General features: G+C 65.5%; 41 protein-coding genes, 2 pseudogenes and 1 CRISPR repeat array. Of the genes and pseudogenes, 10 read left to right on the plus strand and 33 right to left on the minus strand.

All coding sequences use genetic code 11. The features are described from left to right. The 7 genes and pseudogenes from ACTNAU_RS11550 to ACTNAU_RS11580 form a co-directional block, all read right to left on the minus strand. Window positions 1-110 (minus strand): annotated as a pseudogene (locus tag ACTNAU_RS11550) (acetyl-CoA carboxylase biotin carboxyl carrier protein subunit); the annotation flags it as partial. A 23-nt stretch (window positions 111-133) separates the two neighbouring features. Further along, a complete protein-coding gene (locus tag ACTNAU_RS11555; RefSeq protein WP_441098505.1) occupies window positions 134-1,525 on the minus strand; it encodes an acyl-CoA carboxylase subunit beta in 1,392 nt (463 codons plus the stop codon). 144 nt (window positions 1,526-1,669) lie between these two features. Next, entirely contained in the window at window positions 1,670-1,981 is a 312-nt protein-coding gene (locus ACTNAU_RS11560; RefSeq protein ID WP_185915033.1) for a hypothetical protein, read from the minus strand. Then, entirely contained in the window at window positions 1,978-2,730 is a 753-nt protein-coding gene (locus ACTNAU_RS11565; RefSeq protein ID WP_441098506.1) for a pseudouridine synthase, read from the minus strand. The genes ACTNAU_RS11560 and ACTNAU_RS11565 overlap by 4 nt, the downstream gene beginning before the upstream one ends. A 178-nt stretch (window positions 2,731-2,908) precedes the next feature. Then, a complete protein-coding gene (locus ACTNAU_RS11570) occupies window positions 2,909-3,142 on the minus strand; it encodes a TM2 domain-containing protein (protein ID WP_441098507.1) in 234 nt (77 codons plus the stop codon). A 752-nt stretch (window positions 3,143-3,894) separates the two neighbouring features. Then, entirely contained in the window at window positions 3,895-4,293 is a 399-nt protein-coding gene (locus ACTNAU_RS11575; protein ID WP_441098508.1) for a TM2 domain-containing protein, read from the minus strand. Window positions 4,294-4,399: 106 nt separating this feature from the next. Beyond that, entirely contained in the window at window positions 4,400-5,626 is a 1,227-nt protein-coding gene (locus ACTNAU_RS11580; protein ID WP_441098509.1) for a D-alanyl-D-alanine carboxypeptidase family protein, read from the minus strand. Window positions 5,627-5,796: 170 nt separating this feature from the next. On the opposite strand from ACTNAU_RS11580, the gene ACTNAU_RS11585 reads away from it, so the two are divergent. After that, entirely contained in the window at window positions 5,797-6,045 is a 249-nt protein-coding gene (locus tag ACTNAU_RS11585) for a hypothetical protein (RefSeq protein WP_021660942.1), read from the plus strand. A 75-nt stretch (window positions 6,046-6,120) separates the two neighbouring features. Here the strand turns inward: ACTNAU_RS11585 and ytfJ are convergent, their stop codons facing one another. The 5 genes from ytfJ to ACTNAU_RS11610 all read right to left on the minus strand — a co-directional run bounded on the left by ytfJ (window position 6,121) and on the right by ACTNAU_RS11610 (window position 9,343). Beyond that, window positions 6,121-6,585 (minus strand): GerW family sporulation protein, encoded by a 465-nt coding sequence (gene ytfJ / locus ACTNAU_RS11590; protein ID WP_185915028.1) that lies wholly within the window; start codon window positions 6,583-6,585, stop codon window positions 6,121-6,123. Further along, window positions 6,582-7,238, minus strand: coding sequence for a DUF2953 domain-containing protein (locus tag ACTNAU_RS11595; protein ID WP_441098510.1), 657 nt, complete (start codon window positions 7,236-7,238; stop codon window positions 6,582-6,584). Before ACTNAU_RS11595 ends, ytfJ begins: the two co-directional genes overlap by 4 nt. A 101-nt stretch (window positions 7,239-7,339) precedes the next feature. Beyond that, complete coding sequence (gene scpB / locus ACTNAU_RS11600) at window positions 7,340-7,915, minus strand: SMC-Scp complex subunit ScpB (RefSeq protein WP_441098511.1); 576 nt, start codon at window positions 7,913-7,915, stop codon at window positions 7,340-7,342. Window positions 7,916-7,930: 15 nt separating this feature from the next. Further along, window positions 7,931-8,638: a segregation and condensation protein A gene (locus ACTNAU_RS11605; RefSeq protein ID WP_441098512.1), complete on the minus strand. Its 708-nt coding sequence runs from the start codon at window positions 8,636-8,638 to the stop codon at window positions 7,931-7,933. 39 nt (window positions 8,639-8,677) lie between these two features. Next, complete coding sequence (locus tag ACTNAU_RS11610) at window positions 8,678-9,343, minus strand: site-2 protease family protein (RefSeq protein ID WP_441098513.1); 666 nt, start codon at window positions 9,341-9,343, stop codon at window positions 8,678-8,680. 223 nt (window positions 9,344-9,566) lie between these two features. On the opposite strand from ACTNAU_RS11610, the gene rpmB reads away from it, so the two are divergent. After that, window positions 9,567-9,755 (plus strand): 50S ribosomal protein L28, encoded by a 189-nt coding sequence (gene rpmB, locus ACTNAU_RS11615; protein ID WP_021660935.1) that lies wholly within the window; start codon window positions 9,567-9,569, stop codon window positions 9,753-9,755. A 198-nt stretch (window positions 9,756-9,953) separates the two neighbouring features. Here rpmB and ACTNAU_RS11620 read toward each other — a convergent pair whose 3' ends face one another. The 10 genes and pseudogenes from ACTNAU_RS11620 to rihB form a co-directional block, all read right to left on the minus strand. Beyond that, window positions 9,954-10,964 carry an NAD(P)H-dependent glycerol-3-phosphate dehydrogenase gene (locus ACTNAU_RS11620; RefSeq protein ID WP_441098514.1) on the minus strand — a complete coding sequence of 337 codons (1,011 nt, stop codon included), beginning with the start codon at window positions 10,962-10,964 and terminating at the stop codon, window positions 9,954-9,956. 58 nt (window positions 10,965-11,022) lie between these two features. Next, window positions 11,023-11,679 (minus strand): glycerol-3-phosphate 1-O-acyltransferase PlsY, encoded by a 657-nt coding sequence (gene plsY / locus ACTNAU_RS11625; protein ID WP_021660933.1) that lies wholly within the window; start codon window positions 11,677-11,679, stop codon window positions 11,023-11,025. Between the two features lie 176 nt (window positions 11,680-11,855). Continuing rightward, window positions 11,856-13,175, minus strand: coding sequence for a ribosome biogenesis GTPase Der (gene der, locus ACTNAU_RS11630; RefSeq protein ID WP_256135800.1), 1,320 nt, complete (start codon window positions 13,173-13,175; stop codon window positions 11,856-11,858). Next, a complete protein-coding gene (locus ACTNAU_RS11635; protein WP_368044597.1) occupies window positions 13,172-14,341 on the minus strand; it encodes a DUF512 domain-containing protein in 1,170 nt (389 codons plus the stop codon). Before ACTNAU_RS11635 ends, der begins: the two co-directional genes overlap by 4 nt. Beyond that, window positions 14,339-14,494 (minus strand): annotated as a pseudogene (locus ACTNAU_RS11640) (PDZ domain-containing protein); the annotation flags it as partial. The pseudogene ACTNAU_RS11640 and the gene ACTNAU_RS11635, both read right to left, overlap by 3 nt. 120 nt (window positions 14,495-14,614) lie before the next feature. Then, window positions 14,615-14,797, minus strand: a complete 183-nt coding sequence (gene rpmF, locus ACTNAU_RS11645) for a 50S ribosomal protein L32 (RefSeq protein WP_021660930.1) — start codon at window positions 14,795-14,797, stop codon at window positions 14,615-14,617. A 39-nt stretch (window positions 14,798-14,836) separates the two neighbouring features. Then, window positions 14,837-15,328 (minus strand): YceD family protein, encoded by a 492-nt coding sequence (locus ACTNAU_RS11650; protein WP_185915020.1) that lies wholly within the window; start codon window positions 15,326-15,328, stop codon window positions 14,837-14,839. Between the two features lie 118 nt (window positions 15,329-15,446). Beyond that, the gene (locus tag ACTNAU_RS11655; protein WP_279287167.1) at window positions 15,447-16,346 is read right to left on the minus strand and encodes a diaminopimelate dehydrogenase; all 900 of its coding nucleotides are present in this window, start codon (window positions 16,344-16,346) and stop codon (window positions 15,447-15,449) included. Window positions 16,347-16,484: 138 nt separating this feature from the next. Further along, window positions 16,485-17,906 carry an MATE family efflux transporter gene (locus tag ACTNAU_RS11660; RefSeq protein WP_441098515.1) on the minus strand — a complete coding sequence of 474 codons (1,422 nt, stop codon included), beginning with the start codon at window positions 17,904-17,906 and terminating at the stop codon, window positions 16,485-16,487. 91 nt (window positions 17,907-17,997) lie between these two features. After that, a complete protein-coding gene (gene rihB / locus ACTNAU_RS11665) occupies window positions 17,998-18,930 on the minus strand; it encodes a ribosylpyrimidine nucleosidase (RefSeq protein WP_441098516.1) in 933 nt (310 codons plus the stop codon). Window positions 18,931-19,053: 123 nt separating this feature from the next. Between rihB and yeiL the strand changes: the two genes are divergently transcribed. Next, complete coding sequence (gene yeiL / locus ACTNAU_RS11670; protein WP_441098517.1) at window positions 19,054-19,737, plus strand: transcriptional regulator YeiL; 684 nt, start codon at window positions 19,054-19,056, stop codon at window positions 19,735-19,737. A 182-nt stretch (window positions 19,738-19,919) separates the two neighbouring features. Here the strand turns inward: yeiL and ACTNAU_RS11675 are convergent, their stop codons facing one another. The 4 genes from ACTNAU_RS11675 to ACTNAU_RS11690 form a co-directional block, all read right to left on the minus strand. Then, window positions 19,920-20,333 (minus strand): hypothetical protein, encoded by a 414-nt coding sequence (locus tag ACTNAU_RS11675; protein ID WP_185915015.1) that lies wholly within the window; start codon window positions 20,331-20,333, stop codon window positions 19,920-19,922. A gap of 48 nt (window positions 20,334-20,381) precedes the next feature. Then, window positions 20,382-21,722 (minus strand): glucose-6-phosphate isomerase, encoded by a 1,341-nt coding sequence (locus ACTNAU_RS11680; RefSeq protein ID WP_185915014.1) that lies wholly within the window; start codon window positions 21,720-21,722, stop codon window positions 20,382-20,384. Between the two features lie 100 nt (window positions 21,723-21,822). Beyond that, window positions 21,823-23,040 (minus strand): D-alanyl-D-alanine carboxypeptidase family protein, encoded by a 1,218-nt coding sequence (locus ACTNAU_RS11685; protein WP_256135806.1) that lies wholly within the window; start codon window positions 23,038-23,040, stop codon window positions 21,823-21,825. A gap of 83 nt (window positions 23,041-23,123) precedes the next feature. Further along, a complete protein-coding gene (locus ACTNAU_RS11690; RefSeq protein WP_021660920.1) occupies window positions 23,124-23,354 on the minus strand; it encodes an HPr family phosphocarrier protein in 231 nt (76 codons plus the stop codon). Between the two features lie 261 nt (window positions 23,355-23,615). Here ACTNAU_RS11690 and mtaB point away from each other — a divergent pair, with 261 nt between their 5' ends. Beyond that, window positions 23,616-24,905 (plus strand): tRNA (N(6)-L-threonylcarbamoyladenosine(37)-C(2))-methylthiotransferase MtaB, encoded by a 1,290-nt coding sequence (gene mtaB / locus ACTNAU_RS11695; RefSeq protein ID WP_441098518.1) that lies wholly within the window; start codon window positions 23,616-23,618, stop codon window positions 24,903-24,905. A gap of 41 nt (window positions 24,906-24,946) precedes the next feature. Here the strand turns inward: mtaB and ACTNAU_RS11700 are convergent, their stop codons facing one another. Beyond that, window positions 24,947-25,600 carry a hypothetical protein gene (locus ACTNAU_RS11700; RefSeq protein ID WP_441098519.1) on the minus strand — a complete coding sequence of 218 codons (654 nt, stop codon included), beginning with the start codon at window positions 25,598-25,600 and terminating at the stop codon, window positions 24,947-24,949. A gap of 131 nt (window positions 25,601-25,731) precedes the next feature. Between ACTNAU_RS11700 and ACTNAU_RS11705 the strand changes: the two genes are divergently transcribed. Further along, window positions 25,732-26,448 (plus strand): TVP38/TMEM64 family protein, encoded by a 717-nt coding sequence (locus tag ACTNAU_RS11705; RefSeq protein ID WP_185915010.1) that lies wholly within the window; start codon window positions 25,732-25,734, stop codon window positions 26,446-26,448. Between the two features lie 495 nt (window positions 26,449-26,943). On the opposite strand, the gene ACTNAU_RS11710 is transcribed toward ACTNAU_RS11705, so the two are convergent. Further along, window positions 26,944-27,699, minus strand: coding sequence for an SDR family NAD(P)-dependent oxidoreductase (locus ACTNAU_RS11710; RefSeq protein ID WP_441098520.1), 756 nt, complete (start codon window positions 27,697-27,699; stop codon window positions 26,944-26,946). A gap of 1 nt (window position 27,700) precedes the next feature. Further along, window positions 27,701-28,306, minus strand: coding sequence for a TetR/AcrR family transcriptional regulator (locus ACTNAU_RS11715; RefSeq protein ID WP_185915008.1), 606 nt, complete (start codon window positions 28,304-28,306; stop codon window positions 27,701-27,703). A gap of 1,652 nt (window positions 28,307-29,958) precedes the next feature. On the opposite strand from ACTNAU_RS11715, the gene proC reads away from it, so the two are divergent. After that, complete coding sequence (gene proC / locus ACTNAU_RS11720; protein WP_441098521.1) at window positions 29,959-30,771, plus strand: pyrroline-5-carboxylate reductase; 813 nt, start codon at window positions 29,959-29,961, stop codon at window positions 30,769-30,771. A 628-nt stretch (window positions 30,772-31,399) separates the two neighbouring features. Next, a CRISPR array of direct repeats spans window positions 31,400-31,707; the repeat unit is 34 nt; unit sequence GTCTCCCCCTCACGCAGGGGGAGTGGATTGAAAT. Window positions 31,708-32,078: 371 nt separating this feature from the next. On the opposite strand, the gene ACTNAU_RS11725 is transcribed toward proC, so the two are convergent. The 3 genes from ACTNAU_RS11725 to ACTNAU_RS11735 form a co-directional block, all read right to left on the minus strand. After that, window positions 32,079-32,756: a peptidoglycan-binding domain-containing protein gene (locus ACTNAU_RS11725; protein ID WP_185915006.1), complete on the minus strand. Its 678-nt coding sequence runs from the start codon at window positions 32,754-32,756 to the stop codon at window positions 32,079-32,081. A gap of 144 nt (window positions 32,757-32,900) precedes the next feature. Continuing rightward, window positions 32,901-35,333: an ATP-binding cassette domain-containing protein gene (locus tag ACTNAU_RS11730; RefSeq protein ID WP_441098522.1), complete on the minus strand. Its 2,433-nt coding sequence runs from the start codon at window positions 35,331-35,333 to the stop codon at window positions 32,901-32,903. Then, complete coding sequence (locus ACTNAU_RS11735) at window positions 35,330-35,827, minus strand: GNAT family N-acetyltransferase (RefSeq protein ID WP_441098523.1); 498 nt, start codon at window positions 35,825-35,827, stop codon at window positions 35,330-35,332. Before ACTNAU_RS11735 ends, ACTNAU_RS11730 begins: the two co-directional genes overlap by 4 nt. A 172-nt stretch (window positions 35,828-35,999) precedes the next feature. Between ACTNAU_RS11735 and ACTNAU_RS11740 the strand changes: the two genes are divergently transcribed. The 4 genes from ACTNAU_RS11740 (at window position 36,000) to ACTNAU_RS11755 (ending at window position 39,773) form a co-directional block, all read left to right on the plus strand. Then, window positions 36,000-37,190 carry a CynX/NimT family MFS transporter gene (locus tag ACTNAU_RS11740; protein ID WP_441098524.1) on the plus strand — a complete coding sequence of 397 codons (1,191 nt, stop codon included), beginning with the start codon at window positions 36,000-36,002 and terminating at the stop codon, window positions 37,188-37,190. 349 nt (window positions 37,191-37,539) lie between these two features. Further along, entirely contained in the window at window positions 37,540-37,731 is a 192-nt protein-coding gene (locus ACTNAU_RS11745) for a hypothetical protein (protein ID WP_441098525.1), read from the plus strand. Window positions 37,732-38,289: 558 nt separating this feature from the next. Beyond that, the gene (locus tag ACTNAU_RS11750; protein ID WP_441098526.1) at window positions 38,290-38,598 is read left to right on the plus strand and encodes a PadR family transcriptional regulator; all 309 of its coding nucleotides are present in this window, start codon (window positions 38,290-38,292) and stop codon (window positions 38,596-38,598) included. Further along, the gene (locus ACTNAU_RS11755) at window positions 38,595-39,773 is read left to right on the plus strand and encodes a DUF2812 domain-containing protein (RefSeq protein WP_441098527.1); all 1,179 of its coding nucleotides are present in this window, start codon (window positions 38,595-38,597) and stop codon (window positions 39,771-39,773) included. The genes ACTNAU_RS11750 and ACTNAU_RS11755 overlap by 4 nt, the downstream gene beginning before the upstream one ends. A 1,672-nt stretch (window positions 39,774-41,445) precedes the next feature. On the opposite strand, the gene ACTNAU_RS11760 is transcribed toward ACTNAU_RS11755, so the two are convergent. After that, the gene (locus ACTNAU_RS11760) at window positions 41,446-46,536 is read right to left on the minus strand and encodes an EAL domain-containing protein (protein WP_441098528.1); all 5,091 of its coding nucleotides are present in this window, start codon (window positions 46,534-46,536) and stop codon (window positions 41,446-41,448) included. Window positions 46,537-47,279: the final 743 nt, after the last annotated feature.

The following is a 47,279-nucleotide window of genomic DNA, read 5'->3' on the forward strand; positions in this document are numbered from 1 at the left end:
GCGGGGGCCGGAGCGGGAGCGGGGGCAGCCACGGGGGCGGCGCCGGCGGCCAGCTCTTCCACAGCCACGTCGTAAGCGGTGCCGTTGACAGTTATGTTAAATCTTTTCATGGTGATACTCCTCCTCTATGTTGTTACAGCGGCATGTTGCCATGTTTTTTGGGCAGTTTGGCGACCCGCTTGCCCGCCAGCATCTCGGCGGCGCGGATCAGGGTGGCGCGGGTCTCGGCCGGGTCGATCACGCAGTCCACGTGGCCCTTTGCCGCCGCCTCAAAGGCGGAGGCGGTGGTGTCGATGTAGGCCTGCACTCTGGCGGCCCGCTCGACCACCGGGTCGGCGGCTGCCTTGATCTCCTCGCCGTAGAGGATGTTCACCGCGGCCTCGGGGGCCAGGGTGGAGAGGACGGCGGAGGGCCAGGCGACGGTCAGGTCGGCGGAGGCGTTTTTGCCGGCCAGGGCCACATAGGCGGCGCCGTAGGCCTCGCCGGTGATGACGGCGATCTTCGGGCAGGTGGCCTCGGCGTAGACGTGGGCCAGGCGGGCCGCGTCGCGGATGCCGCCGGCCAGCTCGTCGGAGGAGCTCTCTTTAAAGCCCTTGCAGTTGAGCAGGGTGATGACCGGGATGGCGAAGCTGTCGCAGATGGAGACAAAGCGGGCGATGCGGGCGCTGGCGCCCTTGCACAGCCGCTGGTCGCCGCCCACGGTGGCCACTACGCCCACGGCCTGTCCGGCCAGGGTGGCCAGGGCGGTCACGGCGTTGGGGGCGTTCTCCAAGAAGGTGACGTTCCCCTCGTCAAAGATGCTCTCGATGACCTCTTTGGCGTCGTAGGAGGACAGGTCCTCGCAGGCGGCCCGCAGCTTCTCGGCGGCAGCGGGCTCGTCGTACTCGCAGTAGGGGGCCTCGGAAAGGTTGTTGAGGGGCAGCATGGAGACGATCTTCTTGGCCTCCTCGACGGCGGCCATGTCGTCCTCGGCCACCAGCTGCACCACCCCGCTGCGCACGGCGGCCTCGGCCTTGCCGGCGCCCTCGACCTTGTCGCCGGCAGCGCTGGAGACAAAGGGAGCAGTCAGGAAAAACTCGGCGTCTTTGGCCATGATGACCAAGTCGGCGTTGGCGGCCATCAGGGCAGAGGTGCCGGCGCAGACCCCGGCGATGACCGCGATCTGGGGGACCACGCCCGAGAGGGCGGCTGAGCGCTGCAGCATCTCCCCGTAGGCGGCGAGCACCTCGCTGTTCTCGGCGATGCAGGCGCCCTTAGAGTCGTAAATGCCCACCACGGGCACCCCCACCTTGGCGGCCATCTCGTACACCTTGGCGATTTTGGCGCCGGTGGCGGCCGAGACGGCGCCGCCCGCGACCGAGCTGTCCTGCGAGAAGGCGAAGACCGAGCCGCCGTTTACCATGCCGTACCCGGTGACCACGCCCGCGCTCTCACAGCCCGCCTTGGCAAAGGCGTCCAGCTCGACAAAGCTGCCCTCGTCAAAGAGCCGGTCCAGCCGCGCATAGGCCACCGACTCTCTGTCCAATTTGCCGCTTTGCTCTGAGAGAATTTCCAGTCTGCTTTTTGGACTCATCGTTGTTCCTCCATTTCTTTTTATGTCAAGTAGCAGTGAATAGCAAAATCAAATACAGTATACAGCATTGCCGAAAAAATAACAAGGTGCCGCCCGTCAGTTTTTACAGTTTTTGCAGGTCTCGAAGAAGGCGGCGATGCCCCCGGTCTCCCCCACTTGGCAGACGGTGTAGCCCAGGGCGGCAAAGGCGGCGGCGGCCGCCTCGTCGGCGGGGCCGTAGTCCAGGTAGCCCCGGCGCTCGAAGTAGTCCAGGCAGGCGCGAAAGACCCCGTCGACCACCGGCAGCTCGGCATAGGCGGGGGCCCCCAGCAAGACGGTGTTCCCCCGCAGGGAAAAATCGCAGGAGGCGAGCGTCCGCCCCCCTTCGGCGGCGGCAAAGCGCTCCCCCGCCCGCTGGATGCGGATCACTTTTTCTCCCCCGGGCCGCTCAGGCCGGCCGCCCCACGCAGGGCCGCCACCTCCTGTTTGGTGAGGGGGCGGTAGGTGCCGGGCTTGAGCATCCCCAGCTTGAGGGGGCCGAAGGCGGTGCGCTTGAGGCGGGCGACCTCCAGCCCCACCTCCTCGCACATCTTGCGGATCTGGCGGTTGCGCCCCTCGCGGATGACGAACTCCAGCACACAGCGGCCGGGCTGCTTGTCCAGCACCCGGATGGTGGCGGGGGCGGTCTTGCGCCCGTCGATGTAGATGCCGTCGCTCATGGCGACGATCTGCTCGTCGGACGCGTCGGGGCGGACGGTGACCCGGTAGGTCTTGGAGACCTTTTTGCTGGGGTGCATCATCAGGTTGGCGAAGGCGCCGTCGCTGGTGAAGAGCAGCAGCCCCTCGGAGTTTTTGTCCAGCCGGCCGATGGGGTAGACCCGCTCCCCCACCCCGGCCATCAAATCGGCCACACAGCGGCGGCCCTGCTCGTCCTGCAGGGTGGTGACATAGCCCCGGGGCTTGTGCAGCATCAGGTACTGGTACTCGGCTTTGGGGGCGCCGTTCACCCGCTCCCCGTCCAGGGTGACCAGGTCTTTGCGGGGGTCGATCTTGTCCCCCAGGCGGGCGGGGTGGCCGTTGACCTTCACCCGGCCGCGCTGAATGTACTCCTCGGCCTTGCGCCGGGAGCAGACGCCCCACTGGGACATGGCTTTTTGCAGTCGTGTATCTCTAGGCATAATATCCTCCTTTGGCCATACATCTGTATTTTACCATGTTTTTGGCCGCAGCACCACGCCATTTTGTAAAATGTCTGCGCCCAAATCCGCCCTTTGCCGCCGGCTCCCCCCTTCCCGGGGCAAAAAAGAGCGGGCGCCGGGGACTTGGCGTCCCGCGCGCCCGCTCCCCTTTGGCCCCCTACACCCGGATGGGAAGGCCGTACCGGTCCCGAAAGCTGCCGGCGAAAAGGCTGACCCCGTCGATGACCCAGCCGATGCCGCACAGGCCGAAGGTGAACAGGTAGAGGAGCCCCATCCCCACCTTGCCGGCGTAAAATTGGTGCGCCCCCAGGTAGCCCAGCAGCAGCCAGAGAAGGATGGCCACCCACCTGCTCTTGGGGCTTGCCGCCTGCACCGGCTGCTGCACCGGCACGCGGGGCTGCGGGATCGAAAACGCCGGCCTGGGCGGAGGCGCCCCCCAGCCAGGCGCCACCGGCGGGGGCGCGGCCGGCCCCTGCGGAGGCAGCACCGTGCCGCAAAATTTGCAGACCCCGTCCAGTCCGATCTCCGCGCCGCAGTTGTCACACTTCACGCACATCTCCCCCTCTGTACTTTTTCATGGTCTATGATAGCACAAAACACCCGTTTTTGCACCCCCGCGGGCCCATCTCACCCGCAGCCAAAACCGCCGGCAAAACAGGTGGGCGGCATCGGCCCCAAAAGGGCATCGCACCGGCGCGCGGCCCAGGGGATGGTTGCACTGGGCGCGCGGCCCAGGGGACGGTTGCGCCGGGCGCACGGCCCATGGGATGATTGCGCCGGGCGCGCGGCCCGGGGGATGGTTGCGCCGGGCGCGCGGCCCAAGGGGTGGTTGCGCCGGGCGCGCGACCACCGGCAAACTGGCAATCGAGAATGCCGGTCCGCGCCGCCTCTATTCAGAGATCGTCTTTTTCTTTGCGCATTCCTCTCCATTCAGGAGGCCTTCCGCCAGCGCCGTTTGCCCCCGGTAGCGGCAGGGGGGGCGGCCGCCCAAACAACAGAGGGGGGAGGGCGAAAAACGCCCTCCCCCCTTTTTTGACAGAGAAATGCCGACAGCCGCCGGCAAACGCCCCTTTGGATGCTCCCCCAGTCGCCGCCTAGGAGAGGGGGACCCTCTCCCCGCAGGGACGTCCCCCTGCCGCCCCCTCAATTTTTGATGGGATAGCCGTGTTGATCTTTAAAGGTGCCGGCGAAAAGGCTGATGCCGTCCACCAACCAGCCGATGCTGAAAAGCCCGGCGGTGAAGAAGTAGATCAGCCCCATCTTCATCTTGCCGGCGTAGAACTGGTGCCCCCCAAAGAGACCAAAAATCAGCCAGATGACGATGGCCACCACCTTGCTTTTGTCGCTCACCTGCTGCGCCACCGGCTGACAGACCGGCTGCACCACTGGAGCGACCACTGGCGGGACCACTTCCGCCCCCGGCGCCGTCCCGTAGTAGTTGATGGTCACGTTCTGCACCGTTTCCTTCTGCGGCGCGGTATGGCCGCAGAACTTGCAGGCGGTGGCCTCGCCCATCTCTGCGCCGCAATTCTCGCACTTCATCTTCCGTCTCCCCCTCAAAGCTGTTCTTTTTCGACATACTTTAGCACAAAACAGCCCCGCATATCTTATGCTGACAGCATATTTTCAAGCGGAAAACGGGGAACTCTCACCGGTCCTTTTTCTGAAAGAGGCCCAGCAGCCACTGCCAAAAGCCCTTTTTGGGGGTCTCCTTGGCCGCCACCCCCTGGGAGGCGACGATCTCCACCCGCAGGGCCTCCCCCTCCCCCGCGGTGTAGAGGATCTCCCCCACCACCTGGCCCTCCGCCACCGGGGCGTAGAGGAAGGGGGGCAGGTTGACCGTCTTTTTCAGGGCGCTGCCGTCTTTCAGGAGGAGCTCTTCCAGGTCGCTCTCCACCCGCACCGGCACCGTCTCCGCCGTCCCCCCGACCACGTCCAGGGTGGCCACGTAGGTGGGGTCGGTGGGCTGCCGGTCGCCGGTGCCGAAGCCGTAGTCCATCAAGTCCTTGTGCACCCGCCAGTCGTCGTAGCAGTGCAGGGTGACGCAGATGAGGGTCGCCCCGTCCCGGGTGGCGGCTGAGACCAGGCAGCGGCCGGCCTTTTTGGTGAAGCCGGTCTTCATCCCCACCGCCCCCTCCATCTCCCGCAGGAGGCGGTTGGAGTTGCGCAGGTGCCAGCGGGTGCCGCTGACGGCGATGGCCGCCTCCGAGCTCCCGCAGATGGCGGCGAAGTCGGGGTTTTGCAGGGCCGCCCGCGCCAGGATGGCCATGTCGTAGGCGCTGGAGTAGTGCGCGTCGTCCGGCAGTCCCGAGGGGTTTGCAAAGTGGGTGTCCGCCATCCCCAACTGGGCGGCCTTCTCGTTCATCCGCTCCACAAACTGGTCCCCCGCCACCACCGAGGCCACGCAGGCCGCCGCGTCGTTGCCCGATTTGAGGAGCATCCCGGTCATCAGGTCCCGCAGGGTCAACTGATCCCCCGCCTTGAGGCCCAGCATGCTCCCCTCGGTGTTCACGTCCTCGGCCGAGACGGTGTAGAGCTGGTCCAGCGGCCCGCTCTCGGCCGCCAGCAGCCCGGTCATGATTTTGGTGGTGCTGGCCATGGGCAGCTGGGCGTGGATGTCCTTGCCCGCAAACACCTCGCCGGTGTCGGCGCTCATGAGGATGTAGGCGTCGGCCTCCACCTTGGGGAGGACCGGGTCCCCCGCTTCCTGTTTCCCTTCGGCCCCCCTCGCCTCCCCCCCAAAGGAGAAGAGGAGGAGCCCCGCCAGCAGCAGGGCCACCCCCCGGCGGGCGGCCTGGCGGTCCCAGGCCCGCTCCCAGCTCGCCCCCCTCCGGGGCCGTCTGTCCGGTTTTGCCGCTGTCTCTCTTCTCTTCAAAAAAACCACCTGCCCATTCAAAAAATCCTATGCGGAGGGCCGCTCCGCCATGACAGCCCGGCCGCCATTTCAAATTTTTGCCGCCGGGCGCAACTCGGGGCCGGTTTGCGGGAAGACTATCTCTGCACCCACGATCCGCTTTTAACTTTTGAAAGAGGGAGGAATCAACCGTGAACGATCCGCGCCAAAACCAGTGGCCGGTCGACCCGGAAGACGACGAGGCGCTCTACTTCGACATGCTGGGGGTGGCCTCCAGCACCGAGACCACCGGGCTGACCCCCACGCCCCCCATCACCGGGGCCGCGGTCCAGTCTTACAGCGAGCTCTCCGACGTCCCCCTGGCCAAAGACCGGATGCCCGAGCTGGAGGGGGAGGAAAAGTGTCCCCGCGACCCCCTCAACGGCGAGGGAGACCGCTAGCTCCAGCCAGGCGACAAAAAAGGGACAGGCCCAATGGCCTGTCCCTTTTTGCTCTGTTCGTGGGTGCGCCGCCGCTCAAAACTCGGGGAAGCGCAGCTCCCCCTCCATAGGGGCGGGGTCGGGGGCGCCCTTTTCCGGCTGCGGCCCGCCCTTGGCGCCCTCTTTCTTGGCGGCGGCCTTGGAGACGATGCCCGAGACCCGGTCCACCACGCCGGGGACCATGTTCACCAGCCGGTCGGCGGTGGTGTCCGACTTCTTGGTGAACTCCAGCAGCCGCACGTCGTCGCCGTTGACCACCAAAAAGCCCACCGGGGAGACCGAGAGGCCCGCCCCGCTGGCCCCGCCGAAGACCTGTTTGGGGGTCTTGGTGGGAAAGTCGCTCCCCCCCGAGGCAAAGCCGAGGGAGACCTTGGAGACCGGGATGATGACCCCGCCCTTCCCCACCGGGATGGGCTCGCCGATGATGGTGTTGCCGTCGATCATCTCTTTGATCTTGTTCATCGCCGTATCAATGAGGCCTTGAATGGGATGTTCGCTCATTTGTGTGCACCGCCTTTATCTTCCTTTGCGCCCGGCTTGTCCGGGGCCTTGACACTTCTATTTTGGAGCAATTTGACGGCGACTATTCCCGCCGTTATCAATAGTATAATCGGTAGCGCCACGATTTGGAAGGACAAATCCAAAAAAAATTCCGGCTCGGAGAAGTTGGGCTCCACCTGCACCCGGTCAAACCGGCAGTCAAAGGTGTTGGCCACCAGCCCCAGGCCGGCGTGGACGATCCCCCCCACCTGGCCGTAGAGAACGGCCGTCTCGTGGGGCTCGTCGTCCCCCACCCGCAGCCGCAGATCAAAGCGGCGCAGGTGGATGTGCCGGGTCAAAAACCGCAGCCCCGAAAGGGTGGAGCGGAGGATGTCCATCACCAGCCCCAGCTGTTGGGAGAGGGGGGTCTTCTTCCCGCCCTGCCCCTTCTTCTTGCCCTTTCCCTTCGCGGCCCGCACCTCATCCGCCTCCGCCTGTTCGGCCTCCTCGGCACCCTTGAAGGGGTAGACGGGGAAGCGCAAAAAGAGGTAGCGGAGGGTGGCCCGCTGCTCCTCCAGGCCGATCTCGACCTGGATCTTTAAGGGGATGAGCAGCAAAACCGCCAACAGCAGGAGAAGGCCCAGGAGGATCCGCCCGATCCACACCCACACCATGGCACGTTCCCTCCTCTCCCCTTTTCCGCGGGCGGCGGCCGCAGCAGCCGGTCACCGCCCTCCGCCCGGGTGATGTTTGTCCCCCTTGCGGGGATCGCGCGTCAGCTCTCGGCCAGCTTCTCCGTTTCCTCCGCCCCTTCCGCCGACTCCTCGGCGGCCAGTTCGGCAAACCGCTCCACCTGGGGCAGGTCCTCCAGGGAGCGCAGGCCGAAACAGCGCAGAAAGTTGTCGGTGGTCTTGTAGGCCATGGGCCGGCCGGGCAGGTCCAGCCGCCCCTGTTCGGCCACCAGCCCCTTCTCCACCAGGTTGACCACGGTGGAGGAGCTGTCGATCCCCCGCACCTGTTCAATGAAGGAGCGGGTCACCGGCTGGTTGTAGGCGATGATGGCCAGCACCTCGAAGGCCGCCTGGGAGAGGGGGGTGTTGCGCTTGACGTCCAGGGCGCGCTTGACCTCCTCGGAATAGGCCTTCTTGGTGGCCAGCTGGTAGCCCTCCCCCAGTTGGAGGAGAGCCAGCCCGCTGCCGGGCCGCTCGCAGTCGTCCTGTATGAGTTTGCACACGTTTTTGACGGTGGAAACCTCGATCTCCAAAATTTCGGAGAGCTTTTTGGGGCTGAGGGGCTCGGCGTAGGCGAACAAGACCGCCTCCACCGCCCCCTTGGCGTGGTTGATGTCCATTGGGGTCTCCCCTCCCTATCTCTTCTTTCCCCTCAGGGTGATGGCGCCGCTCTCGTCGTCCAGGGCGATGCGGCCGCCCTTGATGAGTTCCAGCACCGCCAAAAAGGTGGCCACGTTCTCGGTCTTTTCGTACTGGCGGCCAAAGAGGGTCTGCAGCCGCAGCCCCGCCGACTTGGTCAGCCGCCGCAGCACAAAGACGATGCGGGAGGAGACCGAGACCACCCGCCTGGCCACGATCCCCGAAAAGCTGGACTTGGGGGGCGCCTGTTTGCGCAGGATCTTCCCCCGCAGGGCCGCCAGGGCCGCCAGCAGCTCTTCGGGCTGGTGGCGGCGGGTGTAGAGCAGGTCTTTGGGGGCGGGCAGCTGGTTGCGCACAAAGTGGGCCAGGGGGTCGTACTGCCCCCGCAGCTCCCCGGCGATCTGCCGGCAGATCTGGTACTCGATGAGCTGGCCCTGCAGCTCGGCCTTGAGCTGCTCCCGCTCCTCCTCGTGGCGGGGGAGGAGGAGGACCGTCTTCATGTAGACCAGGCGGGAGGCCATCTCCAAAAAGTCGCCGGTAAGCTCCATGTCCAGCTGCTCGGCCCGCTCCATATAGGCGGTGTACTGGTTGACCAGCTCGGCGATGTTGATGTCGTAGAGATTCAACTTGTGTTTGGAAATCAGGTGGAGGAGCAGCTCCAGCGGCCCCTCGAATTGCGGCAGGGTAAAGTTGACTTCGGCCACCTGCTGTCCCCCTCCTCTCTCAAGTGGTAATTGGTCGCGTCAGACGATGGCCCGGGCGATCAGGTCGATAAAGCCGGTGAGGAAGCCCAGCCCCTTGTAGATGAAGCTGGTGAGGAACTGGATGGGCCAGTCCAAAAAGCCCAGCAGCAACAGCATCAGCACCGCCAGGGAGATGTAGGTCTGGTACTCCTGCAGCTTGTAGGTGACGTGGGCGGGCACGAAAAAGGCCAGGATGCGAAACCCGTCAAAGGGGGGCACCGGCAGCAGGTTGATGACGGCGATGGAGATGTTGATCTGGGCGATGAGCACCAGCATCTGGATGAGGAAGAGGTAGAAGGCCGAGCCCAGCAGGGCGGGCACCAGCAGGGCGACAAGGCTCATCACCTTCACCAGGGCGATGAGCACCAGGGCCAGCAGGACGTTGGCCATCGGCCCCGCCAGGGCGGTGAGGGCCAGCCCCTTTTTCTGGTTGCGGTAGAAGTAGGGGTTGATGGGGGTCTTGCCCCAGCCGATGCCGGTGAGCAGCATGCAGAGGCTGCCCAGGGGATCCAGGTGGGCGATGGGGTTGAGGGTGAGGCGGCCCTGGTTCTTGGCCGTGGGGTCCCCCAGCTTATAGGAGACCAGGGCATGGCCGAACTCGTGCACCGGGATGACGGTGAAGAGGGCGATGACCCGGACGATGACCGTCACAAGAAGTTGTTGCATGAGGAGGGTGTTCCCCTTTCCGATCTTTCAAATTGCCGGGCGCGCAGCCCCGTCCCGCGGGGGCGCGCCCGGCCCGATGCTGTCTATTATATCGGTTTGCCGCCAAAAAAACAATAGCGGCCCCCGGCGTTTTTTGAAATTGGGGCTTGCTTTTGGATGCAGATTCTGTTAAAATACATTCGTTGACTTCTAGAATGTTCTTATTGTAGGGAGGTGCAGATAGATGGCAAAATGCGATATCTGTGGCAAAGGCGTGACCTTCGGCATCAAGGTCTCTCACTCGCACCGGCGTTCCAACAAAGCTTGGAAACCCAATGTCAAACGCGTGAAGGCGGTTGTCAACGGCACTCCTTGTCGCGTAAACGCCTGCACCCGTTGCTTGCGTTCCGGCAAAGTGACCCGCGCAATCTAACCTGGGCAGACGGCAAAGGCCAGACCGATTTCGGTTTGGCCTTTTTTGTCGTTCCGATCTCCCCTGCCGCCGCCCCCGCTTCCCCTTTTGCGGCTGTGGGAGGCAAAGGCAAGGGAAAAGGGGAAGATGAAAGAAAAAAAGAGGGCCGCTGCCGGCGTGTTTGCCGGCGGCGGCCCTCCCCTTTTTTGCGGGTATCCCCTACTCCCCGAACCAGACCTGCTCGCTCTCGTGCTTGCGGGGCCGGCTCATGAGGTTTTTGATCCCCTGGCGGCAGTCGAGGCCGTTATAGAGCACCTGGAACATCTGCTCGACGATCGGCATCTCCACCCCGGCCTGCAAGCTCAGCTCCCGGGCCACCAGGGTGGCGGTGTAGCCCTCGACGGTCATCCCGATCTGCTTGATGGCGTCGGTGGCCGCCATCCCCTGGCCGATGAGGAGGCCACAGCGGCGGTTGCGCGAGTGCATGCTGGTGCAGGTGACGATCAGGTCCCCCACCCCGGTGAGGCCGGCGAAGGTCTCGCTGCGCCCGCCCATGGCCACCCCCAGCCGGGCGATCTCGGACAGGCCGCGGGTCATGAGGGCCGCCTTGGCGTTGTCCCCCAGCTTGAGGCCGTCGCTGATGCCGGCGGCCAGGGCGATGACGTTTTTCAGCGCCCCGCCCAGCTCGACCCCCACCACGTCGTCGTTGAGGTAGATGCGCAGGTTGGGGTTCATCAGCACCGTCTGCACGTACTCGGCGTTGGCCCTGACCTTGCAGGCGGCGACGATGGTGGTGGGCACCCCGCGGGCCACCTCCTCGGCGTGGGAGGGGCCCGAGAGGGCCACCACCTGGTGGCCGCCGATCTCGGACTCGATGACCTGGGTCAGACGCAGCTGGGTGCCGTTTTCCAGCCCCTTGGCCACGTTGGCCAGCACCGCCCCCTCCGGCACGTGGGGGGCGACCTTTTGGGCGGTGGAGCGCACCGCCTGGCTGGGCACGGCGAAGAGGAGCAGCTGCGCCCCCTCGGCCACGGCGAGGTCGGTGCTCACCCCCACGTCGGGGTCCAGCACCACCCCGGGCAGCAGCTTTTTGTTCTCCCGCTCGTAGGTGAGCAGGTCCACCTCCTCCTGGAAGGGGGACCAGAGGGTCACCTCGTTGCCGTAGGAGCGGGCCATCACCGCCAGGGAGATACCGAACCCGCCGGCGCCCAAAATCACGATCTTTGCCATCTGTACAACCGCCTTTCCCCGGGGCGAACGCGCCCCGCTGTATTGCAGGGGGCCTCCCCTATTTCTGCACCTTCTCTTTTTTCTTGCCGAAGCGGTTCTCCTCGCCCCGCAGCAGCCGCCCGATGTTGGAGCGGTGCATGAAGACGATGATGGCCGCAAAGATCACCGCGCAGATGGTGACGGTGACCGGGTCGCGCCCCAGGGCGCGGGAGACGAAGTAGGTGATGACCGGGTAGCACAGGGCCATGACGATGGAGCCCAGGGAGACGATCTTGCTGGTAAAGGTCACCGCCGCAAAGACCACCGCCGTCAGGGCCACCGAGATGGGGTCGATGAGGACCGCCGCCCCCGCCGAGGTGAGCACCCCCTTGCCCCCCTTGAAGTGGAAGTAGAGGGGGAAGATGTGCCCCAGCACCGCAAAGTAGCCCCCCAGATAGGCCCCGTAGATGGGGTCGAGCCCCAGGGCGTACTGAAAGACCAGCCGCCCGAGGAGCACCGAGATCGCCCCCTTGGAAAAGTCCCCCACCGCCACCAGGGCGGCCGCGCCCTTGCCGGCGGTGCGCAGCACGTTGGTCATCCCCGCGTTGCCGCTGCCGTACTTGCGCACGTCGTCCTTCAAAAAGACCTTGCCCACGATGACCGCCCAGGAGACGCTGCCCAGCAGGTAGGAAACCAGCGCCACCCCGGCCATCCAGAGAATCTGTGTCGCCGTCATCTCAAAACCCCTCTCAACTGTGTTTTTACAGCCCAAAAGAGCCCCGCCTTCCCCGCCGGGGCTCCCTCTTCTTTTTTTCCATTGTACCACAGAGACGGAAAAAATGCGGCCCTTTTTAGGGGGAAGGCCCATTCTTTTTTCCTTGCCTCTGCCCCGGAGTTCCCTCTCTCCCGGGGCTACTCCCCCCGCTGGCGCACCGACAGGCGGATGGGAGTGCCCTCCAGGTCGTACTGCTCGCGGATCTGGTTTTCCAGATAGCGCTGGTAGGAGAAGTGAAAGAGCTCCTTGTTGTTGACAAAGCAGACGAAGTGGGGCGGGTTGGTGGAGGCCTGGGTCATGTAGTAGATCTTCAGCCGCTTGCCCTTGTCGGTGGGGGGCTGCACCCGGGCGGTGGCGGCGGCGAGGATGTCGTTGAGCACCCCGGTGGTGATGCGCAGGGAGTTGTTCTGGTGGGCCTTGACCACCTTTTCAAAGAGCTGGCCCAGCCGCTGCCCGGTGAGGGCGGAGATAAAGACCATGGGGGCGTAGGGCATGAAGGAGAAATCCTCCTGCAGCTGTTTGCGAAAGGCCTGCATGGTGTGGGTGTCCTTCTCCACCGCGTCCCACTTGTTGACGGCGATGACGCAGGCCTTGCCCTGCTCGTGGGCGTAGCCGGCCACCTTGGAGTCCTGCTCGGTAAAGCCCACGGTGGCGTCGATGACCATCACCGCCACGTCGGCCCGGTCCACCGCCATGAAGGCCCGCAGCACCGAGTAGCGCTCCACCGAGTCGTCCACCTTGTTCTTGCGGCGGATGCCCGCCGTGTCGATGAAGACGAACTTGCCGTAGCGGTTTTCCACCCGGGAGTCCACCGCGTCCCGGGTGGTGCCGGCGATGTCGGAGACGATCATCCGGTCCTCCCCCAGGACCTTGTTGATGAGGGAGGACTTGCCCGCGTTGGGCTTGCCGATGACCGCCACCTTGATGGCGTCCTCGTCCTCGTCCTCCTCCGCCTGGCCGGGCAGCTCGTCCACCACCGCGTCCAGCAGGTCGCCGGTGCCGTGGCCGTGGACCGAGGAGACGGGCAGCGGCTCGCCGATGCCCAGGTTGTAAAACTCGTAGAACTCGGCCGGGAGGCCGCCCACGCTGTCGCACTTGTTGACGCAGAGGACCACCGGCCGCCGGGATTTGTGGAGCATGGCCGCCACCTCCATGTCGGTGGCGGTGACCCCGTCGGGCAGGGAGACCACGAAGATGATCACGTCGGCGCTGTCGATGGCCAGTTGGGCCTGCCGGCGGATGTGCGAGAGGATGACGTCGTCGGAGTGGGGCTCGATGCCGCCGGTGTCCACCAGCAGGAAGGTGCGCCCGCCCCAGTTGCAGTCGTAAAAGATGCGGTCCCGGGTCACGCCGGGGGTGTCCTCCACAATGGCCAGACGCTGGCCGATCAATTTGTTAAACAGGGTGGATTTGCCCACATTGGGCCGCCCCACCACCGCCACTACCGGTTTGCTCATTGCGCATTCCCTCCCAACACGGCCTGTATGAAGCCGTATCCGTCGTTTTCCACCAGGGTCAATTTGGCGCCCAGGCGCGCTTCCAGCGCCTCTCTGGGCACGTCGTCCAAGAATTTGTCCTGCTCGTGGCGGAGCATGCAGGTGGGCACCAGCACCCGGTCGGAGAGGAGCTTGCCCCCCGCCTGCCGCTCGATGTCGGTGGCGGTGACCAGCCCGGCCACCGTCACGTTGCCGCCGAAATACTCGTTTTCGATCACGTGCACCCGCGCCTGCAGCCCGGGCACCCGCCGGGCCAGCGCATCCACCATCCCGCGGATGTAGTCGGCCGCGCAGACCCCGGTGACCAGGTCGCAGGGGGATGTCTGCACCGGGTCTTCCAGCCGGGCCAGCTCGCTCTCAAACTCCTCCAGCAGCAGGGCGGTCATCCCCACCCCGTTTTGCAGCTGCTCGAAATCGCCGTAGTAGCCGCTGTCGGGGAGCGGCCGCCCGGCGAGGATGAAGAGCTCGTCCCCCGGGTAGATGAGCCGAGTGCCGTGCTCCTTCAAAAAGGCGTCGGTGAAGCGGTGGATCTGGTCCAACACCGCCCCCGCCCCCGCCGGGGTGAAGGGGGTGAGCTGGCAGAGGCCTTGGCGGTATTTGGTCAGCCCCACCGGCACCACCGACACGCTGGACACGCTGGGCCAGAGGGCCCCCAGGTCGGCCATGGTCCGCTCCAGCTCCGCCCCGTCGTTGTAGCCGGGGCAGAGGACGATCTGGCAGTTGAGGCGGATGCCCGCCTGCGCCAACTGGCGCAGGTAGTCGAGCTTCTCCCCCGCAAAGCGGTTGCCCATCATCTCCCGGCGCAGGTCGGGGTTGGTGGTGTGCACCGAGACGTTCACCGGGCTGATGTGCATCCGCTTGATGCGGTCGATCTCCCGCTGGTGGAGGTTGGTCAGGGTGACGTAGTTGCCGAAGAGGAAGGAGAGCCGCTCGTCGTCGTCCTTGAAATAGAGGGTCTCCCGCATCCCCGGGGGCATCTGGTCCACAAAGCAGAAGATGCAGTTGTTGGTGCAGGAGTGCTGCTTGTCCATCAAGTAGGTCTCGAATTCCAGGCCCAGGTCTTCGTACTCGTCCTTCTCGACGATGACGCCCTGCAGCTCTCCCCCGCTCTCAAACTCCAGCTCCACCTCGGTCTCGCTGGAGTAGAACTGGTAGTCCAGCACGTCCCCGATCTCGTTGCCGTTCACCTTCAGCAGGCGGTCGCCCGCCTGAAACCCCGCCTCCTCGGCCGGGGAGCCGGGGATGACCCGGGTCACAGTCACTGCCATCTCTGCCTCTTCACGCCCTTCCCTAACCGGGCCGCCAACGCGCGCGGCCCCTCTCTATCAGAATGCCCCGCCGGACGGGGCCAATCCACGAAAAAAAGAGAGGGACCACCCTCTCTTTATCTCTGAGGAAGCTTACGCTTCCTTTTTGATGATCTCTTTGCCTTTGTAGAAGCCGCAGTTGCCGCACACTCTGTGAGGGGCTTTCAGCTCGCCGCATTGCGGGCATTTGGAAAACGCGGGCATCTCCAATTTCCACACGTTGGAGCGGCGTTTGTCCCTTCTGGCTTTGGACAACTTTCTCTTTGGTACTGCCAAGTTCAGCACCTCCTTAACATTGGTCTTTCTGGAAAAAAACTATTGCAATAGCTCTTTTAAAGCTTCCAGGCGGGGGTCGATCTGCCTTTTGTCGCAGCCGCAATCACCCTGGTTCAGGTTCGCCCCGCAGAGGGGGCAGAGGCCTTTGCAGTCCTCCCGGCACAGAAATTTGAGTGGGAAATCCAGCCGGAGGTCGGTGATGGCGACCTGGTCCAGATGGACGGCATCACCGTCGACAATGATGTCTTCATCGGAACCATTGGGCGACTCCTTGACGAGGGTGTGGGTGTACCGGTACTCGAACGCCCGGGAAATGGGGTCGAGACAGCGGTCGCACACCGTCTCCACCCGGCCGCTCACCGCAAAGTGGAGTTCGGCGATCTGGGCGCGGTTGACCGCTTCTCCCACAATGTGGAGGGAGGCCGGCCGGTCGTCGTCGCCGTAGAACTCGCTCTGGGGAACTTGCAGGGTGTAGTCGAAGGGGAGGCGAAGCCCCTCCTCCGCAAGCAGGCGCTTTACGTTTAAAAGCATAGTGACTCCTTAGTCCGCCACAGACTTATTATATAGACTCCCCCTGGGGTTGTCAACGAAAATCCGCGGCTTTTTTCCTTGTTTTCTCAAATTTTTGCGGGTTTTTGGCGCCAAGGGCCTAGACCAGGGCGCGGATCAGGCTGCCCCTGTCCCCCGGCAGCAGGTCGATGACCGGCAGGTCGATCATGGTGTAGGCCCCCGGCGCGCGCTTGCAGGCGGCCCGGGCCGCGCAGACGAGCACCTGGGCGGTGAGGGCGGGGTTGTTGATCGACATATTGAACTCGAAGTTCTGGTTGTGGGTGGTGCCGCTGACCCCTTTGCGCACCAGGTTGACCCCGTGGCCGGTGTCGATGAGGGCCTTCACGTCCTCCACCTGGGCGACGTGGGTCTCGTCGTGGACAAAGTAGGGGTCTGCCAGGACGGCGGCCTTCACAGCCGCAAAGTCGGCCCCCTCTTTGAGCTGGACATAGACCATCCGCCGGTGGACGCCGGTGCCGGTGGGGATGGTCATGGACAGGGCGTTCTCCACCCCGGGGATGGCCTTGACCGCCACCGTGTGCCCCATGCTCATGCCGGGGCCGAAGTTGGTGTAGGTGATCCCCTTGGGGGCCAGCCCCTGCAGCAGGGCCCGCACCACCGAGTCGCTGCCCGGGTCCCACCCGGCCGAGACCACCGCGGCCGCCCCGCCGGCCTGGGCCACCGGGGTCAGCTCCTCCACCAGGTCCCAGATGCCGGTGTGGATGTCGTAGCTGTCCACGGTGTTGATCCCCTGGGCCAGGTACTCCTTGGCGTACTGGGGCACCGACCGGGTGGGGGTGCAGAGGATGGCCACCTGGGGCTTTTCGGGCAGCTCCTTCACGTCGGAAACCACCGGCACCCCGGCCAGATCGGCGGAGAGTCCCTGGCGGCTGGCCCCTCTGCGCACCAACCCCACCAGCTGAAAGTCCTCGGCGGCCTGCACCGCCTCGACGGCGGCCCGGCCGATGTTGCCGTAGCCGACAATTGTCGCTTTGATCATCTTCATCGCACTCCCTTTTCCCATATTTGCCCGGCGGCCCCGGAGATGGACCGGCTGGCCGCCGCTGATCGCGCAAAGACAGTGTACCCCATTTTTGCCCCCCTCGTCAATACGAAAGAAGGGGGATGGGGGCGCCGCCTATTCCCCCGCCCGCCCGGCGGGGACCGCCTCTGCCTCCTCGGCCTTTCGCAGCGGCTTCCAGACGGTGGCCAGCATGGTCAAATAGCAGGCCGACCCGCCCACGAAGTTGGAGACCGGCTCGGCCAGAAAGACCCCGATGACCCCCAGGCCGCCGATGCGGGGCAGGAGGATGGTCAGTGGCACCACGATGATGGCCTTGCGCAGCAGGGAGAAAAAGACCGCCTGTTTGGAGCGGCCCAGGGCCACAAAGGTGGACTGCCCCGCCATCTGAAAGGCCATCATGAAGTAGCCGAAGAAGTAGACCCCCAGGGCCTGGGCCCCCTTGCCCACCAGGTCGGGGTCGCTGCTGAAGAGGTGGATGAACGGCTGGGGGAAGAGCATCAGCACCAGCCAGGCCGCCAGGGTGTAGACCACGCAGACCACCGACATGAAGCGGATGCCGCTGCGCACCCGGCGGTACTCCCTGGCGCCGTAGTTGAAGCCGATGACCGGCTGGGCGCCGTTGGTCAGCCCGTTTATCGGCATGCTCACCACCTCGCGCACCGAGTTGGCCACCGTCATGATCCCCACGTAGAGGTCGCCCCCGAACTGCTGCAGGTTGATGTTGCAGACGATCTGCACCAGGCTGTTGGTGATGGCAAAGCAAAAGGAGCTCATCCCCAGGGAGACGATCTCCCCCACCAGCTTCCAGTTGGGCTTCATGGTCTTTTTTTGCAGCCGGTAGATGGCCTTTTTGCCGGTGAGGAAGCGAAACACCCAGGCGGCCGAGAGGAATTGGGAGATCACCGTGGCCAGGGCCGCCCCCTGCACCCCCATGTGGAGGACAAAGATGAACAGCGGGTCCAGGAGGATGTTGGTCACCGCCCCCAGGAGGACGGTCATCATCCCCATCTTGCCAAAGCCCTGGGAGTTGATGAAGCTGTTCATCCCCAGCCCCACCATCACAAAGACGCTGCCGCAGAGGTAGACGGTGAGGTAGCCGTCGGCGTAGGGGAAGGTCTGCCCGCTGGCCCCGAAGAGCCGCAGCAGCGGCCCCTTGAAGGCCAGAAAGAGGGCGGTGAGGACCAGCCCGGTGGCCACCATCATAAAAAAGGAGTTGCCCATGATGGTCTCGGCCCGCTCGTCGTCCCCCTTCCCCCGGGCGATGGAGCAGAGGGGGGCGCCCCCCATCCCGAAGAGGTTGGCAAAGGCGGTGATGATGGAAATGATGGGGAAGGTCAGCCCCAGGCCGGTGAGGGCCAGGGTCGCCGCCTCGGGGATGTGGCCGATGTACATCCGGTCCACCACGCTGTAGAGGACGTTGATGAGCTGGGCCAGGGTCATGGGCAGGGCCAGGTTGAGGATGTTGCGGGACACCTTGCCCTTTGAAAAGTCGTTTTGTCTCTCCGTCGGGATCGCCTCCATTCGCACGCTGTTCATTATACACCGATTCGGGGGCGGGGGCAACGGGGCGCGAAAAGCCGGGGGGGGGCGCGCCGATCGCGCCTGCCCCCGGCTAGGAGGGGGGAGTTTAGTTGTACCGGGCCACGCAGTCGGCCACCAAGTCCCAGAAGCGGCCGCCGTCCAGGGTGATGCCCACCTGGCAGTTGGCGGGCTTGCCGGTGGTGCCGAAGTAGTCGCAGACGGTGCGGCCGTAGCTGGGGCCGCCGCTCCGGTCCACCTCCACATACATCTCTTTCATGGTGAAGATGGTGGGGTCGATGAGGTAGGCCACACAGGTGACATCGTGTACCGGGCCCCCGTCCAGGCCGTAGGCCTCGTGCTGGGTCTTCCAGGTGAAGCGCATGATGTCGCCGAAGAGCCGGCCGCCCACGTTGTCAAACCCCTCCATCCGCTCGATGACGTCCATGGTGCAGGCGGTCTGGTTGGTCAGGTCCAGCCCCATCATCGCGATGGGCACCCCGGAGGAGAACACCACGTGGGCGGCCTCGGGGTCGGCGTAGATGTTGAACTCGGCGGCGGGGGTGGTGTTGCCCAGCCCGTAGGCCCCGCCCATGAGGACGATGCGCTGGATCTTTTGCAGGATGCGGGGCTCGCTGCGGATGGCCACCGCGATGTTGGTGAGGGGCCCCACCGGCACCAGGGCAATGTCCCCGTCGGAGGCCAGCAGGGTGTCGATGAGATAGCGCACCGCCGGGGTCTTTTCCGCCTGCCGGGTGAGGGGGGCGAACACCGGGCCGTCCAACCCGCTCTCGCCGTGGATGTTGGCCGCCACCACCTGCTCGCGCACCAGGGGGCGGGGCATCCCCGCGTAGACCGGGACATCGAGCCCCAGGTGCTGGCAGAGGTGCAGGGCGTTGGGCAGGGTCTTATCCAGCGTCTGGTTGCCCGCCACCACCGTGACCCCCAGCAGTTCGATGGCCGGGTGCCGGGCCGCCACCATCAGGGCAATGGCGTCGTCGTGGCCGGGGTCGCAGTCCAAAATGATTTTCTGTCGCATCATCAGCGTTCCTTCCTCTCTCGTCGGGCGCGGCCTGGCGGCTGCGCGGCTCTCTTTACAGTTGTAGTGTAGCAGTCCCCGCGCTATACTGGGTATGAGATTTCTCACATCAAGGAGGGATGCCCTGTGGTCTTGGTCGACGACCAGCCGCTGCTGGACCGCTTTTTGCGCCAGTCCGACTTTTTGGACTGCTTCTCCTTCCCCGCCCAACAGTATGCCCGGCTCTACCACCTGGAAGCGGGGGAGTACATCCTCGAGGAGGGGGCCCAGCCCGCCTTCCTCTACTACCTGGTCGCCGGGCGGGCCAAGCTCTACATGACCCTGCCAAACGGCAAGGTCTCACTCATCGACTTCTTTCGCGCCCCTTGCTTTGTGGGGGAGATGGAACTCATCGGGGTGCAGCGCAGTTCCCGGGCGGTGCAGGCCCTCTGCGGCTGCTACTGCCTGGCCCTGCCGATCGAGGAGTGCCGGGAGCGGCTGTTGGGCGACCCCCGGTTCTTGCGGCGCCTCTGCGTCTATTTGGGGAGCAAGAATGTCCGCACCGTCCTCTCCCTCTCCCAAAACAAGGGCTTTCCCCTGGAAAACCGGCTGGCCCATTTTTTGCTGTTGGCCGCGCCAGACGGCTGGTACGCCGAAAAGCACACCCACGCCGCCGAATACCTGGGGGTCAGCTACCGCCACCTGCTCTACGTGTTGGCCGACTTCGTGTCCAGGGGGTATCTGAAAAAAGAGGGGGGCGGCTATCTGCTGGCCGACCGGGCGGCGCTGGTCTCGCTGGCCCAGGGCCTTGAGCCGCCGGAGGGCGGGTAAGCACCTGAAAGCCGGCGCGCTGGGAGCACCGGTCGATTTTTTCCTTTTGCTCTTTTGATCTTTTGCTCAGACCCCTCTCGGGCGGGCGCCTCTCCCCCTCTCCCCGGCGCAGAAAAGAGCCCGCCCGGCGCGCATTTCAGCGCGGCCCGGGCGGGCTCTGAAAGGGGTCTATAAAACGGAGGTCACAGGTACTTCTTCATGTTCTCGGGGAGCAGGTCCTCGTCGGCGGAGACGGTGAAGACCAGGTTCACGTCCTTGATCTCGGCCACGCCGGAGAGTTTGTCGAACATGGCGCCCAGCCCCTCCAAATCCTTCTCGGGGCCGCCCACCTTGAGGATGGAGTCCACAAAGACATGGGTGATGTCGTAGTTGCCGGCCATCAGGCCCAGGATGAAGCCGTAGAAGATATCAAAACCGCAGATGCCGTAGGCGTCCATGTCCACCAGGCGGACATTGGAGTCCACATCGTACCGGAGTTTCAGGGTTTTGTCCAAGCATACCACATTTCCAGCTGAAGTTTTTGCTGCGTCGTTGATCTGCTCAAGGAGTTTTTTGGTCTTGCCCGAGCCTCTGCTGCCAACAATGAGTTTTATCATAGTGGTGTACCTCCTATATTTTGGTCCCGCCCCGGAGTGGGGTGGGGACTATTCCTGAATTTCTTTGACGAGCTCTTCCCGCAGGTCCTCGTAGCCGGGTTTGCCCAACAGGGCGAACATGTTCTTCTTGTAGCTCTCCACCCCGGGCTGGTCGAAGGGGTTGACCCCCAGCAGGTAGCCGGAGATGGCGCAGGCCTTCTCCAAGAAGTAGACCAGGTAGCCAAAGGAGTGGGCGTCCATCTTGTCGATTTGGAGGACCGCGTTGGGGACGCCGCCCTTGACGTGGGCGAGGATGGTGCCCTGCATGGCCTTTTTGTTGACGTTGGACATGTTCTGCCCCGAGAGGAAGTTCAGCCCGTCGAGGTTTTCGGGGTCCTCGGGGATGAAGAAGTCGCTCTTGGGTTCGGCGAAGTCGATGACCGTCTCAAACAGCTGCCGCCGCCCGTCCTGGATGTACTGGCCCAGGGAGTGCAGGTCGGTGGAGAAGATGACGCTGGAGGGGTAGAGGGCCTTGTGGTCCTTGCCCTCGCTCTCGCCGTAGAGCTGTTTGAACCACTCGTTCATCTGCCCGTAGGAGGGCTCGTAGCTGGCCATGATCTCGACCGAGTAGCCCTTGTTGTAGAGGATGTTGCGGACCGCCGCGTACTTGTAGCAGTCGTTTTTCTCAAGGCAGGGGTCGGTAAAGGCATCCTGCGCCTCTTTGGCGCCGGCCATCACCGCGTCGATGTCGCAGCCCGCCACGGCGATGGGGAGCAGCCCCACCGGGGTGAGCACCGAGTAGCGGCCGCCCACGTCGTCGGGGATGACGAAGGTCTCGTAGCCGTTGCGGTCGGAGAGCTCTTTGAGGGTGCCGCGGGCCTTGTCGGTGGTGGAGTAGATGCGCTCCTTCGCGCCCTCGGGGCCGTAGCGCTTTTCGAGCAGTTCTTTAAAGACCCGGAAGGCCAGGGCCGGCTCGGTGGTGGTGCCGGACTTGGAGATGACGTTGACCGAGAAGTCGACCCCCTCGCAGAGGGCGAGGATGTCGTTTAAGTAGCTGGGCGAGATGGTGTTGCCCACAAAGTAGATCTGCGGGGTGTCCTTCGCCAGGGCATTGTAGTTGTTGCTCTTGATGTACTCGATGGCGGCGCGGGCCCCCAGGTAGGAGCCGCCGATGCCGATGACCACCAGCACTTTGGACTGCTGCTGGATCTTCTTGGCAGCGGCCTTGATCCTCTCGAACTCGGCCTTGTCGTAGTTGGTGGGCAGGTCGATCCAGCCCAGGAAGTCGTTGCCCAGACCGGATTTTTCGTGGAGGGTCTGGTGGGCGGCGCAGACCAGGTGCTGCATCCCCGCGTACTCCTCCGGGCGGATAAAGTTTGCCAGGTAGTTGGTATTGAGTTTCACTGCCATTTTACTTCCCCCTTATTGGTTGATTCGATTGTAATATATCTAAGCAATACTGTCAAGTATGCTTGTATGCAAAAGATATTTTTTGTAAAAAACCGCCAAATCAGCGCATCACAAATAAGTATTTCAGCAGAATTTGGTAGCCTGTCAAAAAGTCCATCTTGGCCACCGGGGCGGCGGCGGTGACTGGGTACTCGCCGATCTTTTCGCCGTCCAGCGAGAGTTCCACCACCCCCAGTTTCTGCCCTTCCTCCACCGGGGCGGTGACGTCCTCGGCGATCTGCACCGCCTGCACGATCTTGGCCCCGCTGCCCTTTTTCACCAAAAAGGTGCCGTCGCTGCCGTAGCGCAGGGGCACTTCGCCGGTGACCCCGCCCTTGACCTTCAGGGCGGTGGGGGCGGTTTCGGGCAGTTGCAGGGTGGCCATCTCGTAGTTGGCGAAGCCGTAGTCCAGCAGGGCCTTGGCGCCGTTGAAGCGGTCGTTGGAGGTGGGGCAGCCCATCACCACCGCCACCAGGGAGAGGCCGCCCCGCTCGGCCGCGGCCGAGAGGCAGCTGCCCGCCCCGTCGGTGGTGCCGGTCTTGAGGCCCACGCAGCCGTCGTAAAAGCGCACCAGCTTGTTGGTGTTGACCAGTTGGGTCGCCCCGCCCCGCAGGGAGTCCATCCAGACGGTGCTGTACTTTTTGATGTCCGGGTGCTTGAGGAGCTCGCAGCTCATGATGGCGATGTCCCGGGCGGTGGAGACGTGGCCCGCCGCGTCGAGGCCGTTGGGGTTTTCAAAGTGGGTGTTCGCCATCCCCAGCTCCTGGGCCCGCTGGTTCATCAGGGCCACAAAGGCCTCGGGGGAGCCGGCCACGTATTCGCCCAGGGCGGCGGCCGCGTCGTTGGCCGAGGAGATGGCGGTGGCCTTGATGAGGTCGTTCACGCTCATCTGCTCGCCGGGTTCCAGCCAGATCTGGCTGCCCCCCATCTTGCAGGCGTAGTCGCTGGCGCTGACCATGTCGTCGTAGCCGAACTTGCCGGCGTCGATGGCCTCCATCACCAGAAGGAGGGTCATCACCTTGGTGATGGACGCCGGGGGCATCGGCTCGTCGGCGGACTGTTCGTAGAGCACCTGCCCGGTGCTCTGCTCCAGCAAGATGGCCGACTTGGCGTTGATGTTGATGGCCCCTTCCGGCGCGGGGGAGGCGGCGACCACGGGCTGTTCGCCCCCATCCCCCAGCAGGTCAAAGTCGGTGGTGGTCACATCTTCGTATGCAAAGGCCGGCGCCGCGCTCAACAGCAGCGCCGCCGACACCAGGGCGGCTGCCAGTTTCTTCATTCCCTATCACCTCTTGCCAATGGATATGAGGCGAGGGGGCGAAAAAGTCGCTTATAAACAGAAAAAATCGCCGCAAGGCGATTTTATTCCACAATGAATTGACGGATGTCGTCCAAGACCTCCGGGCAGTGGTCGCAGTCGATGGTCAGCAGCAGGGGCTTTGAGAGGTCCTGGCTGAAAATGCCGATGATGGACTTGGCGTTCACCCGGTTTTCAGGCTCTCCAATGGTGGCGGTCGCGTCGTATTTGGACAGGCTGTGGATAAAGCTCTTGATGTCGTCAGCCCTTTTGAAAAACACCTTTACTTGTGTCATCGTCTCGCTGCCTCCTTACTTCTTTCATCCATTATATACTACCCCCCTCCTTTTCGCAACCGACTTTGTTGTTTTCAGCTGCATTTTTATGTATAATAATAAGAACTGTTTTTTGGGCAGTTTGCAAAAGCCACCCCCTCTTTTCGCCCCGGGGCGAACCCCTTTGACCGGGGGCGGCTGCAAGAAAAATGTAAGAAATCCGCTCGCTGTTTTGACCAAAAGAGCGGTTAGACTAATGACAAGGGAAAGTTGGTAGAGCAGATGAGAGTTTCCTTTTACACCCTGGGCTGCAAGGTCAACCAGTACGAGACCCAGGCCATTGCCGCCCAGTTTCAGAAGGCCGGCTTCGAGCTGGCCGGGCCGGAGGAAAAGGCCGATGTCTTTGTGGTCAACTCCTGCACGGTGACGGCCACCGGCGACAAGAAGACCCGCAACCGGCTGGCCCGCTTCCGCCGGGAAAACCCCGACGCGGTGGTGGTGCTCACCGGCTGTTTCCCCCAGGCCTTTCCCGAAAAGGCCAAGGCCCTGCCCGGCATCGACGTGGTCACCGGCGCGGGGAACAAAAACCGGATCGTCGAGTTGACGCTGCGGGCCATCAGCGAGAAAAGCCGCATCGTCGAGATCGCCGAGCACACCCCCGGCGAGGGCTTTGAGGAGATGCAGGTGCAGGACTTTGGGGAGCACACCCGCGCCTTTGTCAAAATCCAGGACGGGTGCGACCACTACTGCTCCTACTGCATCATCCCCACCGCCCGGGGGCGGGTGCGCTCCAAACCGCTGGAGGCCATCCGCCGCGAGCTGTCGGTGCTGGCCCAAAACGGGTACCGGGAGGTGGTGCTGGTGGGCATCAACCTCCCCTGCTACGGCAAGGACCTGGGGCTGCGCCTCATCGACGCCGCCGAGTGCGCCTGCTCGGTGGAGGGCATCGAGCGGGTGCGGCTGGGCTCCCTCGAGCCGGAGCTGCTCACCGACGAGGACATGATGCGCCTGGCCGCCCAGCCCAAATTCTGCCCCCAGTTTCACCTCTCGCTCCAGAGCGGGTGCGACGCCATCCTGCGGCAGATGAACCGCCACTACACCACCGAGGAGTACCTGGAGATCGTCCGCTTCATCCGCAACCACTTTGAAAACCCCTCCATCACCACCGACATCATCGTCGGCTTCCCCGGCGAGAGCGAGGAGCACTTTTTGCAGTCCCTGGCCTTTGTCAGAGAGGTGGGCTTTGCCCGGGTGCACTGTTTCCCCTACTCCCGGAGAGAGGGCACCCGGGCGGCCGCGCTGCCCGACCAGCTGCCCGCCCGGGTGAAGGAGGAGCGAAACCGCCGCCTGGCCGCCGAGGCCGAGCGCTGCAAGGCCGCCTTTTTAAAAGAACAGGTGGGCCGCACCGAGGAGGTGCTGCTGGAGCGGCAGCGGGAGGACGGCTCCTTCGAGGGCTACACCAAAAACTACACCCCGGTGCGCATCAAGGGCGAGGGGCTCGCCCCCGGCCAGATTGTCCTCTGCCGGCTGGACTGCTGCAGCGAGGAGCACTGTCTGGGCTGCGCGATCTAGGGCAAAAAAGTGGACAGCCCCCAGGCTGTCCACCGTCGCACCTATCGGTATTCTTCTTTCAGCAGCCCCTGCAGGCGCTCGAGGGGGATGTTCGCCTCGTGCTCCTGCCGCTGCATGGATTCCTGTTCCCCCGCCTTGCAGAGGACGACAAGCTGGGTATCGGTGAGGTAGAAGGGCTGGTCGTCCTCCAGTCCGGCCGGGTGGTCGAGTTGCCGTTCCATTTCATTTTTCACTATGCTCAGATAGTCACTTGAATCGGTAAACAAGTCGCCAAGGGCCAGACGCTCGCCTGTGGTGAGGCTGTACACAGCCCCCGTCGCGTCGCTGTAGACGGGCCGCCCCTCTACCGAGAAGCGGCGCGCACAGCGCACGCTGACAAAGGCCGGGGTCTGCCGGGTGATCTCTTGGGTGTAGCTGCCTTCGGCCCGCTGGTCGGTGTAGGCCAGGGTATTGGCCTGGGCGTTGACCGATGCCAGGTTGTCAAAGGCCGCGTGTTGGAGTTCGCTGTTGACCTTGCGGGCGGTCTCCTCCCCCACTTCCTCCCCCACCGATACGGTGGTGGTCTTGTAGGTGAGGTTGTAGTCCTCCAATCGCTCCTCCTGGCCGGGGGCGAAATACTCCGCCCGGGCGGTCCTGGGGACGATGAAGGCCAGCGCCAGCGCCGCCACGGCGCAAATTGCAAACCATTTTTTCATTCGGGACACCTCCCGCCGGGTGCGACGGTAGTATTGTCCCCCCAGGGTTCGGCAAAACCCCCGCAATTTTTTGGCTGGGCTGGCGAAGGCTGGCTGGCCGCCCCACAAATTCCAGTTAAAGAAGGATCGGTATGAAAGAGACGACCAAAAACAGAGTGAACTCCCGCCACTTCAAAATCGCCGCGGTGCTGGTGGTGCTGGCCCTCTGCGGGCTGGCTCTCTGGGCCTTTTCCCCGGTGCTGGGGATGCTGGGCAAGCCCGACGCGAGCGAGCTCATCCGCGAGTACATCGACGGCTTCGGCCCGGCCGGGGTCTTTGTCTTCCTGGCCATCCAAATACTGCAGATCGTGGTGGCCTTCATCCCCGGCGAGCCCATCGAGGTGCTGGCGGGGATGATGTACGGCACCGTCCCCGGGCTGCTGATGTGCATGCTGGGCTGCTTTGTGGGCTCCATCTTGGTGTTCTTTTTGGTCAAGTGGCTGGGGCGGGACTTGGTGCACAGCTTCTTCTCGGAGGAAAAGCTGCACAAGCTGAAATTTTTGAACGACAAAAACAGCTTTGAAAAGCTGACCTTCCTCCTCTTCTTCATCCCCGGCACCCCCAAGGACATCCTCACCTATGTGGCCGGGCTGACCCCCATCCGCCCGCTGCGGTTCTTTATCATCTCCTCCATCGCCCGCATCCCCTCCATCGTCACCTCGACCCTGGCGGGCTCCCTCCTCATCAAGGGGCAGGCGGGCAACTCCATCATCGCCTTTGCGGTGGCGGGGGGGCTCTCCCTCGTGGGCATCTTCATCTACAACCAAATCGTCAAGCGCTACAACGCCAAGCGGGAAAAACAGTCCTAAAAACAGCAGAGGGCGCCCGGCAGAACCTGTCTGTCGGGCGCTCTTTTTTGTTGTCTAAAAAACTGGCTGTGCCGGGGCACTGAAGAGCTTTCGCGATGCGCGAGAAAGGGAACTCCCTTTTGATACCGTAAAAGTGCGGCCTGCCAAAGAGGAGCAGGTCGCAGACCGGCCGAGAGGAAGAGAACAGGTGGGCCCGTTTGCGGGTGGCAAGCAAAGATCCCCTCGCAGCTGGCGGGCCGCATCAACGCCTCGAGGCGCGGCCGGTATCGCGGGACGTTGCCCCCATATATGGGCCCACCCATTCCGCTGGCGGACTCCTGTTGCCGCACAATAAAAACCGAAACGGCCCTGCCTGTCCCTCGTCGCCGGCGCGGCGGCCGGGGTGGGCGTCTAAAAATTTGTCTCTGTGGCCGCGGCCCAGGGGTGGGCCACACGGCCGAAAAAAAGCTGCCTAGGCTGCCTAGCGGCTCTTTTTATTTCCCGGGAAAGAGGGGCCTACTCCCCCTGCTCTGCGGCGCGGCGGAGCATCCGGTCCATCATCGCCCCCATCTTTAAAGGGAAGAGGTAGCACAGCCGCACCTGAAACTGCTGCGCCGGGGAGTGGCAGATGACGAAGCTCCGCTTCCCCAGCCGCCGGGCCAGCCCCTTTCCCACCGCTTCGGGGGCGGCGAAGAAGGCCTTGGGCACCGGCAGGGGGGCGGCGGAACGGGTGTCGGTCAGGGGCGGGTGGAGCAGGTGCACCCCCACGCCCCGCCCCGCCAGCTCGATGCGCAGACACTTGGCCAGCGCCTCGATGGCCCCCTTGGAGGAGGCGTAGGGCGCGATCCCCCCAAAGCCGGTGACCCCCACCCCTGAACTGGTGAAGTAGAGGGCGGCCCCCGTCCGCTCCAGGTGGGGCAGGGCGCTTTTTGCCAGGTGGAGGGCGCCGAAGTAGTTGACCGCCAGCACCGCCCGATAGGTCTCCTCGCCGGTCTCTCCGGCGGGGGCAAAGGTGCAGAGGCAGGCGTTGTGCACCGCCCCGTCCAGCCCGCCCAGCAGCCGGGCCGCCTCGTCCACCGAGCGCGCCACCTCTTCCTCCCGGGAGACGTCGCAGAGGAGGGGCCACAGCCAGCCGGGAAAGCGGGCCGCCAGGGGGGCGAGGCCGTCCAGCTCCCGGTCGAGCACCGCCACGGCGTGCCCCCCTTCCAGCAGCCCCTCGGTCAGATAGTAGCCGATGCCCCGGTTGCCCCCGGTCACGATGTAGTTGCCCATTTCAGCAAGCTCCCCTTTCCATGGCGGCCAACTGCCGCCCCACCGCCGCCCCGAAGGCGGCCTTTTTCTCCTCGGTCAGCTCTCCCGAGAGGAGGTAGCGCTGGGTGTAAAAAAAGATGGGCGCGTAGTAGCGCACCGCCAGGTCGGCCGCCGACCCGCCCGCCAGAAGCCCCAGCCGCTGCAGCTGGGCGAAGGCCGCCTCCTGGATGCGCAGGGGGCGGTCGAAGAGCCACTCCCGGTAGAGGCGGCGCAGTTCGCCGTCGTGGTGCTGCTCGATGGCCAGCAGCCGCAGCACCCGGTTGCAAAAGGGGTCCATCAAATACCCCTCAAAGAAGCGGCGGGAGACCCCCTCCATCGAGACGGGGGCGGCGACCCCCTCCCCCAGGGCGGCAAAGAGGGTCTCGGTGAGCCCGTCGCCCTGCTCCTCAAACCGGGCGAGGATCGCCTGCAAGATGGCCCGCTTGTCGGCAAAGTGGTAGTAGACGGTGCCCTCCTTGATCCCCACCGCCCCGCAGATGTCGCGGATGGACACAGCCAGATATCCCCGCTGGGCGAACTGCTCCAGCGCGGCCTGCAGGATGCGCTCCCCTGTCTTTTCCCGTTCCATGAAATTCCTCCTCTAACAGTCGTTCGATTTAGTTTATCAAACGACTGTTCAAATGTCAAGGGGCCTCCCCTCTTTCCTGCCGGGAGGGCGGACAGGGACAGGGAAAAGAGGGATGGATAGAAGGTGGCGGCAGGGGCGAAGGGAAAGACAGATTGACAAAAGATGGAGAAAACGATGGACGGAGAGAAGGCGGAGAGAAATAGGCGGGTGCAGGGGTGGAGAGGAAAATTGGGCAGACAGGGCGAAGGGAAAAGGCGGAGAGAACGATGGATAGCAGGTGCGGAAAGGCCAAACAGGCAGAGAGGGAAAACCGGTGGAGAAAGGCGGATGGGCAAAATATAGAGAACGGCGGGTGACAGGAGAAAGAAAAAGCAGGCGGACAGACGGCGGCAAAGGGAAAGAAGGGCGGACGAAAGCGGGGAGAAAGCCAGACGGCGAGAGGCAAAGGAAAAGACAGGCGGAGAGAAACCGGCGAAAAGGCAGACTGCCAGAATGCATAGAAAACGGTGAGTGACAGAGGTGGAAAGGAGAAGCGGACAGGGAGAGGTAGGGGGAAAGACAGGCGGACAGAACGCGTAGAAAGCGGTAAGCGACAGAGGCGAAAAGAAAAAGCGGGCGGACAGAGGCTGGGTGTGCCGACAGAGCGCAGAGAGAACGGTGGGCACCGAAGGCGGAAAGGTAAAGGTGGGCAGGCGAAAGTGGAGAGAAGGACGGAGAGGAGGGCGGACAGAGGTGAAGATAAAAAAACGGGCCGACAGAAGCGACGAGGAAAACAGACAGAGAGGAGGCGAAGAGAAGAGGTGAACGGACAGAGGCGAAAGGGAAAATAGGCGGGGAGAAGGGCGGACGACAGAGGCGAAAAAAAGGGCGGACAGGCACAGAGGGGGGCGCAGGGCCGCCTCTGGCCAACATCTGTTCCACCGCTCCCCTGCTGGTATCAAATTCCTCCCCTACCGCCCCCAAAGCAGTGAGAAAACAAGTTGTCCGGGCCAAGAGCCGTCCCGGCAAAAAATCCTCCTATTTTTTCTCATCTGCCTTGACATTCCCTCCTGCAGATGCTATATTGAGAGCACAGAGTTAGTTAGTGCTAACCTCCAATCTCTCCTCCCCCGGGTGCTCTGCCGGCGGGAAGGGCGATTGCACGGCGGCTCTGGGCAGGCGTTCCCACACATGCCTGCGTGCAACGTGTCAACCGGCCTTTGTGTTTCATTCCTCATGTTTCTTACCGGTCAGAAGCGGCGGCCCGCCGAGGGTCGCCGCTTCTGGCTGTTTTGACACGCTTTCGTGACACGCCTCCCCGGCTTAGCCGGGGAGGATAAAGAAATGTATCAAGTGAGGCGAAAAATGGACAGGGATCTCACGATCTCAAAACACTTTCTTTGTGCGCAATTGCCTGTTTGCGGGCTGGGGAGCAAGGGCAAGGAAAAGGCGATACAAGCGGAGGGATCTTCAGCGCCCCTTGAGGGGGTTTTGTCGGCATTCTGTCCCCAAGCCCCCGGCTTTGTCGGGGGGCCTGACCGCCGCCCGGCAAATTTGTCCCGGAGCGGGCGGTGCCCTTGTATTGCTCCCCAAATCCGTGTATCATTTGAACAGAGCTTCTGCGGCTGCGGGCCCAGTCCCCCGGCCGCCCACAGAGAAAGGGAGAATGAGAGATGAAAACCATCGGATTTATCGGCGCCGGCAACATGGCCGAGGCCATTGTCAAGGGGATCGACCGCACCGGATTCCTGCCCCCGCAGCAGATCGGGGTCACCGACGTGAGCGTGCAGCGGCTAGAACACTTTGCCGCCATGGGCCACCGCGCCTTTGCCGACTGCCGGGAGCTGGTGGCCTTTGCCGACTACCTGGTGCTCTCGGTCAAGCCCCAGCAGATGGCTGACGTGTTGGCCGAAGCGGCCCCCGCCCTGCGGGAGGGGACGGCGGTCATCTCCATCGCGGCGGGCATCTCCGCCGACTACATCCGCCGGGCACTGGGGCGGCCCGAGCTGGTGGTGATCCCGGTGATGCCCAACACCCCCCTGCTGATTGCCGAGGGGGCCACCGCCGTGGGGCGGGAGGAGGGCACCCCCGCCGAACAGCTGGCGTTTGTCAAGCAGATCTTTGCCGCCAGCGGCAAGGTGTGGGAGCTGCCGGCCGACAAGCTCAGCGAGGTGATCCCGGCCAACTCCAGCTCTCCCGCCTTCATCTACTACTACGCCAAGCTCTTCTGCGACCAGATCAGCCAGTACGGGCTGGAGCGGGAGACGGTCAAGGAGATGTTCTGCCAGACCCTGATCGGCGCGGCGCGGATGATGCTGGAGAGCGGCGAGGATATCGACGACCTCATCGCCAAGGTCTGCTCCAAGGGGGGCACCACCATCGCCGGCATCGAGGGCTTTCAGGCCAAGGGGCTGGACGCGGCGGTGGCCTACGGCATTCAGCGCTGCATCGAGCGCGCCCACGAGCTGGGGCAGGCCAACGGCTGACCCGCTACCCTGACCGCCTCTCTCCCCTGCAAATTGGGATGTGAAAGGGCCGCCTCTGCCAGGGGGATGAGACGGAAAAATTTGACAGATGGCGGGCAGGGGCGGTTTTGCTGGAACGCTGCCCTCCGGCCAGGCAGTGCGCCAGACGTCGGCCTGGGCGAGCGGGCTCCCCGACATGTCTTTGGCGCGGGAAGACGGCGGGGCAGCGTTCGCCAGACACCCGGTGACAAGGCAATCGCACCTGTTGCGGTAGAGACTGTTGGGAAGGGGCCTTTCCCCACCCCGGCGGCTGTTTTGGCGGCTGCTGTCGGTGGGAGGGGCAACGTTTCAGGCGCACCCCTTCCCCTTCCCTGGGCTGAAGTGGGAAGGCGGCTGCGCGAAGGAAAGGGAAGAGGGCTGGGCGGTGAGTGCCCGGCTCTTTTTCTGTGGCAAGATCATCTCCCCTTGCGCGGCAGGTGCGAAGGGCAAGCAGACAGAAAACGCCCGGGCCCTTCGCACCGGGAAAACGCCACAAGCAGGGTGAAAAAGGGGTCGGTCAAGGGATAGGAGGACAGGGCGGTTGACAGCAGATTGGGGAAGTTGTATGGTAAAGACAATCAAACAGTCTCCTTTTTTGGAGATGTTTGCTGTCTCCCCCTCACGCAGGGGGAGTGGATTGAAATTGTTGCCCCGGTGGCCTTGACCAGGTTCCATCCGGTCTCCCCCTCACGCAGGGGGAGTGGATTGAAATAGGATGTAGTTTTCGAGCTGCAAGACGAGCCTGAGTCTCCTCCTCGCGTAGGGGGAGTGGATTGAAATCTGGCGGTTTGGCTACTCTGGATGAGGCAGGCAAGCGTCTCCCCCTCGTGTAGGGGGAGTGGATTGAAATACATTCGCAACCGGAATAATTTTGCCTGTAGACGGTCTCCCCCTCGCGTAGGGGGAGTGGATTGAAATAAGGGCCTGGGCAGGGGCGAGCCAAGTCTCGGCGGTCTCCCCCTCGCTCGTGGAAGTGGGCATTGGCTAAAACCCGCTGCCTTGCGGCCCTCTACTCCCGGCCTTCAAGTCCTCTTCTGTTTTGAAAAAGTGGGCGGCAATCGGGCTCTCGGTGGCGCGCCCCTCCCCGCACGAGAAGGGCAACTCGCATCGCGGCTTTGGCCTCGGCGTTTTTGATGGTTTCGCCTTTCCCCTCCCGGGGAGCGATCCCGAGCTGCCGCTCCAAGGCTGTTGGGCGGTGCCGCGACCCCCACCATCGAAGACACCCACCAAACCCAAAGAGAGAGGGGAAACAAGCCGTTTCCCCTCTCTCTTTTTGCCGACAGCCGGCCCTAGTCCACCACGCCGGGGGTGCGGCCGATGCCCACCACCTCGCTGACCAGGCGGCGCCAGGTGGCGCAGCCGACGATGCCGTCGGCGCTCAGGCCGTTGCGCCGCTGGTAGTTCACCACGGCGGTGCGGGTGTTCTGGCCAAAGTAGCCGTCCAGCGAGCCCGCCCGGTAGCCCAGGGCGTTGAGGGCGTCCTGCAGCACCAGCACATAGGTGCCCGCGCTGCCCACCCGCTGCAGGGGGTAGCCCGCCGAACAGGCCGGCGGGTTGGTGCGCTTGTCAAAGTGCACCCAGCTGGGGGTCATGCTCAGCGGCTCGACATAGACCCAGACCCCCAGGGACTGGGCCAGGTTGTGCAGCCGCCGCCGGCAGGTGCTGCCCAGGTTCTGCCCCACGTCAAAGGAGACGCCGGCGTAGTGCTGGCTCTGCTGGCCGTGGCCGCCCTCCCAGATGCGCTTGAAGGCGTAGCCCACATAGATCCCCTGCCCCCAGGAGCGGCGGGTGGCGTTCCAGGACTCCATGGCGGCGGTGTTGGTCCAGAGGGTGTTGGAGCGGGAGGAGCCCCGGAACTCCTTGACCAACAGGGTGCGCCCGTAGGAGTAGGGCATGGGGTCGTTTTCGCCCCGATTGTAGGTCTCCATCCGGCCGGAGGCCACATTGTATACCAAAATTCTAGCCATATCAATCACCTGTACCTTGTTTTGTGAAGTGGAGGATGCTCATCACCAGTCTATGTTCTCCTCCCCCAGGGGTGATTGCAGGCGACAAAAGAGCGGGGGGCGGGAAAAACCCCCCCCCCCCCTCTCCCGTTTCCGGCCGCGCCTCTATTTGGTTGCCGGCAGCCCCATCCCCCGCAAAAAGGGGGCCAGGTGCCGCCCGGTGAGGGAGGCGGGGGTCCGGGCCACCTCCTCCGGCGTGCCGGCCGCCACCAGTCGGCCCCCCTCCTCCCCGCCGCCGGGGCCCAGGTCGACGACCCAGTCGCAGGCGGCGATGAACTGCAGGTCGTGCTCCACCACCACGGCGGTGGCCCCCCCCTCCACCAGCCGGTCCAACAGGCGCAAAAAGCCGTCCACGTCGGCCGGGTGCAGCCCGGCGGTGGGCTCGTCGATCAGGTAGAGGGCCGTCTCCCCCCGGCCCTCCCAGAGCTGACAGGCCAGTTTCAGCCGCTGGCACTCCCCGCCCGAGAGGGCGCTGGACGGCTGTCCCAGGGGCAGGTAGCCCAGCCCCGCCTCGGAGAGGAGCCCCAGGGGCCCGGCGATGGCGGGCAGGTCGGCAAAGAGGGCCGCCCCCTCGTCCACCGACAGCTCCAGCACCTGGCTGATGTCCCTCCCCCGGCAGCGCACCGCCAGCACCGGCGGCGAAAACCGCCGCCCCCCGCAGACCGGGCAGAGCAGTTGCAGGTCTTCAAAGAAGAGGAGGTTGCTGCTTACCTCCCCCAGCCCCTGGCAGTGCTCGCACCGGCCCCCGGGGCTGTTGAAGGAGAAGTCCGCCGCCGTCAGCCCCGCCTCCCGCGCCGCGGGCTGGGCGGCAAAGAGGGCCCGGATGGGGGCGAACACCCCCGCATAGGTGGCCGCGCAGGAGCGGCGGGAGCGGGCCAAGGGCTCCTGTCCCACCGCCACCACCCGCCCGGGGCGCGACCCCGGCAGACGGCCGGCGGAGGCGTCCCCCTCCAGCGCGGCCCACAGGGAGGCAAAGACCAAGCTGGTCTTCCCCGAGCCGGAGACCCCGGTCACCGCCGTGAGGCAGCCCAGGGGGAAATCCACCGTCAGCCCCTGCAGGTTGTGGCTGGTCGCCCCGGAGAGCCGCAGCGCCCCCGCGGGGGTGCGCCGGGCGGGTGGGGGGCTGTGGGCGGCCCGCAGCCAGCGGCCGGTGGGGGAGCCCTCGATCCCCCGCAGCCGCTCCAGGGGACCCGCGCCGCAGAGCCGCCCGCCCTGCTGCCCGGCCCCGGGCCCCAGGTCGATGACCCAGTCGGCGGCGGCCATCACCTCCAGGTCGTGCTCGATGACCAGGACGGTGTTCCCCCGGTCCCGCAGCTCTCTCAAAACGGCGATGAGACCGGCCGTGTCCGCCGGGTGCAGCCCGGCGGTGGGCTCGTCCAGGATGTAGAGGATGCCGGTGATCTCGGCGTCCAGGGCGGCGGCCAGGCGGACGCGCTGCCCCTCGCCCCCCGAGAGGGTGGCGGAGGGCCTCTCCAGGGTCAGGTAGCCCAGCCCCATCCGCTCGAGCCGCCCCAGCTTGGTCCCCAGGTCCCGCAGGTAGGGGGCGGCCAGGGCCCGCTCGGGGCCTTCCAGTTGGCCGCCGAGCACTGCCAGCCACCCGGCCAGTCGGGCCAGGGAGAGGCCCGCCAACTGGGGCAGCCGCATCCCCCCCAAGGTGGCGCGGCGGGGGGCCGGTTTCAGCCGCTCGCCGCCGCAGGCCGGGCAGGTCTGGCGGGTGAAATACCCCTCCAGCCGGGAGGCGGCCCCCTTCTTCTCGGCATAGCGCCGCCAGAGGTTGGGGAGCACCCCCTCAAAATCGCCCCCCTTCCCGGCCCCCTCCAAAAGGAGGGCCCGCTGCCGGGGGGTGTAGGCGGAGAGGGGGGTCCCCTCCTTCAGGGGGATGTGCAGGCGCTGGGCCGCCCGGCCAAACCGCTGGGCCTGGTACTCGCCGTAGCGCCCCTCCCAGGGGGCCACCGCCCCCTCCTCCAGGGCGCGGTCCTCCCGCAGCAGCCGCCCCAGGTCAGGCTGCAGCGAGACCCCCAGCCCCCGGCAGCCCTCGCAGGCCCCCGCCTCGGTGTTGTGGGAGTAGTCGCTGCGCCCCAGCAGTCGCACCCGCTGGCCGCAGTGGGGGCAGAGGAGATGACTGTGGTACTCGTCCCCCACCCGCTCCACCTCCTGGGGGTAGAGGGCCGGGCGGATGGTCTGACCGCAGTGGGGGCAGGGCTGGCAGGCCAGCTTTTCAAAGAGCATCCGCAGGTCGGTGTAGATGCCGGTGGCCGTCCCCAGGGTGGAGCGGGGCCCGGCGGTGCCGGTGCGGGGGGCGATGAGCACCGCCGGGCAGGTGCCGCTCACCCGCTCCACCCCCGGCTTGGCGATCCCCTGAAGGGCCATGGCCTCCAGGTACTGGCGCTGGCACTCCCGGTGGAGCAGATCGACGGCCAAAGTCGACTTGCCCGCACCCGAGGGCCCGGTGAGGACCACCAGCTTCTCCCGCGGGATGTCCAGGGAGAGGTTTTGCAGGTTCCCCTCGGTGGCATTTAAGATGGAAATCGGCCTCACCGCCCTTCCCCCCTCCCCTGCGGGGGGAACTTCTCCATCCTCACACAGCCCCCCTCGTCCACCTGCATGGCCCCGCCCTTGAAGCGGTAGCCCATCTTCTGGTAAAAGGGCCAGGCGGTGAGGGAGGCGGGCACCTCCACCCGCTGGGCGCGCAGGAAGTAGACGTCCCCCTCCAGCGCCCGGATGATCGCCCGCCCCACCCCGCGGCCCTGCGCCTCCGGGGAGACAAAGACGGTGAGGAGGATGCTCTCCCGCACACTGCCCCAGTAGGGGGCCACGGTGCCGCAGCCCACCGGCCGCCCGCCCAGGCAGGCCACATAGCTGTGCCCCTGGCGGGCCCACTCCCGCAGGGTGTCGGGGCCCAGGCCGGCGGCCATCTCCTCGATGCGCGCAGGGGGGTAGTCCCGGGCGTTGACCTCCCGCAGGGCCCGCAGGATCAGCCGGTGCACTGCCGGCAGGTCCTCCTCCCGAAACCGTCTCACGTCGATTTTCATCTCTCTCCTCCTCTCCCCTCTTGGGGGTGTGTTGTCCCATCTTACCGCCTGGCGGCGGGGATGACAAGGCGGGCAGGGAAATTTTTGCCGTTTTTTTGCCCAGGCTGTCCCTCCGGAGGCCGCTCTGTGCTAAAATAAGGAGAATATTTTTGGAAAAAGGAGCGGATCTCTCTTGAACGACAAGCGCAAACAGGGCCTGCTGGTCCTGGGCATCGTCCTCATCGCCTGCAACCTGCGCGCCCCCATCACCTCGGTGGGGCCGCTGGTGCCCACCATCCAGGGGGACACCGGCCTCTCGGGCACCTGGACAGGGATGATTACCACCCTGCCCCTGCTCTGCTTCGGGTTGGTCTCCCCCTTTGTCAGCCGCCTCGGCCGCCGGTTCGGCGGGCCCCAGGCCGTCTTTGGGGGGATGGTGGCCACCGTGGCCGGGCTGGTCGTCCGCTCCTACTGCGGGGTCTGGGGGCTCTACCTGGGCACCCTCCTCATCGGCTCGGGCATCGCGGTGAGCAACGTGCTGATCCCCAGCATCATCAAGGAGGACTTCCCCACCCGCGCGGGCACCATGATGAGCGTCTACACCACCGCCATGTCGGTCTTTGCCGCCGCGGGCTCGGGGGTCAGCGTCCCTCTGGCCGCCGGGCTGGGGCTGGGCTGGAAAAACGCCCTGGCCTCGCTGCTGGTGCTGGCGGTGCCCGCCACCCTCCTCTGGCTGCCCCAGCTAAAGGGGGGCGCGGGCAGGCAGGGCGGCGGCGGGGGCGACCTCTTCCAGCGGATGCTCCGCGACCCCCTGGCCTGGAAGATCACCCTCTGCATGGGCAGCCAGTCCCTCCTCTTCTACGCCATCATCGCCTGGCTGCCCTCCATCCTCCTGGGGCGGGGGGTGACGGTGGAGCAGTCGGGCGGGCTGCTGACGGCCATGCAGTTGGTGGGGCTGCCCGCGGCCTTCTTCATCCCCCTGCTGGCCGACCGGCGGCGGGACCAGCGGCGGATCGCCGACACCGTCACCGCCCTCTTTGCGGTGGGCTTTTTGGGGCTCTGCTTTGGACGGGGGCTCTGGGTGCTGACGCCCTGCCTGCTCTGCCTGGGGTTTGCCCAGACCGCCTCCCTCAGCCTGGCCCTCTCCTTCTTCGTCTGCCGCTGCCGGGGCGGGGAGGAGACCGCCGCCATCTCGGGGATGGCCCAGTCGGCGGGCTACCTCCTCTCGGCGGTGGGGCCGCTGCTCTTCGGCGCCCTCTTCGACTGGACCGGCTCCTGGGTCGCGCCGCTGGTCTTTTACGGCGGGATCATCCTCCTCTACGCCTACACTGCCCACCAGTCCAGCAAGGACGTCTACTTGCTGGACGGGGGCGCTGAACAGTAGACTTTTCCAAGGGACAGACGGGTCGGGGACGGCCTGTCTGTTTCTTTTTTTGGGGGGGACTGGTGGGGAGAGCGCCCGTATGGGGATGGCCCAGTCGGCGGGTCCCCCCCCCTCTCGGCAGTGGGGCCGCTGCCCTTCGGCGCCCTCTTCGACTGGACCGGCTCCTGGGTCGCGCCGCTGGTCTTTTACGGCGGGGTCATCCTCCTTCTACGCCCACACCGTCCACCAGTCCAGCAAGGACGTCTACTTGCTGGAGGAAGGCGCTGAACGGTAGGCTTTTCCAAGGGACAGACGGGTCGGGGACGGCCTGTCTGTTTTTTTGGGGGGGATTGGTGGGGGGCGCACCCGTATGGGAATGGCCCAGTCGGCGGGCTACCCCCTCTCGGCAGTGGGGCCGCTGCTCTTTGGCGCCCTCTTCGACTGGACCGGCTCCTGGATCGCGCCGCTGGTCTTTTACGGCGGGGTCATCCTCCTCTACGCCTACACCGCCCACCAGTCCAGCAAGGACGTCTACTTGCTGGAGGAAGGCACTGAACGGTAGACTTTTCCAAGGGACAGACGGGTCGGAGACGGCCTGTCTGTTTCTTTTTTTGGGGGGACTGGTGGGGGGCGCGTCCGCCTGGGGATGGCTGGAGAGGACTGGAGAGGGCACGGGGGCCTCTCGACAGCCTCCCCTTCGGATGACTGCCGTCGGGGAGCGCCCGCGCAGAGAAAAACGGCGGTCCGGGAGCGAGCGCGTCCCCCTCTGGGCGACATCCCCGCCTGTTCCCTTGAAAGGGGAACGCCGAACCGGAATAGAAGCCGCCCGCACAGTCAGAAGAGGTGGAAAGCGGCGCTGGGGAGCCGCGCCCCCGCCTTGCCCTGCCTGGCCAGCAGGGGGAAACATATGGGCTCTGCATCTCCGCGGCAGGGAAAGCGGGGGACAGTGGAAATTTTCGCGCCCCTTCCCTCCCCCCTTTGCAGGGTGTCGGGGGCGCGAAGGGGCTTTTCCCCCTCCTTCCGAACCCGCCCCTCCCTATTGCCAGGGGCGGCGATTTCTGCTATCATTCTGTTAGGCGATATATCGCGTCGCGTAATAGTTGGAGAGGAGGGGAGCGCGGTGTCCGAGACACAGCCCATGAGCGAGGCCATGTACTACGCCCTGCTGGCCCTGGCCGAGCCGGGTCACGGCTACGCCGTTATGCAGCGGGTGCGCGCCCTCTCGGGCGGGCGGTTGGAGATGGGGCCGGGCACCCTTTATGGGCTGCTGGCGCGGATGAAAAAGGAGGGGCTCATCGCCCTGACGGCCGAGGGGGAGCGGCGAAAGGTCTACGCCCTGACCCCCGCCGGACGCCGGGCCCTGGTGGGCGAGTACCGGCGGCTCAAACAGATGGTGGAGGACGGAGCGGGATTGGAGGGGTACCAGTGAAGAGGCGATACCGGTTTCACCCCGGGGACTACGCCCTGGGGGAAAATGAGCAGTTTTACACCGAGATGGCGGCCCGCGGCTGGCTGTTGGAGAGGCGGGGGGCCTGGCTGAGCCGCTTTCGCCGGGGGGAGCCCGCCCGGCTGCGCTACCGGGTGGAGCTCTCCTGCCCCGGGGTCTTTGACGAGAGCAGCGAGCTGCCCGAGGAGCAGCGCTCCCTCTACGAGGCCTGCGGCTGGCGCTTTGTGAGCCGGGGCGGGCTGGTGAACGTCTTTTGCGCCCCCGAGGGCAGCGGCGCGCCCGAGTTTTACAGCGACCCCCGCCAGCAGGCCGACACCCTGAAGGCCCTGCGGCGAAACTACCTGTTGGGCTGGCTGCCCTTTCTGCTGCTGGCCGCCCTGCAATTGGCGATGGGGGCCTCCCTCTTTGGCGGCGTCGGCAGCGCCCTGGGCCGGTGGGCGGTCTCTCTGCGGCTGGCCTGGGTGACCGAAACCGCCCTGGTGGCGGCCCTCACCCTCTTTCTGCTGCGGGAACTGGTTGCCCTGCTCTGCGGCCAGGTGCGCACCGGCCTTCTCTACCGGCGGCTGCGCCGGGGGATCCCCCTGGACCACGCGCCGGGCAGGCAGCAGCGGCTCTACCGGGCCATTCGCGGGGTGCTGCTGGCCGGCTGCGCCGCCTTTGCCTGCCTGGCTGCCGTCCAGTGGGCGGCCGGGCGCCCCGCTCCCCTGCCCCAGACCCCCCAGAGGCCCTATCTGCTGCTGGGCGACCTGGGCCACCGGGGAGAGCGCACCGCCCTGCCGGTGAAGGGGGGCGAGAGCACCCTCTCCCACACCCGCTCCCTGCAAGCCGAGCAGTGGCAGACCCGCGAATTTTTGCGGGAGGGGGAGCAGAGCCCCTGGCTCTACCAGCAGGTCTACCTCCTGGGGAGCGAAAAGGAGGCCCGGGCCCTCCTCCCCCTGCTGCTGGCCGAAGCGCCCTTTGCCCGAGATCCCAGCGCCTTTGCCGCTGTGCAGGCCCCCGGCTTTGACGAGGCCTACTGCGCCGGGTTCGAGTGCGCTGCCCGGCGGGGAAACACCGTCTACTTCATCACTTACAGCGACCTCATCGACCACCCCGAGCAGGAGGAGGCGCTCTGGCAGGCCCTGGCCCAGCGGGAGGCCGCCTGGCGGGAGGGATAGCAGGAAAACCGCACAACTGGGGGGACCTCTCCCCCCTGAAGCGGCGCTGTCTTTAGCGCACACCTCAGGCGGGGCAGCGGGTCCTCCTCCCAGGCGAGGTGCTTTCCCCCCAAGTAAAAAGGACAATGGCTTTGGGAGAACGGGCTATATCCCCCCTTCCCCGGAGGGGGGACCCCCCAGCTGTCGAGCACGGCTCAACGGGGCCCGCCAACTTTCTTTTTTTAAAAGAATGGTGCCAAAGGGCAGGCGCGCTCCCCCGGTGAAAGGCGGTGGGCGAAACTGGGTGGGGCACGGCCGGCAGAGACCGCTCTCCTCCCCACCTGACAGAGCTGGGGACCGCCCCCTCGTCTCTCCCCAGCGATCTGCTCCCCTGACCGGCCATCGCCCTTTTAGAGCGGGGGAAAAGGGAAAGCTAGGCCGTCCCTCTCCCGGTGGGGACAGCGGGCCAAGCCAGGCGGGGGGCGGCCGGATGCGTCTCATCCTTCCGCTCTCTCCCCCCTCTTTAGCGGGAGGAAGAAGAAAAACCACAAGCGCCCCCGGGAGGCAGCAGCCTGCCCTCGGGGGCGCTCTCTCTTTTCTTCTTTCTCAGGGGGAAGATGGCCCGATGAATCGGCAGAAGGGGCGTTCGCCCAGGCCGCATCTCCGCCGCCACACCCGCATGGGATGCCACGGCCTATGGGTGCAGAGGTGGAGAAGGGGCAATCATTTTCTGTCTACCCACCCGCAAACTGTCGCTGGCGGGCTCTCCCCCTCGCCGGACCAAAATTTCACTCCTCGCGGCCGCCACAGGGCGCAACAGCTGCCGCCTGCCCAGGATGGCGTCGCAGTCGGAGTTTTCCCTCTCGCGCCCGTGCGGGGCGCGGCTGCATCCCCGCCGCCGGGTGTCTCCCGCCATCTCTTGACCCCTGCACCCGCGTGGGGATGACCGCCACCGCAAACAACACCGCTCCGGCGCAGAAAATTTCGATCCACACGTCTGCGCAGGGGACGACCGGCAGATTTGCTGCAGGACAGTTGCAGCGAGGATTCCACCCCACTCCCCCGCGCGGGGGGCGACATACTCGGCATAGACCTCCTCTGGCACGCGGTCAGGATTTCAATCCACGCACCCGTGCAGGGTGCGACTGCACCGTCGCCCGCTCTGATATCCGAGGAACCCATTTCAATCCACGCACCCTCGTGGGGTGCGACAGGTGCGGATCGTTGAGCACCGCACTGGCGGTATATTTCAATCCACGCACCTGCGTGGGGGGCGACCTGTTCAGCCAACCGCCGCCTGTTCTTCAAAGACATTTCAATCCCCACACCCACACGGGGTGCGACGACAGGGTGATGTCCTCTGCCTCGTCGGCGGTCGAATTTCAATCCTCACACCCACGCGGGGTGCGACTCGGAATAGGGGCAGATGTAGCGGTTGCCGGTCGCATTTCAATCCACGCCCCTGCACGGGGTGCGGCGGCATTTGGGCGCGCGGCGGCTGACGGAGGTGTGATTTCACCCCCCCTACAAGTCGCGGCGCCAACCGAAGCAGGAGGGGCCTGGGGCCCGTCCTTTCGATTTGGGGGCAGCCACATCCGCCCTCCACACGGGGCGCGGGCGGGGAGAGCACCCCCGTGCACCCCCGCGAGGGCGCGGCGCATCGGCAGCCCTCCTATCACCTGGATTTTACATTTCAATCCCGCTCCCCGTGCAAGGTGGGCGGCAGCTCCTTCTCCGCCAGCTCATAGCGGACGGACTTCATGTCGGAGTGGTATTTGGAGAAGGCGTTCTTCCCGCCCATCTTGGCGCTGAAGAGGGCCATGTCGGCCTTTTGGTAGAGCTCGTCAAAGGTGCGCCCCTGCTCCGGCGCCATGGCAAAGCCCGCCGAGATGGAGAAGACGATGGCGTGGTCCTTGGTCTTGTAGGTGACCACCATCGAGCGGACGATGGTGTCCAGCTTGCGGATCACCGCCTCCTCCCGGATGTTTTTGCAAAGCACCAGAAACTCGTCGCCCCCCACCCGGCAGAGGATGTCCTCCTCCCGGAAAAAGCTCCGCAGCCGCTCGGCGTTCTGGGCGATCATCGAGTCGCCGTAGGCGTGGCCGAAGACGTCGTTGGCCAGCTTGAAGTTGTCCAAATCAAACATCAACAGCGCCGCCGGCTCCTCCCGCTGGGCGGCCAGGTAGGCCTCGATCTTGGGGATGGCGGCCCGCCGGTTGTAGAGGCCGGTCAGGGCGTCGATCTCCGCCAGCTGGGTGAGCTTGAGCTCCTGCCGTTTCTGCCGGTCGATGTCCATGACGAAGAGGTAGGCAAAGACGTCGGGCGAGCCCTCCAGCTCGGCCAGGTGGATCATCAGCCGCATCCATCTGGGGCGGCCCCGGTAGAGGCGCTGGTAGTCCATGCTGGCGATCTGCTGGCCCCGGCGGTAGCACTCCAGCAGCCGCTTCCGGTCGCAGAAGGCGGCAAACTCCTTGCGGAAGGAGGGGAGCACCAGCTGCTCGCTCACGTAGCGCAGCAGCTCCTCCAAGCAGTCGCCGCCGCGGTAGCCGGTCTCCCTGCGCCACGCGCGGCTGTCCTTCCCCTCCGACACGGTATTTTGCTGCAAGTTGGCGCGGAAGTCGTAGACCGCCTGACCCCGCAACAGCTCGAGGATCTTGCGGTCCTCCCTGCTCTTGAAGGACTCGTTTTTCTCCTGGGTGATGTTTCGGTAGTAGCCCACGGCCCGCACCGGGAGACCCGCTTTGTCGCAGATGGTCTCGCCGGCGGTGCGCACCCAGAACAGCGCCCCGTTTGCCCCGGTGAAGGGGAACTCACAGGAGAAGTGCTGTCGGTCGCGCCCGGTGGCGAGTCCCTTCAGGTAGGCGGCCAGCCGCTCCCGGTGCCCCTCGGGCAGGCCGGGGTAGGCCAGCAGCCGCTCGGAAAAGCGCTCCACCCGCTGGTTTTCCCCCGTCACCGGGCGGCCCATCAGCTGCCCCATCACCGCCCGGTCAGAGGTGGCGGAAAAGACGAGGGCGTCGGCGCGCAGGTCCCAGTCCCAGCTGTCGACCCCCGCCTGGCGGAGGATGCTCTCCAGCTTCTGCCCGGCCAGCCAGAGCTCCTGCTCCTTCTCCTTGACGGCGGTCACGTTGCGGTTGGTGCAGAAGTAGGTGGCCTCCCCCTCCCCCCGCTCGATGCAGCGGCCGTCCAGGGAGACCCAGACCTGCCGCCCGCCGGGGAGGCGGAGTCTCTCCACCCGGTGAAACTCCTCCCGCGCGGCCACCGCCGCCGCCAGCTCTCCCCGCAGCCGGTCCAGCTTGGCCGGATCCAGGTAGCGCTCGTACTGGCGGGTGCGCAGCAGCTGCTCAAACTGGCCGGGCTGGCAGCCCAGGTCGCGGCAGAGGCCGTCGGCGATGACCCGGCAGCTGCCCTCCCCGCCGCGCACCTTCAGCAGGAAGATGTTCTCCGGGGTGTGGGCCATCAGCAGCCGCATCTTGTCCCGCAGCTCCACCGTCTCGGTGACGTCGACCACCATCCCCTGGAAAAAGCGCTTGCCCTCGTACTCCATGTACCGGCTCTGGTCGATGACCCAGCGGTAGCCGTTCTTGCCGCACATCCGGTACTCCATGGAGTGGTCCTTCGCCCCGCGCTGCAGGCAGTCGCCCCCCACGCTCACCAGGGCGCGGTCGTCGGGGTGGATCATCTCCAGGAACTTGTTGTCAAAGCGCTCGCGGATCTCCTCCCGGGTGAAGCCGAACATCTCCAAAAACTGGTCGCTGATGTAGAGGAAGCTGTACCCGGGGTCGTCGGCGCAGCGGTGGTAGGCCCCCGGCAGGGCGTGGTTGAGAAAGTCCAGCTCCCGGTTCTGCTCCAGCAAATAGGTGTTGCGCTCGGCCAGCCGCTGCTGGGCGGCCATGGTCTGGGAGATGTCGGTGCAGGCGCTGACGATGGCCAGCCGGCCGTCCTCCGCCTCGATGATGCGGCCCTTGTCCAGGGTCCAGAACCAGCTGCCGTCCTTGCGGGGCATCCGGTAGGTGGTGGTGTACTCCAGCCCCGGGTAGTAGTGGGGGCCAATGTCCCGGATCACCGCCGCCAGGTCGTCGGGGTGGATGGTGTTTTGCACCCGGTAGCCGATGGCGGCGGCGAACTCGTCGTAGCTGTCGTAGCCCAGCAGCCGCACCATCTCCCGGTTGGCAAAGTAGAGGGGAAACCCCTCCTCGCAGTAGCCGCCGATCATCCCCCCGGGGCTCATCTGGGCAAAGATCGAGGCGGCGATGCGGCGGTTCTCCTCGGCCAGCTGCATGAAGGACTCGTCGTTTTCCGACAGCCCCACCACCGCCGAGAGGGCCCGCTGGGAGGAGGCCAGCTGCTCCTCCTGCCGCTTTTGCCGGCTGACGTCGCTCACCGAGCCGTAGTAGAGCTGGTGGCCCAGCTGCTCGCGCAGAAAGAAGGTGCGCAGGTGCAGCCAGATGGTGTCCCCGCCCTCGGTGAGGTAGCGGAAGGTGCCCTCGGCCCCGTTCAGGGGGCTTTCGTGGGCGCGGCGAAAGACGTCCAGCACCATGCTCCAGTCCTCCCGGTAGACGCTCTCCATGGTGCGGCCGCGGCGCTCCTCCAGCCCCTCGGGGGTGGTGCCGGTGACCCGGTAGTACTGCTCGTTGACCTGCACCGGCTCCACCTTGTCGCCGCAGACGTCGTAGAAGGCGATACCCCCCAGGATGTTGTTGAGGAGGATCTCGCTGAAGAGGTTTTCGTTGAGCAGCTCCCGGATCTGCAGCAGCTGAAGCCGCTTGGTGTGGATGCCCCGGTAGTCAAAATTCCCCTCGTCGGCCAGCAGGGCCTCCGCCTCGGCGATGGGCATGGGCTTTGCGAAGTGGTAGCCCTGGCCGTACTGGCAGCCGATCTCCAACAGGAATTCCGCCTGCTCGGCGGTCTCCACCCCCTCGGCCACCATCCGCAGCCCCAGCAGCCGCGCCATCCCCACAATGGCCTCCAGGATGCCGGCGCCCCGGCCGGCGCTCTGCTCGCGCATCTCCAAAAACTTCATGTCGATTTTGAGGACGTCCACGTTCACGTCCTTGAGCATGTTCAGGGAGGAGTAGCCCGAGCCGAAGTCGTCCATCAGCACGGTGAAGCCCGCCCGCCGCAGCCGGGAAACCGCCTCGGTGATGATCTCGAACTCCTCGGCGTAGGCGCTCTCGGTGATCTCGATGGCGATGAGGCGGGGGTCCAGCTGGTAGCACTCGATGAGCTGCTGAAAGCAGGCCACCACGTCCACGGTGTAGAGGTCCACCCGGGAGACGTTGACCGAGACCGGCACCGGCCGCAACCCCCGGTCGAGCCACTCCCGCATCTTGGCGCAGACCCCTTCCCAGAGGGCGCGGTCCAGGTTGGTGACAAAGCCGTTTTTCTCCAGCGACGGGATAAAGGCCCCCGGCGCCACCAGCCCCCGCTGGGGGTGCTGCCAGCGCACCAGCGACTCGAACCCGACGATCTTGCCGGTCTTCATGTTGCACTTGGGCTGCAGGTAGAAGGTGAACTCCCCCCGCTCCAGGCCCCGCTGCACCTCGGAGAGGAGGTGGTGCTCCTCCTCCATCCGCTGCATCATCCCCTCGTTGTAGCGGCAGAGGCGGCGGGCGTAGTTGCCCTTGACCGAGGCCATGGCCAGGGCGGCCCGGTCGTACAGGGTGCGCACCGGCAGGGCGGGGCCCTCCACCCCGCAGACGCCGAAGGCCGGCAGAAAGCCGGCGTTGCCCCCCCGGCGGCGCGCCAGTTCCGAGACCCGGGCCTCCACCTCGTCCAGCGCCTCGGGCGCGTCGGGCAGCAACAGGCAGAAGTCGTCGTCCCCCATGTAGCCGGCGAGCCCCCCGCGGGCGTCGGCCAGGGCGCGCAGGCAGGCGGCCACCTCGGTCAAAAAGCGGTCCCCCGCGGTCCGGCCGTGCCACTCGTTGAAGAGCTTGAAGTGCTCGATGTCCACCGCCACCAGGCAGAGGGGGGCCCCGCCGGCGGCGGCAACCGCCCGGTCCGCCTCCTCAAAAAAGGCCAGCCGGTTGGAGAGGTCGGTGAGGGGGTCGCGGCCGGCGGGCGCGAGGGCGGCGCTCTCCTCTATCTCCTTGCGCTTTTGGCTGTCGATGTCCTGCACGAAGCAGAGGACCACCTGCCCCTCCCCCGCGGCGTGGCGCAGGGGGACCACCGTCTGCAGCACCCAGCGCCAGCTGCCGTCGGCGCAGCGCTTGCGAAACTCCCCTTTTATGGAGCCCTCGCCCTCCAGCCGCTCCAACAGGTCCTCCAGCGCCCAGAAGCGCAGGAAGGCGGCCCGGTCGCCGGGGTGGACCATCCCCTCGGCCACCTCGCCCACCAGGTGGGTCAGCCGCCCCTCCCGGGCGGGGATGACGTACTTGCCCTCCTCGTGGTAGAGGATGCGGTAGCGGTCCTCCCCCAAGTCCAGCTCGAACAGCTCGTCGTAGACCGAGAGGCTGGTGAGGCCGTAGAAGAGGCCCTTGTTGTCCTCCCGGATCTCCCGGGCGAGGACGATGTCGCACTCCCCCGCGCCGGGCCAATCCAACTTGCCGGTGCTGACCTCGACCCAGCGGCGCAGCCACTTGTTGTAAAAGACCGTCCCCTCGCCCTGTTTTCTGTGCAGGGGGCAGCCGGGGCAGGGCCCCTCCTCCCGGCAGAGGGCATGGTAGCAGAGCTGGCCCAGCTGCAGTTCGGGAAAGATCGCCTTCAGCACCCGGTTGAAGTGGACGATCCGGTAGTCCCCATCGATTGCGTAGATGGCGGTCTCGTCGCCGCCCATTTGTCTGTCCATATTGCCCCATCCCAACATCGCCCGCCGCGGCTGCGGCAGGCGATTCATTTATTTTATTATACGACCTCTGTCCGGGATGGTCAACCAAATCTAATCTCAAAAAGGGGGAAAAAGGAAAAGGGGCGGGGATGGGGCGCGGCGCGCCCCCCTGCCCGGCGGGGAGGCGCGCCCCTGCGGGCCAGTCCGCCCGGCCCGAACACAGGGGCGGAGGGGGACAGAGAGGGCGTTCGCTCGCGCGCCTCCTCTGCGCCCGGCGCGCTGGGGCGGAGGGGGGCGGACGGCGTGCCGGATAGAGGGGAGCCGGGCGGTGCATCGGGGCAGAAGGGGGGACCCGGGCGGTGCCGCGGCAGAGGGAGGACCCGGGCGGTGCCGCGGCAGAGGGAGGACCCGGATGTCCGGCGGCGCGCGCGCGTCCCAGACATCGGGCTGCTCGCTACTACAAGTACGGCGACGGGCAGAGGGTGCTGCGGTGCGCGCGCGGCCCAGGCAACGGGCTGCCTGGAAAAGGGCCGTTTCTGTGGAGGGGCAGGCCGGCGAACGGCCACTCTCTCCGCGACAATAGCCCGGCGAGAGGCCGAACGCCCGGGCGCGCTCCCCTCCTCTTCTCCCAAACACCCCCTGTGCAGAGATGACGCCCAGCTAGAGAGGGAGGCGCTGGGCGGCCGATCCCCCCGCCGGGAACGGGTCCTCCCCGCCGGGCGGAGGAAAGCATCCGGCGGCGTGGGGGGGGGGGGGGGGCCCCC

The sequence above is a fragment of the Bittarella sp. HCP28S3_D9 genome, from assembly GCF_052065655.1.
GTDB lineage: Bacteria > Bacillota > Clostridia > Oscillospirales > Ruminococcaceae > Bittarella > Bittarella massiliensis.

What these genes read in the sequence shown, in the direction of transcription:
- ACTNAU_RS11565 (WP_441098506.1), bottom strand. Translation starts at nt 2,730, where the DNA reads ATGCCTAGAGATACACGACTGCAAAAAGCCATGTCCCAGTGGGGCGTC.
- ACTNAU_RS11575 (WP_441098508.1), bottom strand. Translation starts at nt 4,293, where the DNA reads ATGAAGTGCGAGAATTGCGGCGCAGAGATGGGCGAGGCCACCGCCTGC.
- ytfJ (WP_185915028.1), bottom strand. Translation starts at nt 6,585, where the DNA reads ATGAGCGAACATCCCATTCAAGGCCTCATTGATACGGCGATGAACAAG.
- ACTNAU_RS11595 (WP_441098510.1), bottom strand. Translation starts at nt 7,238, where the DNA reads ATGGTGTGGGTGTGGATCGGGCGGATCCTCCTGGGCCTTCTCCTGCTG.
- scpB (WP_441098511.1), bottom strand. Translation starts at nt 7,915, where the DNA reads ATGGACATCAACCACGCCAAGGGGGCGGTGGAGGCGGTCTTGTTCGCC.
- ACTNAU_RS11610 (WP_441098513.1), bottom strand. Translation starts at nt 9,343, where the DNA reads ATGCAACAACTTCTTGTGACGGTCATCGTCCGGGTCATCGCCCTCTTC.
- rpmB (WP_021660935.1), top strand. Translation starts at nt 9,567, where the DNA reads ATGGCAAAATGCGATATCTGTGGCAAAGGCGTGACCTTCGGCATCAAG.
- ACTNAU_RS11620 (WP_441098514.1), bottom strand. Translation starts at nt 10,964, where the DNA reads ATGGCAAAGATCGTGATTTTGGGCGCCGGCGGGTTCGGTATCTCCCTG.
- plsY (WP_021660933.1), bottom strand. Translation starts at nt 11,679, where the DNA reads ATGACGGCGACACAGATTCTCTGGATGGCCGGGGTGGCGCTGGTTTCC.
- der (WP_256135800.1), bottom strand. Translation starts at nt 13,175, where the DNA reads ATGAGCAAACCGGTAGTGGCGGTGGTGGGGCGGCCCAATGTGGGCAAA.
- ACTNAU_RS11650 (WP_185915020.1), bottom strand. Translation starts at nt 15,328, where the DNA reads ATGCTTTTAAACGTAAAGCGCCTGCTTGCGGAGGAGGGGCTTCGCCTC.
- ACTNAU_RS11655 (WP_279287167.1), bottom strand. Translation starts at nt 16,346, where the DNA reads ATGATCAAAGCGACAATTGTCGGCTACGGCAACATCGGCCGGGCCGCC.
- ACTNAU_RS11660 (WP_441098515.1), bottom strand. Translation starts at nt 17,906, where the DNA reads ATGAACAGCGTGCGAATGGAGGCGATCCCGACGGAGAGACAAAACGAC.
- rihB (WP_441098516.1), bottom strand. Translation starts at nt 18,930, where the DNA reads ATGATGCGACAGAAAATCATTTTGGACTGCGACCCCGGCCACGACGAC.
- ACTNAU_RS11675 (WP_185915015.1), bottom strand. Translation starts at nt 20,333, where the DNA reads ATGATAAAACTCATTGTTGGCAGCAGAGGCTCGGGCAAGACCAAAAAA.
- ACTNAU_RS11680 (WP_185915014.1), bottom strand. Translation starts at nt 21,722, where the DNA reads ATGGCAGTGAAACTCAATACCAACTACCTGGCAAACTTTATCCGCCCG.
- ACTNAU_RS11685 (WP_256135806.1), bottom strand. Translation starts at nt 23,040, where the DNA reads ATGAAGAAACTGGCAGCCGCCCTGGTGTCGGCGGCGCTGCTGTTGAGC.
- ACTNAU_RS11690 (WP_021660920.1), bottom strand. Translation starts at nt 23,354, where the DNA reads ATGACACAAGTAAAGGTGTTTTTCAAAAGGGCTGACGACATCAAGAGC.
- mtaB (WP_441098518.1), top strand. Translation starts at nt 23,616, where the DNA reads ATGAGAGTTTCCTTTTACACCCTGGGCTGCAAGGTCAACCAGTACGAG.
- ACTNAU_RS11700 (WP_441098519.1), bottom strand. Translation starts at nt 25,600, where the DNA reads ATGAAAAAATGGTTTGCAATTTGCGCCGTGGCGGCGCTGGCGCTGGCC.
- ACTNAU_RS11705 (WP_185915010.1), top strand. Translation starts at nt 25,732, where the DNA reads ATGAAAGAGACGACCAAAAACAGAGTGAACTCCCGCCACTTCAAAATC.
- ACTNAU_RS11710 (WP_441098520.1), bottom strand. Translation starts at nt 27,699, where the DNA reads ATGGGCAACTACATCGTGACCGGGGGCAACCGGGGCATCGGCTACTAT.
- ACTNAU_RS11715 (WP_185915008.1), bottom strand. Translation starts at nt 28,306, where the DNA reads ATGGAACGGGAAAAGACAGGGGAGCGCATCCTGCAGGCCGCGCTGGAG.
- proC (WP_441098521.1), top strand. Translation starts at nt 29,959, where the DNA reads ATGAAAACCATCGGATTTATCGGCGCCGGCAACATGGCCGAGGCCATT.
- ACTNAU_RS11725 (WP_185915006.1), bottom strand. Translation starts at nt 32,756, where the DNA reads ATGGCTAGAATTTTGGTATACAATGTGGCCTCCGGCCGGATGGAGACC.
- ACTNAU_RS11735 (WP_441098523.1), bottom strand. Translation starts at nt 35,827, where the DNA reads ATGAAAATCGACGTGAGACGGTTTCGGGAGGAGGACCTGCCGGCAGTG.
- ACTNAU_RS11745 (WP_441098525.1), top strand. Translation starts at nt 37,540, where the DNA reads ATGGGAATGGCCCAGTCGGCGGGCTACCCCCTCTCGGCAGTGGGGCCG.
- ACTNAU_RS11760 (WP_441098528.1), bottom strand. Translation starts at nt 46,536, where the DNA reads ATGGACAGACAAATGGGCGGCGACGAGACCGCCATCTACGCAATCGAT.